General features: G+C 39.7%; 43 protein-coding genes and 1 pseudogene (2 of these 44 running past the window's edge). 19 read left to right on the top strand and 25 right to left on the bottom strand.

All coding sequences use genetic code 11. The annotated features are described in order from the left end of the window. The 5 genes from AC0L7T_RS25995 to AC0L7T_RS25975 all read right to left on the bottom strand — a co-directional run. A protein-coding gene (locus AC0L7T_RS25995; RefSeq protein ID WP_473339557.1) for a SusD/RagB family nutrient-binding outer membrane lipoprotein crosses the window boundary here: on the bottom strand, positions 1 to 130 show its 5' end (the start). 1,307 nt of this gene lie to the left of the window's left edge; 130 of the gene's 1,437 nt are visible here — the first part of the coding sequence; the start codon lies at positions 128 to 130; its stop codon lies beyond the left edge, outside the window. A 10-nt stretch (positions 131 to 140) separates the two neighbouring features. Then, on the bottom strand, positions 141 to 3,395 hold the full coding sequence (locus AC0L7T_RS25990) for a SusC/RagA family TonB-linked outer membrane protein (RefSeq protein WP_473339553.1): 3,255 nt from the start codon (positions 3,393 to 3,395) through the stop codon (positions 141 to 143). A gap of 256 nt (positions 3,396 to 3,651) precedes the next feature. Next, positions 3,652 to 4,638 carry an MlaD family protein gene (locus AC0L7T_RS25985; protein WP_473339550.1) on the bottom strand — a complete coding sequence of 329 codons (987 nt, stop codon included), beginning with the start codon at positions 4,636 to 4,638 and terminating at the stop codon, positions 3,652 to 3,654. 4 nt (positions 4,639 to 4,642) lie between these two features. Continuing rightward, positions 4,643 to 5,395 carry an ABC transporter ATP-binding protein gene (locus AC0L7T_RS25980; protein ID WP_473339549.1) on the bottom strand — a complete coding sequence of 251 codons (753 nt, stop codon included), beginning with the start codon at positions 5,393 to 5,395 and terminating at the stop codon, positions 4,643 to 4,645. Then, entirely contained in the window at positions 5,396 to 6,178 is a 783-nt protein-coding gene (locus AC0L7T_RS25975; protein WP_473339546.1) for an MlaE family ABC transporter permease, read from the bottom strand. 424 nt (positions 6,179 to 6,602) lie between these two features. Between AC0L7T_RS25975 and AC0L7T_RS25970 the strand changes: the two genes are divergently transcribed. Next, positions 6,603 to 7,517 (top strand): endonuclease/exonuclease/phosphatase family protein, encoded by a 915-nt coding sequence (locus AC0L7T_RS25970; protein WP_473339545.1) that lies wholly within the window; start codon positions 6,603 to 6,605, stop codon positions 7,515 to 7,517. 168 nt (positions 7,518 to 7,685) lie between these two features. On the opposite strand, the gene AC0L7T_RS25965 is transcribed toward AC0L7T_RS25970, so the two are convergent. The 3 genes from AC0L7T_RS25965 to AC0L7T_RS25955 form a co-directional block, all read right to left on the bottom strand. Continuing rightward, on the bottom strand, positions 7,686 to 8,543 hold the full coding sequence (locus AC0L7T_RS25965; protein WP_473339543.1) for a formate/nitrite transporter family protein: 858 nt from the start codon (positions 8,541 to 8,543) through the stop codon (positions 7,686 to 7,688). Positions 8,544 to 8,648: 105 nt separating this feature from the next. Then, on the bottom strand, positions 8,649 to 9,353 hold the full coding sequence (locus tag AC0L7T_RS25960) for a LytR/AlgR family response regulator transcription factor (protein WP_473339542.1): 705 nt from the start codon (positions 9,351 to 9,353) through the stop codon (positions 8,649 to 8,651). Between the two features lie 290 nt (positions 9,354 to 9,643). Continuing rightward, on the bottom strand, positions 9,644 to 10,231 hold the full coding sequence (locus AC0L7T_RS25955) for a hypothetical protein (RefSeq protein WP_473339541.1): 588 nt from the start codon (positions 10,229 to 10,231) through the stop codon (positions 9,644 to 9,646). Positions 10,232 to 10,742: 511 nt separating this feature from the next. Here AC0L7T_RS25955 and AC0L7T_RS25950 point away from each other — a divergent pair. Beyond that, positions 10,743 to 12,380, top strand: a complete 1,638-nt coding sequence (locus tag AC0L7T_RS25950; protein WP_473339538.1) for an FAD-dependent oxidoreductase — start codon at positions 10,743 to 10,745, stop codon at positions 12,378 to 12,380. Between the two features lie 57 nt (positions 12,381 to 12,437). Here the strand turns inward: AC0L7T_RS25950 and AC0L7T_RS25945 are convergent, their stop codons facing one another. Then, the gene (locus AC0L7T_RS25945) at positions 12,438 to 14,417 is read right to left on the bottom strand and encodes an FG-GAP repeat domain-containing protein (RefSeq protein ID WP_473339536.1); all 1,980 of its coding nucleotides are present in this window, start codon (positions 14,415 to 14,417) and stop codon (positions 12,438 to 12,440) included. 534 nt (positions 14,418 to 14,951) lie between these two features. Between AC0L7T_RS25945 and AC0L7T_RS25940 the strand changes: the two genes are divergently transcribed. Genes AC0L7T_RS25940 through AC0L7T_RS25915 form a run of 6 tightly spaced genes read left to right on the top strand, consistent with a single transcriptional unit; the run spans position 14,952 to position 21,758 of the window. Further along, positions 14,952 to 15,818, top strand: coding sequence for a heme/hemin ABC transporter substrate-binding protein (locus AC0L7T_RS25940; protein WP_473339533.1), 867 nt, complete (start codon positions 14,952 to 14,954; stop codon positions 15,816 to 15,818). Beyond that, positions 15,815 to 16,870, top strand: coding sequence for a FecCD family ABC transporter permease (locus AC0L7T_RS25935; RefSeq protein ID WP_473339530.1), 1,056 nt, complete (start codon positions 15,815 to 15,817; stop codon positions 16,868 to 16,870). The genes AC0L7T_RS25940 and AC0L7T_RS25935 overlap by 4 nt, the downstream gene beginning before the upstream one ends. Positions 16,871 to 16,877: 7 nt before the next feature. Next, entirely contained in the window at positions 16,878 to 17,681 is an 804-nt protein-coding gene (locus AC0L7T_RS25930) for a heme ABC transporter ATP-binding protein (protein ID WP_473339525.1), read from the top strand. A gap of 52 nt (positions 17,682 to 17,733) precedes the next feature. After that, a complete protein-coding gene (locus tag AC0L7T_RS25925; RefSeq protein WP_473339524.1) occupies positions 17,734 to 18,783 on the top strand; it encodes a hemin-degrading factor in 1,050 nt (349 codons plus the stop codon). A gap of 46 nt (positions 18,784 to 18,829) precedes the next feature. Beyond that, complete coding sequence (locus AC0L7T_RS25920) at positions 18,830 to 21,127, top strand: TonB-dependent receptor plug domain-containing protein (RefSeq protein ID WP_473339522.1); 2,298 nt, start codon at positions 18,830 to 18,832, stop codon at positions 21,125 to 21,127. A gap of 19 nt (positions 21,128 to 21,146) precedes the next feature. Continuing rightward, positions 21,147 to 21,758: an HmuY family protein gene (locus AC0L7T_RS25915; RefSeq protein ID WP_473339520.1), complete on the top strand. Its 612-nt coding sequence runs from the start codon at positions 21,147 to 21,149 to the stop codon at positions 21,756 to 21,758. Positions 21,759 to 21,965: 207 nt separating this feature from the next. Here AC0L7T_RS25915 and AC0L7T_RS25910 read toward each other — a convergent pair whose 3' ends face one another. After that, a complete protein-coding gene (locus AC0L7T_RS25910) occupies positions 21,966 to 22,571 on the bottom strand; it encodes a toxin-antitoxin system YwqK family antitoxin (protein WP_473339517.1) in 606 nt (201 codons plus the stop codon). Between the two features lie 36 nt (positions 22,572 to 22,607). Continuing rightward, positions 22,608 to 23,354 carry a YHYH protein gene (locus tag AC0L7T_RS25905; RefSeq protein WP_473339516.1) on the bottom strand — a complete coding sequence of 249 codons (747 nt, stop codon included), beginning with the start codon at positions 23,352 to 23,354 and terminating at the stop codon, positions 22,608 to 22,610. A 263-nt stretch (positions 23,355 to 23,617) separates the two neighbouring features. Here AC0L7T_RS25905 and AC0L7T_RS25900 point away from each other — a divergent pair, with 263 nt between their 5' ends. Genes AC0L7T_RS25900 through AC0L7T_RS25890 form a run of 3 tightly spaced genes read left to right on the top strand, consistent with a single transcriptional unit; the run spans position 23,618 to position 27,096 of the window. After that, entirely contained in the window at positions 23,618 to 24,337 is a 720-nt protein-coding gene (locus AC0L7T_RS25900; protein WP_473339515.1) for a sterol desaturase family protein, read from the top strand. A 3-nt stretch (positions 24,338 to 24,340) separates the two neighbouring features. Beyond that, positions 24,341 to 26,191, top strand: a complete 1,851-nt coding sequence (locus AC0L7T_RS25895) for a 3-oxoacyl-[acyl-carrier-protein] synthase III C-terminal domain-containing protein (RefSeq protein WP_473339512.1) — start codon at positions 24,341 to 24,343, stop codon at positions 26,189 to 26,191. Positions 26,192 to 26,199: 8 nt separating this feature from the next. Further along, positions 26,200 to 27,096, top strand: coding sequence for a DUF6999 family protein (locus AC0L7T_RS25890; RefSeq protein ID WP_473339511.1), 897 nt, complete (start codon positions 26,200 to 26,202; stop codon positions 27,094 to 27,096). An 89-nt stretch (positions 27,097 to 27,185) separates the two neighbouring features. Here the strand turns inward: AC0L7T_RS25890 and AC0L7T_RS25885 are convergent, their stop codons facing one another. Then, positions 27,186 to 28,181, bottom strand: a complete 996-nt coding sequence (locus tag AC0L7T_RS25885) for a YhdH/YhfP family quinone oxidoreductase (protein WP_473339510.1) — start codon at positions 28,179 to 28,181, stop codon at positions 27,186 to 27,188. A gap of 262 nt (positions 28,182 to 28,443) precedes the next feature. Further along, positions 28,444 to 28,821 (bottom strand): winged helix-turn-helix transcriptional regulator, encoded by a 378-nt coding sequence (locus AC0L7T_RS25880; protein ID WP_473339508.1) that lies wholly within the window; start codon positions 28,819 to 28,821, stop codon positions 28,444 to 28,446. Positions 28,822 to 28,981: 160 nt separating this feature from the next. Here AC0L7T_RS25880 and AC0L7T_RS25875 point away from each other — a divergent pair, with 160 nt between their 5' ends. After that, entirely contained in the window at positions 28,982 to 29,827 is an 846-nt protein-coding gene (locus tag AC0L7T_RS25875; protein ID WP_473339506.1) for an SDR family oxidoreductase, read from the top strand. Between the two features lie 210 nt (positions 29,828 to 30,037). Here AC0L7T_RS25875 and AC0L7T_RS25870 read toward each other — a convergent pair whose 3' ends face one another. The 4 genes from AC0L7T_RS25870 to AC0L7T_RS25855 form a co-directional block, all read right to left on the bottom strand. Continuing rightward, positions 30,038 to 31,033, bottom strand: coding sequence for an ion channel (locus AC0L7T_RS25870; RefSeq protein WP_473339505.1), 996 nt, complete (start codon positions 31,031 to 31,033; stop codon positions 30,038 to 30,040). A 408-nt stretch (positions 31,034 to 31,441) separates the two neighbouring features. Beyond that, positions 31,442 to 32,194 (bottom strand): SDR family oxidoreductase, encoded by a 753-nt coding sequence (locus AC0L7T_RS25865; protein WP_473339504.1) that lies wholly within the window; start codon positions 32,192 to 32,194, stop codon positions 31,442 to 31,444. Positions 32,195 to 32,203: 9 nt separating this feature from the next. Next, positions 32,204 to 33,169, bottom strand: a complete 966-nt coding sequence (gene denD / locus AC0L7T_RS25860; protein ID WP_473339502.1) for a D-erythronate dehydrogenase — start codon at positions 33,167 to 33,169, stop codon at positions 32,204 to 32,206. Between the two features lie 16 nt (positions 33,170 to 33,185). Then, the gene (locus AC0L7T_RS25855) at positions 33,186 to 34,547 is read right to left on the bottom strand and encodes a GntP family permease (RefSeq protein WP_473339501.1); all 1,362 of its coding nucleotides are present in this window, start codon (positions 34,545 to 34,547) and stop codon (positions 33,186 to 33,188) included. A 177-nt stretch (positions 34,548 to 34,724) separates the two neighbouring features. Between AC0L7T_RS25855 and AC0L7T_RS25850 the strand changes: the two genes are divergently transcribed. The 7 genes from AC0L7T_RS25850 (at position 34,725) to AC0L7T_RS25820 (ending at position 47,231) form a co-directional block, all read left to right on the top strand. Further along, positions 34,725 to 35,441: an LOG family protein gene (locus AC0L7T_RS25850; protein WP_473339500.1), complete on the top strand. Its 717-nt coding sequence runs from the start codon at positions 34,725 to 34,727 to the stop codon at positions 35,439 to 35,441. A gap of 4 nt (positions 35,442 to 35,445) precedes the next feature. Then, positions 35,446 to 36,387 carry a lytic transglycosylase domain-containing protein gene (locus AC0L7T_RS25845; protein WP_473339499.1) on the top strand — a complete coding sequence of 314 codons (942 nt, stop codon included), beginning with the start codon at positions 35,446 to 35,448 and terminating at the stop codon, positions 36,385 to 36,387. A 61-nt stretch (positions 36,388 to 36,448) separates the two neighbouring features. After that, positions 36,449 to 38,116, top strand: a complete 1,668-nt coding sequence (locus AC0L7T_RS25840) for a hypothetical protein (RefSeq protein ID WP_473339497.1) — start codon at positions 36,449 to 36,451, stop codon at positions 38,114 to 38,116. A gap of 259 nt (positions 38,117 to 38,375) precedes the next feature. Continuing rightward, a complete protein-coding gene (gene uvrA / locus AC0L7T_RS25835; RefSeq protein WP_473339496.1) occupies positions 38,376 to 41,225 on the top strand; it encodes an excinuclease ABC subunit UvrA in 2,850 nt (949 codons plus the stop codon). A 557-nt stretch (positions 41,226 to 41,782) separates the two neighbouring features. Continuing rightward, entirely contained in the window at positions 41,783 to 43,288 is a 1,506-nt protein-coding gene (locus AC0L7T_RS25830; RefSeq protein ID WP_473339495.1) for a hypothetical protein, read from the top strand. Positions 43,289 to 43,375: 87 nt separating this feature from the next. Beyond that, positions 43,376 to 46,252: a TonB-dependent receptor gene (locus AC0L7T_RS25825; RefSeq protein WP_473339494.1), complete on the top strand. Its 2,877-nt coding sequence runs from the start codon at positions 43,376 to 43,378 to the stop codon at positions 46,250 to 46,252. Between the two features lie 214 nt (positions 46,253 to 46,466). Continuing rightward, positions 46,467 to 47,231, top strand: a complete 765-nt coding sequence (locus AC0L7T_RS25820; RefSeq protein WP_473339493.1) for a hypothetical protein — start codon at positions 46,467 to 46,469, stop codon at positions 47,229 to 47,231. A gap of 368 nt (positions 47,232 to 47,599) precedes the next feature. Here the strand turns inward: AC0L7T_RS25820 and AC0L7T_RS25815 are convergent. The 8 genes and pseudogenes from AC0L7T_RS25815 to AC0L7T_RS25780 form a co-directional block, all read right to left on the bottom strand. Then, positions 47,600 to 49,485, bottom strand: a pseudogene (locus tag AC0L7T_RS25815) (IS1634 family transposase). 252 nt (positions 49,486 to 49,737) lie between these two features. Beyond that, on the bottom strand, positions 49,738 to 50,151 hold the full coding sequence (locus AC0L7T_RS25810) for a hypothetical protein (RefSeq protein WP_473339491.1): 414 nt from the start codon (positions 50,149 to 50,151) through the stop codon (positions 49,738 to 49,740). A 434-nt stretch (positions 50,152 to 50,585) separates the two neighbouring features. After that, positions 50,586 to 52,028 (bottom strand): peptidylprolyl isomerase, encoded by a 1,443-nt coding sequence (locus AC0L7T_RS25805; protein ID WP_473339490.1) that lies wholly within the window; start codon positions 52,026 to 52,028, stop codon positions 50,586 to 50,588. After that, complete coding sequence (locus AC0L7T_RS25800) at positions 52,006 to 52,902, bottom strand: peptidyl-prolyl cis-trans isomerase (protein WP_473339489.1); 897 nt, start codon at positions 52,900 to 52,902, stop codon at positions 52,006 to 52,008. Before AC0L7T_RS25800 ends, AC0L7T_RS25805 begins: the two co-directional genes overlap by 23 nt. Continuing rightward, positions 52,865 to 54,847 (bottom strand): peptidylprolyl isomerase, encoded by a 1,983-nt coding sequence (locus tag AC0L7T_RS25795; RefSeq protein WP_473339487.1) that lies wholly within the window; start codon positions 54,845 to 54,847, stop codon positions 52,865 to 52,867. Before AC0L7T_RS25795 ends, AC0L7T_RS25800 begins: the two co-directional genes overlap by 38 nt. Before the next feature lie 116 nt (positions 54,848 to 54,963). Then, entirely contained in the window at positions 54,964 to 55,380 is a 417-nt protein-coding gene (locus AC0L7T_RS25790; RefSeq protein ID WP_473339485.1) for an ATP-binding protein, read from the bottom strand. Next, on the bottom strand, positions 55,370 to 55,714 hold the full coding sequence (locus AC0L7T_RS25785; RefSeq protein WP_473339484.1) for an STAS domain-containing protein: 345 nt from the start codon (positions 55,712 to 55,714) through the stop codon (positions 55,370 to 55,372). Before AC0L7T_RS25785 ends, AC0L7T_RS25790 begins: the two co-directional genes overlap by 11 nt. A gap of 31 nt (positions 55,715 to 55,745) precedes the next feature. Beyond that, on the bottom strand, positions 55,746 to 57,671 hold the 3' portion of the coding sequence (locus AC0L7T_RS25780; RefSeq protein ID WP_473339482.1) for a GAF domain-containing SpoIIE family protein phosphatase. 144 nt of this gene lie beyond the right edge of the window; the window shows 1,926 of its 2,070 coding nt (coding positions 145-2,070); its start codon lies off the right edge, out of view; it ends in the stop codon at positions 55,746 to 55,748.

The following is a 57,671-nucleotide window of genomic DNA, read 5'->3' as shown; positions in this document are numbered from 1 at the left end:
CTGCGCCTGTAAATAAGGTAGCAGGGGGAACCTCAATTGCACTCTTTTGATCTACATTGTAGTCGTCCAAATTATCTACGCATGATGCCATCAGCGCCATGGAGATTATACTTATAAAAATCTTTTTCATCTTTTCTGGTTTAGAAATTTAACCGAACATTAAAACCATAATTCTTCAAAGCAGGATAAGCACCTCCCTGATAACCCCTGCCGGCATTACCGGAGCTCAAACCTTCCTCTGGATCGGAAAATTCCATGTTCTTATGGATGATCCATAGGTTACGGCCTATAAGTTGCAGGTCGACACTTTGAAAAACCCCCATTTTTTGAATCCAGGCAGGAGGTAGGGTGTAAGTCACCGCCACTTCTCTTAATTTCACAAAACTCCCGTCAAAAGTATACAGGGAACGTGGGGTCTCACCATAATTGTTGGCCGCATAACCAAATGGGGTTATGCCATCGCCGTTAAGGTTTTCGGCATAGATGTCATTGGGACTGCCGTCTGCTTTTACTCCCGGTAACAATACTCCACCGCCATCTGCTACAGGCAGTCTTGAAGGATTTCCCTTGTCATTTAAAGCTGCGGTTACAGGATATAATCCTGTTCCTTCACCATAATATTGATCTAGGGAGAAGATGTCACCTCCGCTTCGGATATCGATTAAGAATCCTAATGAAATGCCTTTATACGTAATGGTATTGTTAATACCACCAATCCAGTCAGGATTCGGATCACCAATGATTTCATCTGAATTGTCTGAAACCAAATAGTAACCATCTTCATTGACGGTTCTTTCTCCATTGGTATAAACAAAGTCTTTGCCTCTAATAACTCCATAAGGTTGACCTACGGCCGCATTGACGGAAACGCCACCTTGGAAAGAAGCTATGGGAACATTTAATACCTCGTTTTCTCCTTCTCCATATAGACTAATTACCTCATTTCTGTTTCGGGCGAAATTTAAGTTCATGGTCCATTGAAAATCTTGGGTCTGAATGGGGGTTACAAAGGCAGAAACCTCAATTCCCTGGTTTTGAACTTCTCCAGCATTGACAAACCTCTTGGTATAGCCACTTGCTGCAGTTGTATTCACCGGCAAAATCTGATTGATGGTGTTTGATTTATAATAGGTTACATCAAACCCAAAGAGTCTGTCAAAAAAGTCAGCTTCTACCCCAGCCTCAAAACTTTTTTGCCTTTCAGGCAATAAGAAGTTGTTATTTCTTGTGCTCGGAAGAGAGAATATAGGGATAGATCCATAGCCTGTCTGCGCATCATATACGTCATACAAACTCAAGGCAGGGGCATCATTACCCACTTCTGCATAATTTGCCCTGACCTTACCATGCGACAACCAGGAAGCATCCAATAATTTGGAAAACACTAAGTTAGCTGCTGCTGCTGGATAGAAGTAAGTGTTGTTGTCTTCAGGCAAAGTAGTAGATTTGTCCTGACGAGCAGATACTTCCACAAACAAGGTCTCTTTGTAACCAAAGTTGGCGTTTGCAAATACTCCATCAACACCTATATCTTGTACTTCTTCAAATGGTGGTTGGATGGCATTCCGTGAATTGGAAAGACTGTATAATCCAGGCACTACCAAGCCACCATTGGTGCTGGCCCTTATGGAACTCATCCTGCTTCTACGCAAATTAGATCCTACCAAGCCTGTAAAGCTGATGTCCTCTGATATGTCCTTGTTAAAGTTTAACAACAAGTCAAAGTTAGACTCATTAAAATCTCTATTGAATCTGGTGTATTGGCTTACATCTGCACTACCAATGGCTACACGTTCTTCCTGAAGGTCGGTGGTGGTGTTGAAAGAGGCACGCCCCATAACACTGAACCAGTCGTTGACCTTATAGTTTACTGCAGCATAGCCATAATAGTTGTCCCTACTGTCATTGGAGTAGTTTTGATACCTGGACCAGTAAAGGTTATCTGAATAAATTGGGCCCGTATTGTTACTGTTCCAGTTCCAGGTTATGTTTTGTTCATTTCTCCAATAAGCTGCTTCCTGATCCCTAATGTCCACATTGGTTTGCCACCATTGCCTGAATTGTTGGTTGGGGTTTCGCCCATTGTAGCCTGTTCCATAGCGACCCATACCTACAGTTCGTGCATAGTTTCCAGACGCGGTAACTGTCAATCGATCCGTCGCATCATAGGAAGCTGTAAAGTTAAACTGGTCTTTATCTATCGTACTGTTTGGTAAATTTCCTTTTATATCATTACGGGTGTATCCTAAACTAAATGTGGCATCTTCTCCACCACCGCTTAAAATAATGCTCTGATTGGAATTCAACCCTGTTTCATAAAAGGTGCTTGGATCATTTTGAGCAGCAACCCAAGGTGTCATTTTTCCATAAGTTGGAGAAAATGGATCAATGGCATCCCATTGATATACCATAAGGCCTGGATCAAATGCAGGCCCATAAGAGGCATCATCTTGAAACCTTACTACAGGGCCAACGCCACTTCCGAGATCTTGAGGGGTGCGGAAAGCATCTGCATAACCTCCACCATAATCTTTTTGGTACCTTACAAAAGTGCTTTTATCTATTTGGCTCCACACTACTCCTGTGTTTACAGTGAGGGCCATGCTGTTTTCTTTGCCTTTCTTGGTGGTAATCATGATCACCCCATTTGCCGCACGAGAACCATATAAAGCGGTGGCAGCGGCACCTTTCAAGACATTGACTGATTCGATATTATCGGGGTTCAAATCTGCTGCAGCGTTTCCAAAGTCTGTACCAACACGGCCTTCTTGCTGATTTCCATAACTTTCATTCGCCTCGTAGGCGCGTTTACTTGTATTGTTGTTCGCATTACTTATCGGCACACCGTCAATTACGAACAAGGCTTGGTTGTTACCTGTAATAGAGGAATAACCCCTTATAATAACGTTGGTAGAACCACCCATGGTGTTGTTGCTCCTAATGTCAAGGCCCGCAACTTTTCCCGAAAGGGAATTTACAAAATCCGGGCTTCTGGTACGGGTGATCATGTCGCCATCAACTTCCTGTGCAGAATAGGCCAATTCATTTCTATTCCTTTCCACACCCAAAGCGGTTATCACTACTTCAGAGAGTTCCCTGACGTCCTGCAATAATACCACGTCGATTTTGCTTCGGTTTCCAATCGTTACTTCTTGTGGAACAAAGCCCACAAAGCTAAATACCAGCAGGTTTGACCCTTCTGGAACGGCCAGGGTATAGTTGCCGTCAATGTCTGATATTGCCCCAACCATAGTTCCTTTAACGCTTATATTCACACCCGGAATCCCTTCCGGTTCATCTGGGGAGGTTACCCTCCCTGTCACAGTTTTACTTTGTGCCAGCACAGAAAAAACTGTACCTATTACCAGCACAAGGCAGAGTAAAGTATTCTTCATAATTTAATGATTTAAGTTAAAAGTATAAACCAAATAATAACCCGAATGTTTAAATAAAAATCACACGGAATTCACTTAGGCTAATAGCTACAAAAACAGTTCCGAAATTCATTAATTACAGAATTAATTATAATTTTAGTGTAAATAACTGTTGGGTAAATTTAAAACTTGTCAATAAAACCCCTAATAGAGCGTTTCAGGAGGGTTTTTGTTTTTTCCGCTGCAATACCTATAACAACCTCTTTTACCGCTTGAATCAAGAACCTTCGGCCTCTCGTTTTTTCTGTCGCTCCTGCTTTTTGAAATACCTGCGGAATAGAAAGTTGTGTTTGAGGGCTTCCATATTTGCATTCAATTTCTCAGCAGCTTCTTTTATGTTAACCATTGTAGAGTCAATGTTATTGGCCAAAACCTCATCTTGTGTGAAATGGTTAATAGTTCCTTTTCCAGATTTTATTTCAGAAAGGTATTCCTCCAGATTTTGTGTAACACTGTTAATGTCTTTACTTGATTTCTCAAGGTTAAAAAACACGGCTTTCATTTGGTTGGCTGAAATCGTGTCGCTTAATAAAACAGCGGCAGTGCTTTCATTGTAGTTCACTTGCTCAATAATAGCATTTAGGCGTGTGACCAATGCTGAGGTACTCTGGGTTGTGGTTTTTAGCGCTATCAATGATTGCCTAATGTCTCTTGCCAGCAGGGTATCGCTCAATAGTGTACCTAAGGTGCCTTTACCATTTAAAACTTTTTGGGTTATTTTTAGCAAATCTTCGGTAAGCAAGGCTGCATTTTCATTGGTTGTGCTCAGCGTAGAAAGCATGTCATCGGTCCCAACTTTGCTGTAGGACTGAATGGAATCGCCTGAGCTGACTGGTTTTGCGTTTTGTTCATTTCCAGGAACAATATTTACTACCATACTTCCAACCAATCCATCCGAGCCGATAAAGGCAATGGCGTCTTTTTTGATAAATCTGGAAATTTTATCTTCCACCATCAATTGGATACGGATGTTTCTTTCGTCTATCATTTCTATTTTGCTCACGGTGCCCACATCAATCCCAGAATAACGAACGTTGTTCCCTGTTTGAAGGCCATTTACATTTTCAAAAACACTATAGAGCTGGATGTTTCTGCTGAAAATATGTTGGCGCATTCCTACAAAATAGAGGATTGCGATGAGTAGCACAGTACCAATCACTACAAATAGGCCTACTCTCGCTTTGTAAGAATTTGATTTTCCCATAATATTAGTTTTTAAAGAATGCCTGTACTTTTGGATCGTTCGAATTCGAAAGCTCATCAAAGCTTCCTTCTACATAATTGGTGCCATCTACCAATAAAATCATACGGTTTGAGATTACCCTTGCACAATCCACATCGTGGGTGATAATAAGGGAAGAGGTATGGTATTTTTTTTGAATATTCCGCATCAACTCGATAATTTCCTTTGCCGTAATCGGATCCAAACCTGTTGTTGGCTCATCATAAATTATTATTTTTGGTTTTAAGATTAAAGCACGTGCCAATGCCACCCGTCGCTGCATTCCTCCAGAAAGCTCTGCAGGCATTAAATCTATGGCCTCCAACAAACCAACGTTTTCCAATGCTTCCTTGACCAATGCTTCAGTACTTTCGAAACCAGCTACCTTATGGGTTTGGCGCCGAAGAGGAAATTCCAGGTTTTCACGTACTGTCATTGAATCATACAGCGCACTGCCTTGGAAAAGAAATCCGATTTCGGTGCGAAGTAAATCCAATTCTTTTTGCCCCATGGTAATAATGTCCTGGTTTTTAATGGTTATACTCCCACTATCAGGCTGTATTAGGCCCACCAAACATTTGACCATTACTGATTTGCCTGATCCTGATTTGCCCATGACGACCAGGTTTTCGCCTTCAAAAAGTTTCAGGTTAAAGTCTTTGAGCACATGGTTTTCTCCAAAACTTTTGTGAAGGTTTCTTAACTCTAATACGGGTTTTATGTTTTCTTTGGAATCCATTTAGATTTCGAAAAATATATCAGTTACAAACACAGCGATAAAATCAATTACAAACAAAAGCATGGAAGTATAAACAACCGCAGAATTTGAGGCTTCTCCCACACCTACGGTTCCCTTGGAACAATTGTACCCCTTATAGCAACCCACCAGCCCAATGGCAAAACCGAAGAAAACGGATTTCATCGTAGCGGGGATGATATCGCTAAAACTGAGTGCATCAAAAACCTGGTTGAAATAGAGCATATAGGAGACATGACCTTTTAAATTTTCAACAATGGCTGAACCAAATAGTGCAATAACATCGCCCATTATTATTAATAGGGGTAACATTAAAGTAGTGGCCAAAATACGGGTAACGACCAGGTATTTAAAAGGGTTGTTTCCTGAAACCTCCATTGCGTCTATTTGTTCCGTAACGCGCATAGAACCCAGTTCTGCCCCTATTCCAGAGCCAATTCTTCCAGCACAGATGAGGGCAATAATTACAGGACCAATTTCCCGGACTATAGAAATGCCTACCATTGATGGCATCCAGGATTCCGCTCCAAATTCCATTAGGGTGGGGCGTGACTGTAACGTGAAAACAAGGCCTAGAATAAATCCGGTTACCCCTACCAAAAGCAAAGAACGGTTTCCTATACTATAGCACTGACGAAGTAGTTCTTTGAACTCAAAAGGCAGGCTGAAAACTTCCTTGAAAAAGCGCTCTGCGAAAAGCGTCATGTCACCAATTTCGACTAGAAATGATTGAGAACGGGACTTTATGGAGGTTGATTTAGGCATTTAAGCATTTAAGATTGAATAGGTTTCGAATTTAGGTATGAATTGTACCAATAATTATGATTTAAGTCATTCTTTAAAATGATACGGTTACCGAGCAGCCTTTGGTAGAAGAAACATTGAAAGGGCAAAAGAGAAAAATGCAATCTAAAATAAAGCGTGTGCCATAGCTATTCTCAAATTTCACCTAAACAGTAGGGTTGAATTTCATATAGTTATAAACTTAAATGGGCAGGTTTTATTAAATATTTAACTAACTTAACCTGAATTCAGAAAGAAAGTTTTAGAAAATATTGTAGTATTACACATAAGAGGGATTGAAATTTATTTCAGCTCTAAAATACCTAATTTTCAGCTAATTATAACTTAATTTTACTTCTTGGTATTGCATATCTCTAATAATTCATTTCTGAAAATTTGTAATTCCATGCAACGAATTTTATTTTATTTGTCATTTGTATTGATTTCTTCCTCCTGTGATACGAAGCAAGAAACAAAAACATTCAAGGTTATGGCCTGGAACATTTTGCATGGTGGTAATGATATTGAAAACGGCCCCCAGAATGTTATTCAAATCATTAAAGAAATTGATCCAGATGTCATTTTGATGGTAGAAACGTATGGTTCAGGGAATATGATTGCAGATTCCTTAGGCTATAACTTTCATTTGATTGCAGAAAAAGGAACCGCTTTGGACGATAAAACCGTCAACTTGTCTATTTTTTCTAAGTTTCCATTTGGAGAGCGAATTGACACGGATTATCCCTTCTATTTGGGAGGGAGAGAAATAGTGATAAACGACCGAAAAATTCGATTTTTCTCCAATTGGTTTCACTATTTGCCTTGGGAGGATGCACCTGAAGAATTGGGCTTAAGCACAGGGGAATTGCTGGCTTGGGAACGTACGGAAACCAAGTATGACATGATTCAAAAGGTGCTTCCTTATTTGAAAAAATACAGTGCAGAAACGGATTCCATACCTATGATCTTCGGTGGGGACATGAATTCTCTTTCACATTTGGACTGGGGAGAACAGACCAGAGAAATGCACAATGGCTTGGTAGTGCCATGGTACAGCACCAAAGTTTTAGAAGGCCTGGGCTTCATCGATACCTATAGAACTTTAAATCCAAACGTAATTACAGATCCTGGGATCACATGGGACACCAAAGGGCAAAAGGACGAACACCGAATCGACTATGTCTATTATAAAGGTGACGCTTTACAGGCCATTGAATCAAAATCCTACAAAGCATTCTTGGGCGAACCCTTTTCCATTAATGGAAAAACCATTGCCTATCCTTCTGATCATGGCATTGTGGTGACTACTTTTACGTTCTAAAACTTCCCGTAGCAAAGAAGAGCCGCTTGACCAAAACCGATAATTTCATTTAACAAATTCTGAATGCGCAGATGTAATCAATAGCCAAGGGTTTTGTTTCAGAAACTAGAAAATCTTCACTGAAATTAACTAGGGTGCCTTGCTTTTTGCTACTGCTTATAATGTTGCTTATTTTTTACTTTTCGAAGCGTAATGGGATTCAAAAATCCGATATTTAAATAGCGCCACAACGATAGAACCACCAATTCCATTTCCCAATAAGGTAAGGACAAGGAACATCAAATAATCTCCCAGAGAGATTGTTTCTGAATATAAAAACCCAGCAAATGCTTCAATATTCCCTACAATGCTGTGGTGAAAACCTACAAAACCTATGGTGCCGGTGATCAGTACGATTAATAGGATACGGGTTAGAGAATCGGTTGTACTGTTCAATATCCAGGTTAAAAGGCCCATAAGCCAACCCGCAAATACTGAGCTTAACAATAAAACCCAGAAACTATGATCCAATATATGGCTACCAATTTTAACCATTGTTTCCCTTTCAAAAAGATTTAGCTGAGAAGCCAGATCACTTATACAGAAAACAAATAAAATTCCCCCCAGAAGATTTCCAATAATGACCAAGCCCCAAATTGTCAATAGTTCCAAAACGGTTCTTTGCCCATTTAAAACAGGCAATGCCAGAACAGAGGTTTGCTCGGTATAAAGCACAGATTTGCCAAGAATCACCATGATAAAACCCAATGGGTAAACCAGGCCGAACAATTTAAAAATTGTATTTTCTTCCACTTTTCCCACCAACAGGAAATACAAGGTACAAATCAATAGATAGCTAAAACCAATTTCAAGGCCGGCAATGCATGCACTCAAAAAAACGGCAAATTTTTTAATTTTAAATATCTCCTCTCCTTCGTGAATAACACGGCTAAGGATTTCCGTATACTTTCCCGACTCTTCTACTTCATTGGATTTTTTCTCCAGATCCTGCTGGTGTTCTTTTTGGTCTTTTTTCTCGGCCTTCATGTATTCAAAGATGGAGTGATAAAATGGCTTTTCTATGCTTTTAACTAACCAATGTAAGCAGATTATGTTTTTATAAGAGAATGCATTTGTATTGGATTCCTGGGATTAATTGATCAGCTTTTCTACGTTTTCTTTATAGGACTCTCCGACAGAAAATTCCATCTCCCCTATAAACACACTGTTTTTTCGAATGGAGGTAATTTCTCCGATTGCCACTGCATAGGATTTATGTATTCTGATAAATTGATCCTCAGGTAAAGCCAATTCAACTTCTTTGAAACTCATGCGAACCACCAAAGGCTTTGGGTTACTTTTTAAATAAAACTTGATATAATCTCCATAACCCTTGAGCCATAAAATGTTCACAAATTTTATTTTAACCTGGCTGTAATCCACGTTTACGAAAAAATGATCAAGTACTTTTTTTGCTTGAGTAGGAATATGGGCAACCTGTAGATCGAAGCGGTCTTTGGCTCGGTTACAGGCTTTTAGGAAGCGCTCCATGGGAACAGGTTTTACCATATAATCGACAACATCAAGTTCAAAACTCTCCAAAGCGAATTCTTTATATGCCGTAATAATTATTGCCAAAGGTTTTTTTTCAAGACTTGAAATAAATTGAAGCCCCGTTAATTCCGGCATTTGGATGTCAATAAAGATAAGGTCTATGGGATGCTTTTGCATTTCCTCCATTGCATCAAAAGCATTGTCGCAGGTGGTTACTAAATTAAGGAATGCTATTTTACCAATATAGTTTTTAAGTAATTCCAGGGCAAGAGGTTCATCATCTATGGCAATGCAGTTTATCATGAATTGTTTTTTTGGGTCGATCTACCTTCAATATATCCGTTTTTGCCTTAAAATGAAACTTATGTCCCTCTGCTTTGGCTCGATAGCCCAACTTATGCAGTCTTAGGTCGCAGCTAAATAAAAATACCAGACCGTTTATAGGTGGTCTGAGTTTGAAAAATGCAGCTTATGTCGGCAATAAAAAAAGGAGAAACCCCTGCACAGTACCAATTGTAAAGGCAGGGGCGTCTCCATTATGAAAATCTTACACTCCGATTTGAAAATCGAAGGGCTAATTATTTACTTCGGGTTCAATCTACACTTACATTTTGATAGTAAACCTTCTTGCCGTCTTTAACGCTAATGATGTAGTTTCCCCTGATGGCTTTTTCAAAATTGAATGTTTTGTCAATGTTTGCCTGGCTAGTCAGGGTCTCTCCAAAGACTTTTGCATTGTCTTCGTTCATGATTTTTATGTCTACTTTATTCAAGTCGCTATTGTTAAGGTTCAGATGTACTTTTTTGCCCTCTGTGTCAAATACATTTGATTTCTTTGTCACCTCTTTGTTTATGATTTTCACTGCAGCATCTTCAATGGCAATCGTGTAAACCACTGATTGGGCCTCATCCTTTACTTTTAGGAAATAGGTGCCTGCTTCCAGGTTCTTCAGGTTAAAACTCTTTGCGTAATTTTTATCTGTCACATCATCGTAAAATAAAGTGTTGGCATTGGCATCGCTTAGGGAAACAACCGTTTCTTTAGAAGTAGAAGCCATTTCAAAGACCAGGCTTTTAGCGTCGCTTCCCTTGATCAAACTTGTGCTTGGATCATAAGCCATGGAAGTTAAAGAGATGAACATTAATGCGGCTACTGCGGAACTTTTAAGTATGTTTTTCATGATAATATTGTCTGTTTGTGATTGAATTATAGGTCAAACATAAGCAGCTCCAGCCTGTCTTTTTATTAAGGGCGATGAAAGCAAAAAAGATTGCGACGAAGACCTAAAATGTTGCGATGTAAAATTTGAGGCGAATGAATAGCGCCTGAACATTTGGACAAAAACCATATTAGAAGAAATGGAAAACCGAACGTAATCAGGCTAATTTGAATTTTTGCTAGCATTGTTTTATCAGGGGCTTTCGCCTCTGGCTACAAAGATTTCATTCCATTTGGGTTTTTGGATTCTTAAAATTCACCTTGGAAGAAAAGATAATAAGGGGCAAACTACCGGTTTTCCCACAAGATTAGTATTTTTAGGAATGCAGTGTGAAATTTTAGTCACTTCAATCATTATTGGCCTTAGCGAGGGCTGAAAACTTACTTTTGTATTTTTCCAGATTAGGTAAAATCACAGCATCTCATCTTAGATGACAGTAAAAAAAACGACATAAACCCTATTTAAAGAATACATGAAATTTTTAAAATTACTTTATTTATTGACCGCATGCGTTTTCCTAAACGCTTGTAACAATGAAATTCAACAAAACCATTTTACTACTGATATTTGTATTTTAGGTGGAAGCGAGTCTGGATTTACTGCAGCTATCCAGGCTTCCAGGATGGGCAAGAAAGTAGTATTAATAGAGCCAACAGGTCATCCAGGAGGAATGGTGGTGGAAGGCCTTGGAAAAGACATGCGATTTGGAAATGCAATTGTAATTGGAGGGATTACCCGAGAATTTTATGAAGCAGTTGGTGAACATTACGGCCGAAAAGCTGATTTTAATAACCCGAAATGGTATTCAAAATATGAGCCTTCTGTTGCTGAAGAGATAATAGAGGAGATGCTGGGAAAAGAAAAAAACATAACCATCATTAGAAATTCCAGGATAAAGGAGCAAAACGGTGTAGATAAAAAAGGAAACAAAATAGAAAAGGTAATTCTTGAAAATGGTTCAGAAATAAATGCCAAGGTATTTATCGATGCTTCCATTGAAGGCCATTTACTGCATTTTGCTGGAATAACTACTGAAACAATTCGTGAGGGGAATGAAATGTATGGGGAAAAGCTTAACGGCGTTCAGGAAGTAAATACTTTCAAGCAATTTATGGTAGCCGTTGACCCCTATATTATTGAAGGCGATTCCACTAGCGGGCTAATCCCAACCATTCAAGCTGGCGAATTAGGAAACCATGGGGATCCCAGTCATTATATTCAAGGCTTTTGTTTCAGGATGTGCCTGACAAAAGAGGAGAATAACATGTTGCCGATCAACAAACCTGAGAACTATGTACCGGAAAGGTATGAAATTTACAGGAGGTACTTCCAAGCAGGTGGCAAGCTATTCAAACCAGAAGCCAATAGACACAATGGTAAAACGGACATAGGCAGTTGGCACGATCTATCGGCAAACCTTTATGGAGAGAATTGGGAATACCCTGAAGGGAATTATGAAAAACAGGACAGTATTATCAAATATCACCGTGATTTTACTTTAGGCCTGCTGTGGTTTTTACAGAACGACGAGCGCGTGGATAGTCTTAACAGGGCCAATTGGGAAGGCTGGGGCCTGCCAAAAGATGAGTTCACAGACAATGGCAATTGGCCACGTCGCCTGTATATCCGAAGTGGAAGACGAATGGTGTCTGATTACGTCATCACTGAACACAATGCCGATATTAAGGTTAAAGATACCGTTTCAGACCCTGTTGGCATTGCATGGTGGCCGCCAGATGTGCACCATGCACGGAGAATTGTAAAAAATGGTAAAGCTTATAATGAAGGATTCACCCATGTAGAAAACGATGGAACTTGGAAACCTTTTAAAATCTCATTTCAGGCCACAGTGCCACAGAAAGAAGAATGCATTAATCTATTGACGCCAACTTGTCTCTCATCAAGCTATATAGGTTATGGAAGCACCAGGATCGTCCCTACATTTATGATCGTTGGCCAGAGTGTTGGTGCAGCAGCAGCTATTGCTGTTAATGAAAATTTAGCGGTACAAGACATACCCTATCCTGAATTAGAAAAGGCCCTGTTGAGTCAAAACCAATTGCTTTCGCTTCCTGATGATTGGCTAGAAATAATCACAAAAAATAATTAAACCAAAAAAGCCTCTGCCATTGTTGCAGAGGCTTTTTTTAAAATTTTGATTTATTTTCTACCTACGGAAGTAATAGAAATGTCCATCTTCGGCCCCTGCCAAGACGTCCAGTATCCCATTTTTATCCCAATCAACAAAAGTAGGGCTTGTGGTATGTCCAGCAAGGATTAATTCAGATATAGGGCCTTTATGGTTAAAGACTACTTTATCAGGGTTTTCGCTTACGTTTTCAAATAAGGAAATATTAACACTATTGATCAATAGGTCCAGGTCTCCATCATTGTCCCAATCCATAAAGCTGATTTTCCTTCGGCCACTGCTGCCTGCATCTGCAGTGTTAAGTCTTAAGACGCCAGGGTTTGTATCTTCCACCTTGTCTTTGTTGGTAAATGTGGAGCCATTTTCTCCGTAAAAGATGCGTTTTCCGGGCTGAAGAATTGGTTCACCGTTACCTTGTTTCCCTTCAAAGAAGGCAAGGTAGCCTTCATGATCCAGCATCACCAAATCCATAACCCCATCTTTGTTCCAGTCGATGGCATAAGGAGTTGTTCTCCACTGCGTCGCCAATTCATTGGCTTCAGGCTCCCACCAGTTCCATGCTGGATAAGGTGGTGTTTGGTCTGCCCAATCTATTTTCACTGGCTGAGGAGCCATTAATCCATTTCCTGTGTTTTTGATCCATTCTACTCTACCCCAGATGGAGTTGAAAACAATGTCTTTGTTGTTGTCTCCATCCCAGTCAGCTACAGTCAAAGTGGTGTAACCCCATTTTGCTTCAGCAGGTCCTTGAATAGATCCGTTGTCACCGGCTTGGATTCTTATCGGTTCACCATCGATTTCCAATAATTTTGGCTCAGCCCATTTCGGTTTCGCTGCTCCGTCCAGGTTTTCTATAAAGGCAAAATGGCCCGCAGAATTACCCGCAATGATGTCTTCATCGCCATCATTGTCCCAATCTACGCTTACTGGTGTTACCAAAGCGCCAAATTTGAGATTGTCGGCTTGCTGTCTGAAGTATTTTGGGGAATTAAAAATGGGAAGTCCATTTTTCGTTTCTCCCGTGTTTTTAACCAAAGCTACACGGCCATCTTCATCACCTACTACCAGGTCCACATGTCCATCCTTGTTCCAATCCAGTGCTACAGGAATGATCATTTCTAGATTCATGGTAATTATACCCTCCTCGTTTTCTAATAATTTACCTTCTTTATAAACAGGTTTTTCTCGTGTTCCTGTGTTTTCAAAGTAGGTCATCTTATCCAGAAACTCTCCACAAACAAGGTCAAGGTCTCCATCTCCATCAAAGTCAGCGAAATTGGGTGAAGGAGCACCATAAACATTTATCTCTTTCCCTCCAGCTTTGATCCGGCCTCTATTTTCGTAGTCGCCGTCTTTGTTTTCTAATAAGTATACATAGCCAAAAAGCGGTCCGTTGGTCCAGACACCTTCATCATTATAGGCATCGTCCCAGCCGTAAGAAGACCAGTCATCCATCCCAACAATAATGTCAATGTCACCGTCTCCTTCATAATCAATCATTTTCCACTGGTTGAATCTTGGTTTTTTACCCAGTTCTTTGGTTAATTCCTCAATTGGAAATAGGTCTTGAGGGGTGGAAGCCAGGTCTGTCGTGAAGTTCATCAACTCCGCACCTGGAATTAAAACCCGTACGCCCTGATCTGTATGAGAAATCTGTACTTTGGATATGGCATCTCCTATTCTGACTGGAGGTGCGAAATCTGGAAAATCTTCACCGCTTGTGTTTTCAAAAAAGTAAAGCCCGTTAAACGGTTTATCAGGGCAAGAAACAAGCATGTCCATGTCTCCATCCCCATCATAATCCATAGGTAGGGGCCAGGCCCATAAGCCTACACCCAAAAATGAACTGGCTCCGGGGTTGTTGTATTTTACGATCTCGAAGTCACTGGCTTCTTTTTCTTCCTCTTCGGTTGCTTTTGGGCTTGAGCAAGCTGCTACAAAAGCCAGCATGACAAGTATTAAAAAGTATTTACCAAAGGAATTCTTTGATTTTTTCATTTTAATAAATTGGGGTTTTTGGTACATATTAATAATTGTTTGTAAGCTAGTTTTTAAATAATAACAAATTTCTAAGCATAGGATGCGTAAAATTTGTGTGTTTATAGAGTAAAATAGCAGCCCTTTAGTTTATACCAACGCTGGTTAATCCTGGGAATCACCAATTTTACCTGAGCTAAGTAACAACGGACTGACCTATTACTTACCATTTTTCAACAAAAGTGGCCACCTAGAATTACACCATAAATCTTTCAAGTCCTTTTTTATTGACTTCAATGAATATCCGAAATATAATTTTAACCACATAATATTATAATGTATTCGGTAGTAGGAAAGTGATAAGGTCTATTAATAAATGATTTAGGTGAAAAGTGAATAATTCATCGAGCCATTTAGGGTACATGGTTTAAAATTCTGACCATGTGCGTTAACCATGCATAAAGAAATGAAAAATTCTTATTATTTTTATTTGGAATTAATCCAAATAGAGCTACATTCGTGACTTAATACTTTATTAATAATTAATCTAAATAAATGATAAGATTACTGTTTGCATGCCTTTTCACAGCTATCCTTGTGGCTTGCTCTTCTGGTGAAAAGAAAACCATCGACATTAAGGACGTGGATAGTTTGAATATTATTACAGCAGGAGGAACCCTTACTGAAATAGTTTATGCCCTTGGCTTTGGTGACCAGATCATTGCGACGGACCGCACTTCTACTTATCCGCCAGAAATGCAGTCTTTGCCTAGTATAGGTTATAGAAATCAAATCAAGGCCGAAGGGATCTTGTCGCTTGCTCCTGACATGATTCTAGCAGAACAAGATTATTTGTCTGAAGACGTGGTAGACCAGTTGAAATTGATGGACCTGGAGGTTCATTTTTTCAAAAAGCCAGAGAATCCTACAGAAACAAAGGCACTAGTGACAGAATTGGCAGCTTTATTTGAAGTGCCAGAGCGGGGAGAAGTTATGAATGAGGGAATAGACAAAGACCTACAAATATTAGCTGACTACTTGAGAGGATATAAGGAAAAGCCCAGTGCAGCCTTCGTCATGGCAAGGGGACCGGAAACACTATTCGTGGCTGGAGAGAAAACTTTTGCCGAAACTATTTTCAATATGGCAGGTATTCGTTCATCAGCTCAGGGTTTCGAGGATTTTGTGCCTTTGACTCCGGAGTCCTTGGTGACAATGTCACCGGAATACCTTGTGTTGTTTGATTCCGGCCTTGAAAGCTTGGGAGGAATAGAGGGTTTATCAAATATTCAAGGAATGAAAGAAACCAAAGCCTTTCAAGAAGGCCAGGTACTTAGTTTTGACGGACATTATTTGTCAGGTCTTGGACCTAGAGTTGGTCAAGTGGCATTGGAACTGGCTAAAGCCGTAAGAAAAAAATGATAGCGCTACCACTTACTTTTTCCAAACAGCGATTAAGTCGGTGGGTACTTGTGTCATTGGCCTTAGTTCTTGGTGGGATTTTATTGGTATCCCTCACTGTCGGGGCTTATTCAGTGGGGTTATCGCAAGTGATAGCCGCTTTGGTTAAGCCATTGGGCTACCATTTAGAAGCATTTGACCTAAGGGCTGCCAATGTTTTGTTGCAGATCAGGCTTCCCAGAATATTACTTGCAGTATTGGTTGGTGGAGGCTTAGGAATTGCCGGAGCAGCATTGCAGGGTTTGTTCAGGAATCCCCTTGTAGAACCAGGTCTAATAGGAGTGAGTAGCGGGAGTGCCCTGTTCGCCGTTATCTTTCTGGTCGTTTTTCCAGGAATAGCAAGCACTTTCCCAATATTGGAGCGAATAGGCTTGCCATTGTTCTCTTTTTTGGGAGGCTTGATTAACGTATTTGCAGTGTATTATCTCGGAGCCAATAAGGATGGTGAAAATACTGCCACTATTATTCTAGCGGGAGTGGCTTTAAATGCTTTGGCTGGAGCCTTGATCGGGCTTACCTTGTTTTATGCGGATGATACTGCGTTGCGGAGCTTTACTTTCTGGAGTTTGGGTGATTTGAGTGGAGCTTCCTGGGACAAACTTCCGATTGCCGCTGGACTGATTTGCATTCCTTCCATTGTCTTATTGAAAGGATCGAAGAATTTAAACGCATTGGCTCTGGGAGAAAAAGAGGCATTTTATATGGGGGTAAATGTAAACCGAACAAAGGTGACTTTACTTGTTTCCACTGCCCTGATTGTTGGTGTAGCTGTTTCCTTGACTGGAATGATAGGTTTTGTGGGTTTGGTAGTACCTCATTTGATGAGAATAAGTTTTGGTGCTGACCACAGGTTGGTTTTGCCAGGTTCTTTTTTATTAGGAGCCATCTTATTGAATTTCTCTGACCTTTTGGCCAGAACAATTGCCATACCAGCAGAGATGCCAATAGGAGTAATAACTGCCTTATTGGGAGCTCCTTTCTTTATGGGATTGATTTATAACTTGAAAAAATAAAATGCCAATGCTAACGGCCTCAAATATTCAATTTCGAACAAGAAACCGTACCATTCTGGATACCACGAGTTTAGAAATTGTGTCTGGGCAGATTTTAGCCATATTGGGGCCTAATGGTGCAGGTAAAACAACGCTATTTAAATTGCTTTCAGGTGAGTCTAGTTGCTCATGTGGAGTAGTGAGCTATAATGGCAGGAGTATTTCCAAATTTAAAGCCAGGGAATTGGCAGAGGTGCGTTCAGTAATGCCCCAACACTCTTCCGTTAACTTTCCATTTACCGTTCGGGAAGTTATCGAATTGGGGCTTATCTCAATTCAGCCTAAAAACCCAAAAAAAATAGTGGATGAAGTCATGGCCTTGTCTAAAATCGAACACTTGCAAGGTCAGGAATATTACCAATTGTCGGGAGGGGAAAAACAACGTGTTCAACTCTCTCGGGTTTTGGCTCAGGTTTGGGAAAGAAAGCCCTATCCACGTTATGTATTGCTGGATGAGCCTACTTCTAGCCTGGACATAGCCCAGCAACATGCGGTTTTGGAGATCTTACTTCAACTAAAAAGCCGAAATATAGGTGTGCTGATAATTCTTCACGACCTAAACCTTGCCGCCCAATATGCGGACAAAATCATACTCTTAAAATCTGGTAAAATTTGCTACTGTGGCCCAATGAAAGAAGGGATGGACGGCTGTATGCTAGAGAAAGTCTTTGACCATCCCATAAGAATTATGAATTGTCCAGTAACCAATCAATTGATTGTGCACAGCGCCAATAAATCAAAAATATTTTCACCAACCCGGCTTATGCAATAAAATAGGTGTTGCCTATTTCGGGTTCAATTCAAACTTTATAATAAAAAACCAAATGGAAGCGATACCTACTTCATTGAATAATTTAAAAGCTTCTTGGGAAGCGCTTAAAAAGGAAAACCCTAAACTTAGAATCAGGGATGCTGCAAAGCATTTGAATGTTTCAGAAGCGGAATTGGTAGCCACTGGCCTTGGCCAAAACGTAGTTCGTTTGTCTACAGATTTCGTTGATCAGGTGAAGAAATTTCCTCGACTTGAAAAAGTAATGGCATTGACCAGAAGTGAAGGATGTGTATTGGAACACAAAGGTGCGTTTCAAAAAATAGAAATTCATGGAGCCACTCCACATCAGGTAGCAACAGTGATAGGCCCCATAGAACAACGTATATTTTTTAGTGGATGGAAGTATGGTTTTGCCGTAAATAGCGAAACTCCACGTGGGCCAATGTTTAGCTTTCAATATTTTGACGCGCAGGGAGATGCGATAATGAAAGTTTACCTACAGGAAAAATCAGATGATGATTTTGCCAAGGGTTTGGTTTTGGAACATCTCCATAAGGATCAGGTTTCGGCATTGACGCCTGTAGCCAATGCAGTACCAGAATATACCACCGAAGATGAGTTGGATAAAGCCAGCTTTTCTTCTGACTGGGAAAATATGAAAGACACCCATGATTTCTTTGGGATGTTGCGTAAGTACAAATTGAATCGGTTAAATGCTGTGGAATGGATAGGTGAGAAATGGGCCCATCAGGTAGACAGATTGTCTGCAAGACAAGTGGTGAATACCGCTTCTGAGACAAAGCTTCCCATTATGATTTTCGCAGGAAATAAAGGAAATATTCAGATTCATCAGGGTAAAGTCAAAAACATCAAACAATTAGGTGAATGGCTTAATGTTATGGATCCGGATTTCAATATGCACCTCAATGAGGAGGTTATCGACAAGGCTTTTGTCGTGCACAAAAATACAGTAGATGGCTTGGTCTCAGCACTGGAATTATTTGACAAGAAAGGGGATATGGTTTGCCAATTTTTTGGATTGAGGAAACCAGGGCTCCCACAAAAAGATGCATGGAAAAAATTGCTGGATAGCCTGAGTTAAAAATATCGCAGGGGAACTTTACCCCTGCGTAAAAAATTTTAAATCAATGATTAGAATTAATCTAATTAAACTTAACATGATTGTTTTATTCCTTCTCTATCCCTTGGTGGGGCATGGAGCCGAGGGAGATAAAATCATTGTAGACAATTACGGCAATCCGCTGCCACAAGCAGTGGTTCAGGTGGATCAATTGCCACCAATTGTTGCTGGTCCTTCGGGGGAAGTAAGCCCGGCACTATTGGGTATTGGTGATTCCGTTTTGGTTTTTGCATTGGGGCATGAAAGCAAGCGATTTAGTTGGGCCGAATGGAGTCTGTCTGATGTCATTGTACTGAAAGAAAAGGAAGGAGAACTGAATGAAGTGGTGGTTTCAGCAACGCGCACTGATCGTACTGTTGAAGATTTGCCCATGCCGGTGAGTGTGATTGGCAAGAAAGCCATACAGGAGACCGGAGGGATTCGACTTTCTGAAGTGCTAAGTGAGCAGACAGGTCTGCAGATTGTGTCCAATCATGGCACAGGTTTGCAAATGCAGGGGCTGGATACAGATTATATTCTTATCCTACTGGATGGTGAACCCTTGATCGGCAGGACTGCCGGAACATTTGACTTAAACCGTATCTCTGTTTCTAATATTGAGCGAATAGAGATACTCAAAGGGCCAGCAAGCGCTATTTATGGAAGTGAAGCCATGGCTGGGGTTGTGAATATCATTACAAAATCCGGAGGCCAGGGGAAAAAAATTGACCTGGGCCTGAGGCACCGATCCTTTAATTCATGGAATCCCTACTTGGATTTCGGAATAAGAGAGAAAAAATGGAATGTCGCATTCCTTTATGATTATTATAAGACAGATGGCTATGACCTGGCGCCTGAAGTGACGGGGAATACGCAAAACCCTTACCAGTCGCATAGTACTCAAGTGAAGCTTGGTGCGAACTTAGGATCAGGCTGGAATTTCAATCTTTTCATGCGGGGATATACTGACCATGCGACTGGAGAATTGGAAGTGGAAGAGAGTTCTGGCAAGGAGTTATTGGACGTGGAGGACAAACGGAATGAGATCAATATTAATCCGACCTTAAGGTACAAACCAAACAATGACTGGTTGATTACCCTCAGAAATATGAGCACTGTATTTAGTACGGCCTCAGACAGCAGGTATCAGCTGGATGGAGAGCAATTTGATAGGCAGGATTTCGATCAGTATTTCCAAAGAACCGAGTTGCAGACAGATTTTCAGGTGAATCAAAAGCAGCTGATAACCTTGGGTTTGGGCTTCTCAGGGGAAACGGTTGAAGCGACACGGTATGACGATAGGAATCATTTCGACGCCACTTATTATTACCTACAGCACCAATGGGATGCTTCTGATAAAATCAATATTGTCAGCGGTGCTCGGGGAGATTTTCACAGCGTATATGGAAGTCGTGTAAGTCCAAAACTTTCCGGCCAATACAAGTTTTCGGATACTTTTAGCTGGCAGTTATCAATAGGCTCAGGCTTTAAAGCACCTGATTTCAGGCAGCTACTATTGAACTTCAATAATGCCTCTGCTGGCTATTATGTGTTTGGTTCAAGGTTGGCAAATGAGGAATTAGAAAGACTGGAAGAAAAAGGGCTGGTAGCCAAACGCCTTATTCAGCCAGAGAACCTTGGCGAGCTTAAAGCGGAACATTCATGGGCCATTAATACAGGGTTTCGATGGAAACCTGTGGAACCTGTATTGATACAGGTTAATGCCTATAGAAATGACTTGGAAAACATGATTGAAACTGCCCCCATCGCCCAATTGGTTTCCGGGCAAAATGCCTTTTCCTATTTCAACATTAGTCAGGTGATCACCCAAGGTTTAGACCTTGATTTGCAATACAAATACAATGATAACCTAAGTTTTAGTGCTGGCTATGCTTTTCTGGATACCCGAGATCTGGATGTATTGGAGCAAATAGAGAAGGGTGAGATTTTCAAGAGAAATGCCAGTAACCAGACGGTTCGCGTGACAAGTGCCGATTACGGTGGGCTATTTAACAGAAGTGCTCACAGTGGCAATTTCAAAGTGAACTATTTAGAAAAAATAACAGGAATAAACTGGTCCTTAAGGGTCTTGTATAGAGGTGAGTTTGGGTTTTCGGACCTGAATGGAAACTTGATATTGGACGATAAGACAGAATTTGCCCCCGGCTGGTTTAATGTCAATTTGACCACTACAAAAACCTTTACCAATGGGATCTTTCTAGAGGCTGGAATTAATAATTTATTCAATACGACCAATTTGTCTCAGCCAAATATGCCGGGAAGATTACTGTTTGTAGGCGTCAAAATACCACTATTAAATTTATAACTATAACACAAAACTTCAAATGAAAAATTTATCAATGCTATTGTCTCTTTTCCTAAGTCTATTTGTTTTTATAGCCTGTGATCCTGCCGATGAGGAAGAACCTCAATTGCCCTTGGAGGCGGAAATGGTAGTAGATCTTTCTGCCCCTAATGATGTAATAGATCGAAATACAGGACAGGTAGTGGAGGAAAAGCCTTTCCAATACTATAGTTTTAGTGAAAATAAATTACTCTCTGAAAGTGAGAGCTGGGACCTTGCTTTCAAAGGCACTACCATCCGAACAAATGCAGCCAAAAATGTCAGGGCAACTTTGGTCGATGGGGTTTTCCAGGAAATTAAGGAAGTACCTCAAACAGCTACTTTTTCCATGGATACAGAAACAGAATTGGCTATCCCTACTGGTAGCGGTAATGGCTGGTACAGTTATAACCCAACTACCCATGCGATAAAACCTATTCCGGGCAAGGTGATTTTACTGCAGACGGCCTCAGGCAATTACGCAAAAGTAGAAATTCTAAGTTACTATAAAGGAAGTCCCTCAGATGAAGAGCTGGATCCACTAACGGATGAAGGGGCTACTTATACTTTTCAGTTTGTGCTACAACCGAATGGGACAACCAAATTCGAGTAAATAATTAATTATTTACAAGTTTCAGTTTTCGAGTCCCTGCTAAAATCATTCATTTCTGGCAGGGACTCTTTTACTTCTTTCAGGTCAGTGTTTATTTTTTTAAAGCGATTAAGAAAGTCCTCATAAAAGTTCTTTTTTAAATTGTTCGTTTGGATATTCTGATTAAAAGGTTTCATGACGGGCTTTATTTTATATTAAAATAGTAAATCAAATTATTTTTTCATCCTCTAAGGCATAACAGGTAGTTGTTTTTTGCAAACCGAATCTTGTACCATTTTTAACTTGAAAATTTCGATACAAGCTGCCATTAGGCCTCCATGCTTGTTGTAATCCATCCTGTTTGTCATTTTTATAATTGTATACATAAGAAGGGGCTCCGTTTGCATACCAACTTCTTTGCACACCTTCCTTTTTGTCCTTGTAATAATTGTATTCGAACTTTAGCTCGCCGGAATCTTCCCAGTATCCAATTTGCTTGCCCACTGAAAGGTTATTTCTATAATTCCGGACTTCAAAGGGCTTTCCATTATCGTAATAGCTTGTATATAAACCATGAAGCACACCATCTAAAATTGAACTATAGGTGCTTATATTGAATCCAACTTGCTTTTTGTAAATGATCCCTGAATATTTTTCATTCCCTAAATAATAGTAGCCATTTACCAATGATACGTTTGCCTCATTAAAATTTATGGTGTCATTGGGGATCCCTGAAGTATCCACGGAATAATCAAGTTCAAACTTTTCTTCGTTCTCTTTGTAGACATACTCACATGCCAACAAGCCTATACCAATCAGGAGAACCAAAATCATTTTCAATATTTTATCTGAACAGAGTACCATTGAATATCATTGAGTGAATGTTCCTTTGGATCCATGATAGGCCCCAGATTTTATGACGTATAAACCTGAGGTAGAATAAACCTCATTGCTGACATGGTAGTGATAAATACCTTCCGAAAAATCAACAGTTGCGCCAGTGTGTCCACCATTTTCATCCAGGTTGTCTGGATAAGAATTGTCCATGTCTTTGCGCCCATAGACAGGAAAGCCATCCCTTAAAAAGCCAATTAATTCAGCATCATTAACAGTAAGATAAGTGCCTTCGCTATGATAATGATAGTCCTCACGTGGTCCTGGATGACCGCCTGAAGCATCAAAAGTTCCCCAAGCATTCTCTTGCAAAACCCCACCACCTTCATAATCATTGTAAATAGGAACACCATTTAAGGCCATTCCTACCGGCCCCAATTCCGTTTCTTCTTTATAAGAACTTTCATTTGGATTTGTGGGGATGGTCATGGAATAATTAAATGAAATCATGCTCGTATTCATGTTGGCATGATTGCTTCCTGGGAAAGCTTCAAACATTTCGTGTCCTTCACCCCAATAAGGCGTTTTATGATCAGGCAATCCGGTGCTATTGATAGAAATATTGTCCTCATTTACCTGAACAGAAACTTCTTGGGTATATTCATTCACGTAATTCTCAAGAACAACATTTGAAATAGATACCTTTCCAGGAGTAACAGGCAGTTTTTCATTCTCACAGGAAAATAAACTTATCGTTAGAATTAAATACAATGCTTTTCTCATGTCCTTATAGACGCAGTTTCTTCACTAATCCTTCGCTATTAAAGATTTTTTTTAGATTTTCTCTGAAAACCTATAATTAAGGACAATGGAGTAAGCATCCATTTCATCCAATTAAAAATTTAACCCTACGAGGGTTACAATCATTTGCCGATTTGCCGGCCCAAACCTTAGCACAAGCCTCGACGTATTGCTAAAAGACAAATAGAAGAAATACCTATCTTTAGGTATCGAAACCCCATAGCGGTTAAAAACTTAAATACCTAATGGAGCCTTTTATAGAACATGTCTTGTACGACTATTCCTACCTTACTTTGTTTGGACTTTCGTTTGGCTATTTTCTGCTGCTTTATTTTGGTTTAGGCACCCTATTTCTGGCCGTTTGCCAGTTCTTGGAATCCCGTAGACTGCTTCACAAAATCCGACCCGAGGAAGTTTCTCGACGGCAAATCGTTTTTGAAATCAAGCATTCTCTGAAGTCCATTGTGGTCTTTGGGTTTTCGATTATACCTGTTATTTACTTTGTACGTTTAGGTATTATAGAATTATTGCCCAATACATGGCTTACGGTATTGGCTGGGCTTATTGTACTTACTTTATGGAATGAGGTTCACTTTTACCTCGTGCACCGATTGATGCATCAAAAATACATGATGAAAAAGGTGCATTATATTCACCATAAATCGCATGTCCCAACAGTGTATTCCGTGTATAGTTTTCATTGGGTGGAGGCCTTATTATTAAGTACGGTACCTTTAACCATATTGCCGTTTATTCCGTTTTCTATACTTGCCGTTTTCATATTCCCTCTGGTAAGTATTTTATTGAATTTTGCAGGCCATTGTAATTATAGGTTTGGAAATGGCAATGGGAATGGGTGGGAGCACTTTGGCACCTATCACAATGAGCACCATAGTAGCGGTAGGAAAAACTATGGCTTTGCCCTTAACCTTCTGGATAAATTGTTTTCCAGGCAAAACAGATAACAAATGAATGAAGTATATATAACCGCATCCGGTGCCTTTTTGCCTAATAAACTTGTTTCAAACGAAGAAATGGAAGGTTTTCTGGGGAGAATCAACGGGAAGGATAGCCGTGTAAAAGAACGCATTCTAAAACAAAATGGCATTAAAACGAGGTATTACGCCCTAAACAAATCCCAGGAAACCACGCATTCCAATGCTCTTTTGGCTGTGAATGCGGTGAAGAATGCCCTCAAAAAAAGCAATTTACGGTCTGCTGATGTTGAGTTATTGTGTGCAGGAACCACGCAAGGAGATTTGCCAATTCCTGGATTTGCTAGCATGGTGCATGCTGGTTTGGACTTCAAGCGCTGTGAAGTAGCCAGTTTCCAAAGTGTTTGTGCCAGTGGGATCATGGCACTGAAAAATGCCTATAGTCAAATTAAGAGTGAAGAGAAACCGAATGCAGTCTGTGTAGGAAGTGAGCTTCCAAGTAGAATGTTTAAAGCGTCAAGATTCGAGGCACAGGGAGTAGAAGCTTTGCCTTTTGATGCAGAGTTTTTGCGATGGATGCTTTCTGATGGAGCTGGTGCTTTTGTGCTTCAAAACAAGGAAAATCATGAGGGAATTTCTTTGAGAATAGACTGGATTGACCTTAAGTCCTATGCCAATGAATTCCCAGTATGCATGTATACTGGCAAGACGGACAATAAAAATGAAGCGGAAAAAACCTGGCTTGATTATTCAAGCTATGAGGAAGCTTCTAAAGCAGGGGCAATAAATTTGAAGCAGGATACCAGGCTCTTAGAAAAGGTAATCAAAACAGGTGTAGCGCATTACTTTGAGTTAATCGATCAGGGGAAGATTAATGCTTCTCAAATAGATTGGTTGTGCTGTCATTATTCATCTGAGGTTTTCAAAGATACAATCAAGGAGCTGATGGAAAAGGGAGGAGGAGCCATAGCCGAAGAGAAATGGTTTAGCAATCTCACATCCAAAGGGAATACCGGGGCAGCTTCAATTTTCATTATGTTGGAAGAATTGATGTATTCCGGAAAGCTAAATACTGGTGATACCATACTCTGTATGGTACCTGAAAGCGGTCGATTTATTACTTCTTATATGCGATTAACTGTGGTGGGAAATGCTAACTTGAAGACCAAGGCCTACCCAATCAGAGAAATAGAACCACCTGAATTGATTATTGATAAAAATGAAACTTCAGAGTGGTTGATTCGAAACCTTGCCCAAGTTTGGATTGATTTTGAAACGGCCTTGCTCAAAGTACCTGTAGTCGCCAAGATTCATGATGGGAAGTTGAGTGTTGCTGATTATAAGCTGTTGTTAACAGACCTTAGACAACAAGTCATAGATGGTTCTCAATGGATTTCCAGAGCTGCCTCAAATATAGACATTGACTTGTTTGAACTGCGTTCTGCATTTATCAAACACACTGCAACAGAACACAAAGATTACCAAATGCTTGAAAGGAACTTTGAGGCTTTGGGGGAGAGTATGGAAACCATAAGGTCCGGTGAAAAAAACATTGGTACTGTTGCCTTGACTTCCTTTATGTTTCAGCAGGCAAGCAAACCCAATCCCATTGATTTACTAGGGGCGATGTTTATTATTGAGGGAATAGGAAAACGATTGGCCGGCTTTTGGGGTGAAATGATTCAAGACCAGTTGCAGTTGAAAAACAGCCAGGTTTCTTTCTTTACCTACCATGGCACTGCTGATGAAAATCATTTTCATAATTTAGAGCAGGCATTGAATCATCCCAAAATGAATATACATATAGCAAAGGCGATCGTTAAAACAGCGAAAACAACGGCTAGATTATACAAGATGCAATTGGAAGAATTGGGGAATTATTAGCGAGCAGTATGAAAGACAATATATTAGATTTATCGAAACATGATGAAAGGGATCCCAATCCTTGGTTGGCCTTATTTCTTGATGATAGCATTCCGATTAACCAAACCACCAAGTTGGTTTTAATGAGGGACAATTCTTCCAGATCCGTAAGGTACTTGCTGCCTTTTATAGAAGTAGGATCTAAGATCACCATGTTCTTTATTCATATTTTTAAGTTTTTCTTTCCCAAACTTATCAATTCTTCCAAAGTCCTTCATAGGATCTTGGCTTGGGGACTCAAGCGTTTTGTAAGCCCGGATGCCAATTTGCTTATCTTTAGGCATTTCCATATTGGTACAGAGATATTACAATTTATTGGAGGCAATATTCCGAAAGTTGAAATTGCAGGAAGTCCCCTTAAACCGCGGAATTTTGAGGATGTAAAAGACGACCTGTTTTTAAAACATGATTTGAACTTGTACAACTTTGTGATTCTCTTGAACCGCCAATTGCGGGAAAAAAACATAACCATAGGCCCGCCAGAACAGATGGACTTAAGTATGATCACTGAGGATCAATTTGATCATATTGATTTCCCTGACCGGTGGACAAATATTCTGGACCTGCGATCAGCCATAGAACTTTTCACTCCTTTCTATCAACTGTTCCTTACCTCCAATGACTTTATCAGGGCTTCCAATTCTTTGCAATTGGATGAAACTATCGCCATTTATGCTTCTCAAATCCTGGGTACACCAGGCCATCTCGGTTTGATCAACAACAAACACCCCATGGTTCCTGTCACCACCTACAGTGCAGCTTATAGGTTGGTGCTCCATGGACTAGCTGCTGAAACGCTGCATGAAGTTTTGGTGAAAATGAAGTTGAATAAAAATGCTGATGGGGTGGTGATGCCAAAGAGATGAAAATAAATCAGGCTTATGCAATGGCTTATTTATCGCATAAGCCTGATTTAGGGATCTGTTAACGCTATTTTTAGCGTATTTCTGCTCGCTTACTCTGCTAACTTTACTACGATTCTTCCTTTTAATTTTCCTTTAAGCATTAGTGCTATTTTTTCAGGCAACGCATCAAGTGTTATTTCATCACAAGTAGCCGTCAATTGTGAAGGTTTCCAATCTTTGGCCAATTTGTTCCAAACTTGCTCTCTGTAGCGCATAGGGTAATTCTGCGAATCGATTCCAATAAGCGAAATACCCCTTAGAATAAATGGGAAAACGGTCAAGCTTAGGTTAGGGGAGGCCACATTGCCACAACAGGTAATGGCGCCCATAGAAGATGTGGATTTAATAATGTTCTCAAGAATAACACCTCCAACGGTATCTATTCCGCCCGCACAAAGGGGTTTTAACAAAGGGCGTTTGTCTAAATTTTCGAAATCAGCACGTAATATAATTTCATTTGCCCCTAATTCCATCAGGTAATCTTTTTCATGCTCTTTGCCAGTGATGGCCACAACAGTGTAACCCAATTTAGAAAGGATCGCCACACTCAATGCGCCAACTCCACCCGAAGCGCCAGAAACCATTATTTTGCCATCCTCGGGTTTCACCAATTCGGTGAGTCGCAATACGGACATTCCTGCGGTTAAGCCTGCTGTTCCATAAATCATTGCCTCTTTCATGCCCAGGTTTTCGGGTAACTTTACTGCCCATTCTGCAGGAACCCGAATGTATTCACTGAATCCACCAGAGGTATTCATCCCGAGATCATAGCTGGTAACAATTACCTTGTCTCCAACACTAAAAGCTGCATTTTCAGTTTCAGCAATAACACCTACAGCATCAATGCCGGGTGTGTGTGGGAAATTTCTCGTAACCCCTTTATTCCCAGAAGCGGAAAGTGCATCCTTGTAATTAAGGGAGGAGTAGGAAACTTTGATTAGCAAATCACCCTTAGGTAGCGCTTCAATATTTCTTGTTTTAATGGATCCTATAAATTCTCCATCCTTTTCTTCTACAACAAAGGCCTTAAATTCTTGGTCATTCATATACTGCTATTTTTAGTTTTTTGGGGTTAATAAAGCTTTGATATCGTATTTGATAAATAATTCTGAATCAGTTAGCAACTAGACCAAATGCATTTCCACAATTTGTGTGCCTCTTAGGTTTAATACCCATTATAAAAACTACAATACCTCCTCCTTTTGGCTTACTCTACCTCAAAGTTGGTGGTGGGAGTGCTGCTAAAACAGGTTTTGATTTTGGAAAGCGTTCAAAGAGGGATCTTATAATGTCTTTTGCATAAAGTTTCTAAGCATTAACCTTTACGTATTGCTGTCTGGAAGCCTTAATGTCACTCATATTATTGTTGGCCCATTCCGTTAAGGCCAATAGGTGCGGCAGGAGGGATTTACCCCTCGGGGTCAATTCATACTCTACTTTTGGGGGTATTTGAGGAAAGACGGTTCGCTTCACCAAACCATCAGATTCCAGAGACTTTAAAGTTACTGTAAGCATTTTTTGAGATATTGTTCCAATGGATTTATGGATCTCGTTAAAGCGCAATACTTGCTCTTCTGCCAATACCAAAATTATTAGCATGGACCATTTATCACCTATCCTGTCTATTACATTTCGAACGGGGCAATTCTCTATATTTCCCTTTTTTTCAAATATTTTTTCACTCATAACTTGTTGATTTATTGCATTACTTACCTTAAAGTAAGTATCCTACTCGTACGTAAGTTATTGTTTAATAAATACTTACTATTTACCTTTGACTTACCAAAAGTAACTAGAATACTTTAGGTAAGCAAAAGTAATTGTGTTTAAAATAAAACTTAAAAAGATGAAAATAGCAGTAACAGGAGCATCAGGACAACTTGGACGTTTGATAATTGAAGATTTGAAAGAAAAAACGTCGGTAGAAAATATTGTGGCCTTGGTTCGAGACCCACAAAAGATTGCAGATTTAGGTGTGGAGGCAAGGAAATTTGATTATGATAATCCAGCTCTACTATCAGAAGCCTTAAAGGGAATTGACAAACTTTTGTTGATTTCGGGTAGTGAAATTGGAAAACGATTGTCACAACATACCAATGTGATCGAAGCAGCAAAAAATGCAGGAGTTAAGATAATCGCTTATACCAGTCTTTTAAAAGCTGACACTTCAACACTAGGTCTTGCAGGGGAGCATATTGGTACGGAAGAAGTATTGAAAAAATCAGGTGTCCCTTATGTAATTCTACGTAATGGTTGGTATACCGAGAATTATACCGGATCGCTTCAACAAGTAATTGGTTTAGGGACTTTGTACGGAAGTTCTGGAGATGGAAAGATTTCTTCTGCTACCCGAGAAGATTATGCAGCAGCGGCAGCTACAGTACTAACCTCAGAAGGCCAGGAAGGGAAAATGTATAAACTTGCCGGTGACGAAGCTTTCACCATGAGTGACTATGCGGCTGAAATAAGTCGTCAAGCCGGAAAAGAAATCCCTTATGTAAATTTACCCGAGAATGACTATGCCCAGGCGCTTGTAAAAGGTGGCTTGCCAGAAGGTTTTGCCCAGTTTTTGGCTTCAAGTCATGTTTCTACAGAAAAAGGAGATTTGTTCGATGATGGTCACCAACTTTCAAAATTGATCGGCAGACCAAGCACCTCTTTAAGCAAAGCCATATCAGCTGCATTGGCATAATTAAATTGGAAGACAATCAAAAAGGTTACAACTGCTGAAAGGCAAAGTTGTAACCTTTTTTTTAGGAACAGCATAGCATTGCTATGACTCAGTTTGGTTTGAGATTGAATATTCGCGGTGGCTTGTACGCCTTGAAATCGGAAAACATCCTATAAACCAATAATTCCCCCAATTTCCACTTTTTAAGCAATACCCACTTTATCAATGGTTTCAACCAACTAATTCCTCCCATTCCCATCCATCATTTTTGACTAGACTAGCAATAAATGCTCTTCGGTCTTTAATTTTATGTAGCAGGTTATTTGCAGTAGTCTCAGTTACTGAGATATTAAGTGAGTGTAAATTTTCCTTGTAAGGAAAATCAGGAATGTCTCCTTTTTTAAATGAATAGGAATTGTTTATCACCTTCAAATATTTATCCATTGCCATCCGTAAATTTTTCCAGATATAGGCCTTATCAGATTGATCAATATTGTAAATCTCTTGGATACTTAATGCCTCATCTAGCTTGGCAAGATTGAGTTGGGGAGAATATTTTGGATTATCAGAGTGGAAATACAACAATACAGGGTAAGCCAATTGTTGCTCGCACTGCATTAGAATCATGGGATACAAGTCCTTGAATTGCTCATGAAGTATATCAAAATTGCCTCCATTCCAGCCGTTTAAGATTATGTCAGTCGGAGTTTTTCCGAGGTTTGAAATATAGGTGGCCAGCATACGCTGTTTCACCACCGCATTCATCAGAGGAATAAAATAAGAAATGGCTATGGACAGTAAGAACATACCGTTTAAACCTGTGAAATTTGAAATTATTCGCCAAAAATCATTCCCGGTTTTCAGATCACCATTGCCAAGTGATGTTAGGGTGTAACCGACATAATAAAATTTTGCTGGGATGCTGGCAGATTGCTCTGTTGAAGTTTCTACAATTGAATTGATATCTGAATTGTAAATAAGTCCATACCCAATCATAAGCAGTACTGCCCAAAGTGTAAATAATGTTATGACGATTAGCGCACCGATATTGCTTAAAATAGATTTTCGTGAAAATTTTTCTGAAACAAATACACTAACACTCCAAACTTTTCTCGCCACGAAATTTGAAATTTTACTTCCTCCATTTATTCGGAGAATGGTAGAAAGAGCATCTATATTCGTTACAATAACTATAGCCACTCCGCTTAAAAGTAAAATAATGTTCATTGATATATTGGTTAATTTCACAAAATTTCCCTGAGGTTTTACAATCGGTCTAAGCTTGCTTACCACTTTAAAAGCGTGTAATTTGTTGGTTGACCCTTGTCCAACACTTTCTTAGTATACAAAGAGTTATGTTTACCTGATTCCAGCAGAGCATTGTTTTGGTTAGACTTCTTGCAGACTTTTAACGGTTTCTCTACTGCTGACTAATTCTAGCAAAAATGCTTCCATAAACAGGCTCGTTCCATCAAAAAAATGCGGACATAGAATTTTAGGCATGCTAGAAAGGTATTTGAGCCCGAATCTTCAGCAGTTTCAATAATTAGTAATGGCTCAGTATTGTTTGAGGTTTAAAAAAGGGACTTTAAAAGCGTCGAGTTGTAATCGTTCTACTAGCCAATAGCCATCCAATCACCCTCGCCCTATATACGGCATGCCATTGGCCATGATGGTCATAAAGGGGATATTGGCGGCAGGAGGGAGGCTGGCCATATAGACGATGGCCCTGCCTATTTCATTGACGTCCATGGTGGGCTCTACTTTTCGGGAGCCATCTGCTTGTAGGGTACCTTCTTCCATTTTTTTGGTCATGTCACTTTTGGCATTGCCAATGTCTATCTGACTGCAGGTAATGTTTTGATCTCTTCCATCAAGAATAGTGGATTGGGTCAGTCCTGTTACTGCATGTTTGCTTGCTGTATAAGCCACGGACATTGGCCTGGGGACATGGGCGGAGATAGAGCCATTGTTGATGATACGACCACCTTTTGGGTTTTGGGACTTCATTAATTTAAAGGCTCGTTGGGTGCAAAGAAATGCTCCCGTAAGGTTGGTGTCGATTACCTTTTTCCAATCTTCATAACTCAAGTCTTCCAATGGGACTGCTGGGGCATTGATCCCTGCATTGTTAAAAAGCAAGTCTAAACGTCCATACTTTTCCCGGACTTTATCAAACAATGCATTCACACTTTTAGGTGATGTGATGTCTGTGGGGAAAATTAGAACATCGTCTTGGCCACAAATTTTGGCGGTTTCCTCCAGCGTTTCTTTTCTTCTTCCGGTTAATATGAGTGTCCAATTGTCCTTGGCCAGGGCTTTCGCCACGGCTCTTCCTATACCTGAACCTGCTCCGGTGATTAGCGCAGTTTTTATCGTAGTCTTCATAAATTGGGCTTATTTTTCGGGTACCTGTATGTGCTCTTCCTGAATGTAATTGGTGATGATTTCTTTGGTGTCTTTATCAGATGTGAATCCAAGTGAATCTGCCTTTTTGGTGTCAAAATTTGGAGGCCAAGTAAGCACAATGCTTTGAAGAAAGGCATCCGGTTCATAGGAGATAAGGTCGGTTATGCCTTTATGGGTAACCTGTTCCAGACTATCGATCATCTCCTGTACGCTTACAGTTATGCCAGGAAGGTTAATGGTTCGGTCGTCTCCAATGTCTTTGGCGGATAATTTGGCGGCATGAATGAAATTCCTGACCACTTGTTTGGGTGAGAGTATCCAAAAAGGGGATGAAGGAGCAACGGGGTAACTTGTAGGCTTGCCGTTTAAAGGTTCCCGAATGATGCTACTTAAAAAAGAGGAGGTCGCTGCATTTGGTTTTCCCGGCCTAACGGTGATGGTTGGAAGTCTTAGGCATCTGCCATCTACAAAACCACGTCGACTGAAATCATTCATGAGTAAATCTACCATGGCTTTCTGGGTGCCATAGGAGCTTTTGGGTTTAGGTGCTGTATTTTCCGTGAGTACTTGATTCACATCACCACCAAAGATCCCACAGGAGCTGGCAAATACCACTTTTGGACAGTAAGCCAATTGCCTGCATTTTTCTAGCAGGTGCAGGGAGCCGAATAAATTTACCCGCATTCCCAGGTCAAAGTTTTTTTCTGCTTCACCACTGACCACAGCCGCAAGGTGAAATATCAGTTCGGGCTTTTTCTCTAATAATGGATTGATCAGCGAGGGGTCGCTAAAATCTCCTGCAATGCATTCAAATCCTGGATTATTTTTGATGTTGTCCAAAAAGGCCTGGTCAACCAGCGTTATTTTCCCTTTGGATTCTGGGTGTTGCTGGAGCCATTCTGTAGCGAGTCTGCTACCAATAAATCCGCCTCCTCCTATGATCAGTACATTCATGTATTTGGGTTTATGATTAGACAAAAGGGAATATGTAGGAAAGCAACCAAACCTGCGCCATGCCTACCAATGAAATGGAAGCGAGCAGAAAGGTCCAGGTTTTAAGGGCTTCTTTTTCAGTTAGGCCGCTCATTCTTGCTACCACCCAAAACGCACTGTCATTCATCCAGGAAATAAAGAGTGAGCCAAAGCCCATGGCCATTAATAAGTAGACAGGGTGGAAACTCAGGGATTGGCCATCTCCTATTAGGGCAGACATAATGGCCACACTGGAAATCATCGCAACAGTTCCCGATCCCTGAGCAGTTTTAAGCACTGCAGCTATCAGCCATGCAAGGGGGATAAAATGCAAAGGGAAATTTTCTGTAGCCAATCTAATGGCCTCTCCTATGCCGCTGTTGTTGATCATGGCGCCATATGCACCACCCGCACTCGTGATAAGGATGATTATACCTCCTATTTCCAAAGGCTTTCCAACTTTGGACCACAGTTCCCTGGAGGCCATTTTTTCAGATTTGGCCCACAAATACAAGGCTGCAGCTGCTCCGGTGGCCATAGCTAAATTTTTATTGCCAATAAATACCAGCCATTCAGGAACATGGCCAGTTATGGCCTGAACCATCGTACCTGAACCAATCATAAGAATGGGTAAAACGATGGGAGCAAGGGCCCAAGTCAAAGATATCTGAGAAGCATCCCCAGCATTGACTGGAAGTGATATCCGGATGGGAACATCCATTTTTTCATTGATTCTTTTAGCAATAAACAATACCACTAGTGCGGGAACAATTCCTAAAATCATTCCAGAAAGGATCACCGTTCCCAACTCTATCCCCAGACTTTCGGCCATAATAAGTGGGCCAGGTGTAGGAGGAACGATACTATGGGTAATGGCCGCTCCACCGCCGATGGCCATTACATAAAGGATATAATTTTTACCTGTTTTAAGGGCCAGGCTAATGCCCAAGGGGATAAGCAAGAAAAAAACCGTATCTAAAAAAACAGGGATCGAGAGCAAAAATGCAGCGATAAGCAAGGCTAAAGCGGCTTGTTTTTCGCCCAGTTTATTTAGCAATTGGGTAACGATTTTCTCTGCCGCGCCACTCTCCAACATCGCTGTACCAATTATTGCTGCCAAGGCAATCACCCAAGCTATTTTCCCTGCCATAATACCAAAAGCAATCATGGGTTCATCGAGAGCAGCATTGATGCCTTTGCTCTCCATTAGGTCTGGTGTCAAAAGGCCCACATAGACAGCGGCAGCTACCAGGGCAATAAAAGGGTGAAATTTAAATTTGGAAACCAAAACTACGACCAGCGCAATACTGGTCAATAGAATGGCAAATGGCCAAAAGTCAGCATGATAAATTGATTCCATACTTTAAATAAGGGAAAATATTCTGAAATCTAATGGTTGGGCATTTTAAAATCGAAATTTTAAGATAAAGATTTTCATTTTTTGTATAAAAGTCGTTTGTTTGCTCAATTCGGATGGTTTACATTGGGAAAAAGTTTCTGGTTTTATTTTAAATGTGAAAAATTTGATTGAGATACCATGGAAGATGGAAAAGAGGAGGATAAAATAAGAAGAGCATTTAAGGAAAAAGACTGGGCAGAAATTAAGAGTGCCGATTCCTGGGTTATATTTAAAGTCATTAGTGAATTTGTTGAAGGGTTTGAAAAGCTCGCCAAAATTGGGCCATGTGTTTCCATTTTCGGGTCTGCGAGAACAAAGTCAGATCACCATAATTTTCATAAAGCTGAGGAAATTGCGGCCAAGCTTGTGAGGCATGGTTATGGAGTGATAACAGGGGGTGGTCCAGGGATCATGGAAGCAGGAAATAAAGGTGCTCATTCAGAAAAAGGAAAGTCTGTAGGATTAAATATTGTCTTGCCTTTTGAGCAATTCAATAATATTTATATAGACCCAGACAAACTGCTTACATTTGATTACTTTTTTGTTCGTAAGGTGATGTTTACCAAATATTCTCAGGGATTTATCGTTTTGCCAGGAGGTTTTGGGACAATGGATGAATTGTTTGAAGCTTTGACCCTTATACAAACCAAGAAGATCGGTCGTTTTCCGATTGTCCTTGTAGGGAAGGCTTATTGGGAAGGGTTGATCGAATGGATCAAGACCACCATGTTGGAATCCAATGCCAATATCAATAAAGAAGACCTCAATCTTTTTGTACTTGTAGACTCTGCCGATGATGCCGTGGGTGCCATAGACGATTTTTATAACAAGTATCTTTTGTCTCCAAATTATTAAGACTTTGAAAAAAAAGCATACGTATAACCTGTATTTCCTTGTAACATTGCAGTTCATAATTATTGGCTATTTGCTTTTTCAAAGCAAGGAAGAAAAGCCTGAGCCAAAAGCAGAGGAAGGGGCAGTTGCCGAATTGCGGGCTGGAAAGACGAGAACGAATCCGCGAGTTCGGATTTTTGACCTTCCTGATAAGCCCGAGTTTGCAGGCGAAAAAGCACCTATTGATCAGCCTGATGTATTCGAAAGATACGAGAGGGAAATTTATGTCAACGCTTATTGGGAGTCAAATGCATTGTTGATGCTCAAGAGAGCAGGCAAGTATTTTCCTTTTATCGAACAGACATTAAAAGAAAATGGTATCCCTGATGATTTTAAGTATGTGGCTGTCATTGAGTCAGGCTTGTTAAATGTCACCTCACCAGTGGGAGCCAAAGGTTTCTGGCAATTTATGAAAGGAACTGCTGGAGATTTTGGACTGCAGGTTAATCGGGACGTGGATGAAAGGTACCATTTTGAAAAATCCACGGTGGCTGCCTGTAAATACATTCGTGCTGCCTATGGCAAATTTGGAAATTGGACCAGTGTAGCTGCCAGCTATAATATGGGAATGGCAGGCATTGCCAGAAGGAAAAACCAGCAGCTCAGTCCTGATTATTACAATCTTTATCTCAATGAAGAAACCAGTAGGTATATTTTCAGAATCCTTGCAATGAAGGAAATATTTGAAAATCAAAGCAAGTATGGTTTTGAGCTTCAAAATGAAGATTTGTACGCCTTACCACCCCTTAGGGAAATAAAAATCACTGAAAGCATTGACAATCTAGCTGAATGGGCCATAAAACAGAAGAGCAATTATAAGGAGGTTAAAATTTATAATCCCTGGTTAATCAATTCTAAACTTAATGTACGAAAAGGCCAATCTTATATAATAAAATTGCCTTTGTAAAAACCTTTTGTGTAGGAAATGGTTTTTTGGTTATCTTAAATTGTAAATAGAATCTCTTCTTATGAAAAAACCTATCATTATTACCTTCGTCATTGGGCTGGTTTTGCTTGGTTTTTTTTATTTACTGCCTGTTTTGGTCAATAATTATCTCAACAAGAACGCTGAGCGTATTGTAAGTAATATGATCGTTCGTACCAGCGATTTTGTAGGGCATGAGGTCAATTTTGGGAAAATCAGACTGGATTATAATTATCGTGGTACCTTTTTAAAAATGGACTCGGTAAATATTTATCCCGGGAAGGAATTGATGGAGGAGGATAAAATCAAATTCAACCTTTCTTTCAAGGAAGCCAGCCTAACAGGTTTTCGGTGGGTAGATTTTTTGTTTTACAATAGCATTCAACTAGATTCTGCCTATATCGCCGATGTGGTTTTGGAAACGATAACCCCAGACCTGGAGGAAATCGCCGATAAGATGGGGCAGGACAATGGAAATCAAGGAGAGAATTACAAGATGATTGCACTCAATCATTTTCGGATCAATAAAGCTTCTTTTGTAAATAAAGACAGCGAAACAGATTCCACCAGGTTATTGATAAATGACCTATTTATTTTTGCAGATGGTTTTACCCTTAGTGATGAGGATCTTGAAAGTCAGGAGGCCCTGTTTTCTGTCAATAATATTGAGGGGTATTTGGGAGAGGTCCAGCTTCATGTCAATGACTATATAAATGTAGTGGAAGCCAATGATTTATCCTTCAATACATCAGAGCAGAAATTGAGTATTGAAAAGGCAGCCTTTAAAAACAAAATGCGCAAATATTCCTATATCAACAGGTTTGAAAAGGAAACCAATTGGATGGAGTTTAACAATGCAAGGCTTGAAATATCTGGAATGGATTTTCAATCCTATTTCAGGCAGGGCAAAATTGCAGCAGACAATGTGCAATTGGATCATTTGGAACTAGAGGTTTTTAGGGACAAAAGGAAAGTAGAGGACACCACAAAAAGGCCTAAAATGATCCATGATATTATCAATGGATTGCCCAAAAGCATATGGTTAAAGGCGATTAACTTTGAGAACACTACCATTACCTATCAGGAGCGGCCGGACACCAAAGCGCTTTCTTCAGGAAAGATATTTTTCGACCAGGTCAATGGAGAAATTTTAGGGTTCACAAACTATGCCGAAAAGCTTTCACAAAATGATACCCTAAGAATAACTGCTAAAGGAAGATTAATGGGCGAGGGGCAGATTGATATGCAGGCAGATTATCTGATAAATGATAAGGGTGGGAAATTTCTACTGGAGGGAACTGTAGGTCCAATGGATCTTACCAGTCTTAATAACATGATCATGCCGGCCACAAGGGTGGCACTAAAGCAAGGTAAATTAGATAATCTTTACTTTAATATTGTGGCAAATGACCTTGAAGGTACAGGAGACGTTGTAGCAAGATATTCAGATTTGAAAATAGAAATCCTGGATAAAAACTATGAACGAAACAACAATGTTTTTAGAGATATTGGTGCCTTTCTTGCCAATAAGCTTGTAATTAGAACGCATAACCCTCAAAAATCAGGAGATCTACGGAAAGGAGAGGTGTATTTTCTGAGAGAGAAACACAAGTTTATTTTCCATTATTGGTGGAACCTGATATTAAGTGGACTGAAATCAACCATTACAGGTGACACAGAGCAGGATCTTCGAGAGAAGGCAACCGACTAGATCCTTTGCTTTAAAATGAACCATTTATCTTGTTTTAGGATTATCCTAGTTATGTTCTTTTTAGTCGGACTTAAAGAATGCTTATAACCAACTCAGGTGATCCCTTAGGATCGGAAAGGGTTGTGGAATAAGGTAATTCATCGTCCTATTTAGGATTGAAAAAGACAAAATTTGTCAAGTGCTAGGACAATAAATTTAGCAACAATTAGAATAGTTAATACCTTATTCAGGTTAAACAATACAAGCGAAAATCTATCCGATGTCAGCAGAAAATCAACCTTCTCAAGAACATATTGAAATATATGGGGCCAGAGAGCATAACCTCAAGAACCTCGATCTTACTTTACCCAGGAATAAATTAGTGGTCATTACAGGATTGAGTGGTAGTGGCAAAAGCTCATTGGCATTCGATACCATTTATGCGGAAGGCCAAAGACGTTATATGGAAAGTTTTTCTGCTTATGCCCGATCATTTTTGGGTGGTATGGAAAGACCAGATGTAGACAAAATCAATGGGCTTTCTCCAGTAATTTCCATCGAGCAAAAAACCACTTCAAAAAATCCGAGATCTACGGTAGGAACAGTTACTGAGATTTATGATTTTATGCGTCTTTTATACGCCAGATCAGGTGAGGCTTATTCTTATCTCTCCGGAGAAAAGATGGTTCGGCAGACAGAAGATCAAATTATTGATCAGATTTTTAATAATTTTTTGAATAAGAAGCTATCAATACTTGCGCCTGTTGTAAAAGGCAGAAAAGGTCATTACCGCGAATTGTTTGAGCAGGTTCGTAAAATGGGCTACTCAAAAGTCAGGATAGATGGAGAGATAGTAGAGGTAGAGCCTAAAATGCAAGTGGACCGTTACAAGATCCACGATATAGAAATTGTTGTAGACAGGGTACTTGCAGAGGAAGGGGATCGGTATAGGATTTCTCAGTCTCTAAAAACAGCATTGCAACATGGAAAAGGGGTAATGATGTTGCTTGATGAGGAAGATAATATTCATCATTTTTCAAAGTACCTGATGGACCCGCTTACTGGGTTGAGTTATGATGAGCCGGCTCCAAATTCGTTCTCCTTCAATAGTCCTTATGGGGCTTGTCCTTCTTGTAATGGCCTGGGAGTGATCGAAGAAATTACCCGAGAAAGTGTTATTCCAGATCCATCTTTAAGTATTAGTCGTGGAGGCATAGCACCTTTGGGGGAATACAGAGATATTTGGATTTTCAAAAAAATTGAAGCCATACTTAAGCGTTATACAGGTAGTCTGGCAACACCCATAGAAAAACTGGATGAAAAGGTAATCCAGATCTTATTGTATGGGGATAAAATGGACGTGGCCGTTGACTCTGTGAAATACCCAGGGACAAAATGGAACACCACCTTTGAGGGAATTCTTAATTTTCTTCAGAAACAAAAAGAGGGAGGATCTGATAAAATTCAGAAATGGATCTCTGATTTCACCAGCACCCGTCAATGTCCCGAATGTGAGGGCTATAGGTTAAAGAAAGAAGCCCTTCATTTTAAGATAGCAGAAAAGCATATTGGTGAATTGGCGCAAATGGATATCACCACACTTGGCGAGTGGTTTGCAAATATAGAGGAAAGGATGACAGAGCGTCAGAAGATCATTGGCGCGGAGGTATTGAAGGAGATCAGGAAAAGAATCGGGTTTTTGCTGGACATAGGCTTGAATTACCTTTCACTTAATCGACCTTTGCGGACCCTGTCTGGAGGGGAGGCCCAAAGGATTCGACTGGCTACTCAAATAGGAACCCAACTGGTGGGCGTGCTTTATATTTTGGATGAGCCAAGTATAGGTTTGCACCAAAGAGACAATGTGAAGTTGACACATGCCCTCAAAGACCTACGGGACCTGGGAAATTCAGTGATCGTAGTAGAACATGACAAGGACATGATGATGGAGGCTGATTATGTGCTAGACATAGGTCCCGGAGCAGGTCGTCATGGTGGTCACATTGTAGCAAGTGGTACTCCTGAGGAAATTTTAGCCTCCAATAGTCTTACAGCTAACTATCTCAATGGCGTACTAAGCATTCCGGTCCCTGATAAAAGAAGAAAAGGCTCTGGCAAGAAGTTAAAATTAAAAGGCGCTAGTGGAAATAATCTTAAAAATGTAAACCTGGAAATCCCATTGGGAACCATGGTTTGTGTGACAGGTGTATCGGGTTCTGGGAAAAGTTCTCTTATTCATGAGACCCTATATCCGTTACTTAACAGGCAGTTCTATAACTCCAAAAAAGAGCCTTTGCCCTATAAAGAAATAAGCGGCCTGGAGCATTTGGATAAAGTAATAGAGGTTGATCAATCTCCTATAGGGCGGACGCCAAGATCCAATCCGGCGACCTATACAGGTGTTTTTACCGACATCAGGGCCTTGTTTACAGACTTGCCAGAATCTAAGATTAGAGGTTACAAGCCGGGTAGATTTTCCTTTAATGTTAAAGGAGGTCGTTGCGAGGATTGTGAAGGTGGAGGAATGAAGTTGATTGAAATGGATTTTCTTCCCGACGTTCATATTCCCTGTGAAACCTGTAAAGGGAAGCGCTATAATCGGGAAACTTTGGAGGTGAGATTCAAGGGCAAGTCTATTGCTGACATATTAGACATGACTGTGGAGCAGGCAGTGGCCTTTTTTGAACACATACCAAAGATTTTAAGGAAAATACAAACCCTGCATGATGTTGGGTTGGATTATATAACGTTAGGCCAACATGCCACCACTCTGTCTGGTGGAGAAGCCCAGCGGGTAAAACTAGCCACGGAGCTCTCCAAGAAAGACACTGGAAAAACCTTTTATATCTTGGATGAGCCCACAACGGGATTACATTTCAAAGACATCGGTTTGCTTTTGGGCGTACTTCAACAATTGGTCGACAAAGGAAATACGGTGCTAATTATTGAGCACAATATGGATGTCATAAAAGTGGTGGATTATGTCATAGACCTTGGGCCAGAAGGGGGTGAGAAGGGTGGAGAAATTCTTTTTAGTGGAAGTCCTGAAAAATTGGCCAAGCACCCTAGTAGTCATACCGCTAAATTTTTAAAAGAGGAATTGAAGAAAAAAGAAGATGTAGCTGTATAATTGAGGTAAATGGCTGTCCTGATCTAGTGAAGGAGGAAACGAATTCAATCTAAAATCGAGATAGTATCACCTTAACAAACAAAAATAAGCTGAGACAGCGAATCTTTTTGGGAAAAGGTTCGCTGTCTCAGCTTTCTTCATTTAAAACTCTCCCTAAACCTACTGATGATGCTTTTTTCTTTGAAAATACATCAGCTAAGGTGATTAATAAAAAGGGACTCATTTTTTCGACACACCCCATATTTGTCATATTACATTTTTTACCTTACAAGAAGTTGTGTGGCGTACTTTTTTAACTTATTGAAGTATCAGAAAGTGTAAATCTGGCATTTCTTTCAATGGTCAAGGGGAAATCTTTATAGCTAAGCGACTGATTTTTAAGCGTTGTTAACACGCAGAGGCACCTTAAAGCCCTATTTTACTTTTAATGTTAAGGGAAGATTAATTCTCCCAATTTTATTTTAAAATTTCATAATTCGTTTTTTTATAGGGTAGTAGATTTTTGAGCCAGATTTGTAGCAGAATCTAAAACAGACGTAAAAATCTAATACCTAACCATGAAGAAATTATTTAATTGGATGATGATCGCTACAGTCGCTGCCGTTCTAATGACAGCATGTACCGAGGAAGAAACGCCCAATAATTCCGTTGCTATATCTGGAGTACCGGCTACAGCAGTAGTTGAAGCCGGACAGAGTGTGGACCCTGTTACTGCTACTATCACAGCAGCTGATGGTTTGTCTACTTTGGTAGTAAAAAAAGATGGAGCCACATTGGAGACAATTACCTTTAATGGAGAAGTTTCCGCAAACCATGCGTTTACTTATCAAACCACAGCCGAAGATGCGGATAAAAACCTTGTTTTCGAATTTGTCGCTACAGATGCAAATGGAGACATGCAAACCACTACTTATGTTCTTACAGTAGGTGAAGTTGCTACAATAATAAAAATCGAAAACAATATCACTGCTGATGAGGAATGGGAAACTGGAAAAGTTTACGTTCTAAGTGGTAGAATTGCTGTTACTGCTGGAGCAACTTTGAAAATTAACCCTGGCGTAATTGTTAAAGGTGAAGCCGGATCCGGATCAAATGCAACTGCCCTTGTTATTGCAAGAGGTGCCAAAATTGAAGCAGTAGGTACTTCCGATCAACCTATTATTTTTACTTCTATTGCAGATGAAATAGCACCAGGTATGGTTGCGAGTCCTAACCTTGATCCTGACATTGATGGTTTATGGGGTGGTTTATTGGTTTTGGGAAATGCTCCCGGTTCTTTTGCTGGTGATGTTACCGAGGTGCAAATTGAAGGTATTCCTCCATCCGATGCAAATGGGCTTTATGGCGGAAATGATCCTGAAGATAATTCTGGAATTATCAAATATGTATCCATCCGTCACGGCGGAGCCAATATTGGTGAAGGAAATGAGATCAATGGTTTGACTTTAGGTGCTGTTGGTTCTCAGACGATCATTGAAAATGTAGAAGTAATCGCAAACCAGGATGATGGAATCGAATGGTTTGGAGGAACAGTAAGTGTAAAGAATGCCCTTATCTGGAATTCTGGAGATGATGCTTTAGATACGGATCAGGCTTGGGCAGGTACACTTGACAACTTCATTGTCCTTTCTGGAGGTGCTACAGATCATGCTCTTGAAATTGATGGTCCTGAAGGATCCTATAATGCAGCCCATACCGTTCAGAATGGAACGGTTGTAGGCAATGACGTTACAGAATTAGGAGATTTCAGAGATGGGGCTCGTGGTACTTTCAAAAACATCCTTTTTCAAAGTTTTGCTGATCCTGCTACCACAGATGGCAGAGGTGACCTTTCCTTAAGCGGCGATAAGTCTCTTGAGAATTTTGACAATGGAATCCTTTCTTTCGAAAACCTGGAAATCGTTATCGCAGATGGCGTTTCCCTTACCACTGTTTTCAAACATGGAACGGATGCCAATGCTAGCATTGTAGCTGAAGGTGCTGTTACTGTTGGAGCTGACAAGGCAGCCTTCAGTGACTGGACATGGGCTTCAGTAGCAGGTGAATTGACAAACTTAAAATAACACTAACCACTATTTTTTGAAAGGGATACGGAGCGTATCCCTTTCCAATTTTTTTATTGTATCGCTGTACTATTAAAAAAAATTAAAATGAAAAATTTTACCTATAGCTGGATCTTTATAGGGTTCCTGCTTTTATCCTCAAATTTGCTGGCCCAAAATGGGACCATTCGGGGAACGATCTATGATGAAGGTACAGGAGAACCTTTGTTTGGAGTAGCTGTCTCAGTAGTTGGTGCCCAACTAGGAGCCGTTACTGATTTTGATGGAGATTTTGAAATTCAATTGCCAGAAGGCATTTATACCCTACAAGCCTCATTTATTTCTTTTAACAGTTTAAACCTTGCGGAAATAAAGGTAAATAAAGGAGAAGTTACCTTACTTGATAACCTTAAAATGGCGGAGTTTACTTCCGACCTTGAAACGGTAACCATTTCTGCAGAAGCCATCAGAACCACAGAGGCGGCCTTGATGACCGTAAAAAGAAATGCCACCCAATTGATGGATGGGATTTCCTCAGCTGCCTTTCGCCAGATTGGAGATGGAGATGCTGCTTCAGCCATTAAGCGTGTGACGGGGGTTTCTATAGAAGGTGGTAAATATGTGTACATCCGTGGACTCGGGGACCGTTACACCAAGACAGTGTTAAACGGGGTCGATATTCCAGGTTTGGATCCCGATAGGAATACCATACAAATGGATATTTTCCCTACCAATATTATTGACAATATTATCGTCTCAAAATCCTTTACAAGTAACCTGTCGGCAGATTTTACGGGAGGGATTGTGGACATTGAGACCAAGGATTTTCCAGAAGAGAAAACCATGCGGATTTCTATTGGTGGAGGCTATAACCCATCCATGCACTTCAATTCAGGATTTTTAACCGCTAAAGGTAGTGGTACAGATTTTTTAGGTTTTGACAATGGTTTCAGAGCAATTCCTACACAAGGAATTGAGGATATCCCGCAATATGCGGAGGTTGTAGGAAATCCAGGTGGAGAAAAAGGCCAACTTTACCAGAGTATACTGAAGGATTTCAATCCGGAATTTGGAGGGACAAAACAACAGAACCTGATGAACTACAATTTAGGCTTTTCGTTGGGAGATCAGTTTGCCCATGGCAATAATACCTTTGGTTATAATTTTGCCCTAACCTATAAAAACACTTCTGAATTTTTTAAAGATGCTCAATTTAACCTTTACGCAAAACCAAGAGAAGCCAATCAATCTGAATTGGAGCCATTGGAAAGGTCTGTTGGGAATTATGGAGAAAACAATGTATTGCTTGGTGGCTTGTTTGGATTGGCCTATAAAACTGACTTTTCTAAGTACAAATTGAATTTTATTCGTTTGCAAAACGGAGCATCGAAAGTTGGTAATTTTGCCTTCGAAAACACCAATTTGGGAGCCGTTTTTGAAGCCGATCAATACAATATTGAATACAGCCAAAGGGCCTTGACCAATTTGATGCTTAGTGGCATGCATTACATCAATGGTGGCGATTGGGAATTGAATTGGAAAATAGCGCCTACTTTGTCTTCAATAGATGATCCGGATGTTAGGGTTCTAAGGTTTAGGAAACCGAATAATACCATCTCTACAGAAGTAGGTTTGCCGCAAAGAATATGGAGATCGCTCGAAGAGAAGAACCTGATTGGGAAGCTTGACCTTACCAAAAACCATTCTCTTTTTGGACAATCAGCCAAATTGAGATTTGGCTCATCTTATGCCTACAAACAAAGGGATTTTCTAATTCAAGACTTTCAATTTGCGACAGGCAACAATACATTTACTGGAGATCCAAACCAGGTACTTATAGAAAACAACCTTTTTTCAGAAGACAATAGAAATGGTGTTCGGTACAGTCCGCTTTTTATACCCAATAACCCCAATAGCTATGATGCCAACCTGAGCAATGTTGGTGTTTATGCACACAGTGAATTCACCCCTGTAGCCAAGCTAAAAGCGATTGTAGGATTACGTGTGGAAAAATTTGACCAGTATTATACGGGTTCTAACCAAACCCAAACCATAGTATACAACAATGAAAAAGTATTGGGAGATGTGGATTTTTTCCCTACGATTAACCTGATCAAGAACCTTAAGGAAAATCAAAACCTTCGTTTCTCTTTCTCAAGGACTATTGCCAGACCATCTTTTAAAGAGATGTCCTTTGCTGAGATTCTGGACCCTATTACTGGTAGGACTTTTATTGGTGGGTTGTTTGAAGAAAGAACCGAAGGAGGTACTGAGGTATTATGGGATGGAAACCTGGAAGCTACCCGGATTAATAATTTCGACCTGAGATGGGAGCAATTTCTTCCAGCAGGACAACTGCTATCTGTAAGTGCCTTTTATAAAACATTCGATAAGCCCATAGAAATGGTACAATTCCTTTCTGATCCAGGTGCTTTTCAGCCTAGAAATGTGGGTAAAGGAACTGTTGCTGGTATAGAATTAGAATTGAGAAAATCCCTGGCTTTTCTAAGCCCTTCACTTGAATCCTTCTTTTTTAACTTTAACGGGACGCTGACAAGCTCTAAAATTAGAATGTCTGAGGCTGAATTAATGTCTAGGGAACTTACAGCAAGAGAAGGGGAGGAAGTAGTGAAAACAAGAGACATGTCAGGACAGGCTCCCTATATTATCAATACAGGATTGAGCTATACCAATCAGGTGACAGGTTTTGAGGCCGGAGTGTTTTATAATGTACAAGGTGCTACGCTCAACTATATTGGCTTTGGAAATAGAACGGACACCTATACGGTTCCATTCCATGCGGTTAACTTAAGCCTTAACAAAACTTTTGGTGCGAACGAAAAAATGAAAGCCGGTATAAATGTTCAAAACCTCCTCAATCAATCAAGACAAGAAGTTTTTCGTTCTTTCAATGCCGAAGACCAGATTTTTTCCAGCCTCAACCCTGGGACTCTGATTAATATTAACTTTTCTTATGCACTTTAATTTTTTACTGTTCAATTGTTTTTTTTAACTGCTGTTACTGCCTAAAGTCAACTTAAGACTTGCTGTTACTGAATTCAGTTCAGCGGACTTTTTTCTTGGGTAAACAATAGGTTCAATATTAACTTTTACTATATCCTTCCAATTGGGAGGATATTTTTTTGTCTGTATGTTAAGAAATTGTTAACTTGAATTAACAGTTAGTTAATTTAGACAAATGCGTAAGGCACTACTCCTGTTGGGTTTACTTTTATTGGCTTCAGTTTCGGAAACGATTCTGGCCAAAAACCATGCGTATTTGCCAAATTTGGAAACTCCATCTGAGCGCTCAGCCTTGGTGCTGTCATGGCGTTCAGAAAACGAGCAGTTTGCCAATTTACATGAGCAATTGAGCAAAGACTATGGTAAATGGGGTGCTACTCGAAAAATGGTAAAAAATATATTCTATCGATCCCATCAACAGTTGTTTCGTCAATACAAACAGTTTAGCTTGGCTCAAGATACTTTTGTTTCGGGAAGTTATGACTGTGTAAGTGGCTCTTTGATTTTGGCTGGCTTACTGGATTATTTTGGTTTTGATTATGAAATTATAGAAACCACCTACCATGTTTTTTTAAAGGTCCTGGTCGACAATGATTTCATTGTTTTGGAGGTTACAGACCCCATAAATGGTTTTATTTTGGATAAGGAAGCGCAAAAAGCCTATCTGGAGAAATACAGCAGTGGAGAAAATATTTCCAGCCAATGGAGTGTTTTAGCAGCGAATCAAGAGGGAATTACGCCTGTAATTTATAAAAGTATTGACCTACAAAACTTAATCGGCCTTCAGTATTTTAACCAAGCCATCAATCATTACAATAATAAAAATGAACTGTTGGCTTATCAGTTCAGTGTTACTGCGCTGAAAATGCATGATGCAGAGCGGATCCAAAAATTTTCTGATTTTTTGAAGCAAAATTTAGCAAAGACTACTTTCAATTGATTTTTTAATAGTAGGCTACACCGGTAATTCCAGGAATGGATAGAGATATTATATTACTAGGATAAGAATTCGATATGTGTTTTTTATTAGAAGTGTTGTTTTATACATTTATATGTATATCAACTGCACAATATAATATAATTATTGAAAATATATAATATTCATAATCGGGTGATATTCTAATAGGTAACCAATAAGAATTTATATCCTTATGGCATTTAAAAATAAAATTTAAGGAAACTCGTTTACTAGTAAATCCAATGTGCTATTAAAGCACATTTGTAAAACCGATACTTTAATTGTTTTAGTATCAATTAAATAGATAAAATATGATTTGGGCAATTAACATATTTTAACCCACATTGCAGCTAACCGCTCAGAAGTATCTGTTTTTCAGGTCTTTCAATTTTTTCGATTTCCGTTTTGTGTACTACGGATTTTCGTTTGGTAAATGGCTGGTATTTGGTTTGGAGGATATCGTAGATCTGCTTTAGATTTTTGTTGGGTACTGTGCATTTTCGGGTGGTGATGGTTTTGTTGTATGTGTTGGTCCCCGAAGTAGTGATTACCTTCTGGGTATTGCCTATTCTGACAATTTCTCCCCAGCAGTTTTTTATGCCATTGTGTTTTAATTGATGCCTTACCGTATTGACCAGCCAGTAAGCCAATATCCCCAGATGGAGGTGTGCCATGGTGGCGTCGTCGTTTTTGTGGTAGATAGGCCTTAGGTCCAGGTCGGTTTTCAGGGTACGGAATGCGTTTTCTATCTCTCTGATGGTATTATAAATATTCCAGACCACATACTCTTCCTGTACATTCAGGTTGGTCCGGAGAAAATAGACGCCCAGGCTTTCATTTTTTTCCTGATGCCTGTCCGGGTCTTTTTTCCATGTGATTTCTGTGGCCAGACCTGTTTTCGCATCACTGCTTACGGTAATGTCATAATAACGCTGGACAGACGGGTATTTTTCTTTGGCCCTGCCTATACGCTGGTGGACTTTGTCAGCTTTCTTGGTTCCTCCCTTGCTGTGCAGTGCGTTGTGTATCTTTTGGAGTTCCTGCTCAAACCTATTTTCAAACTGGAGCTTCATCCCTTCCTCTTTTTTTCCTTGGAAGGGCTTTTGACCTCAAGGTAATAATCGGTGTTTTTTTCTGTATTGACTGATCTGAGTCTGATGGTCTGCTTTGATTTTGTATCCAGCAAGGTGGTAAGCCTTCCGGGAACATAGCTGTAATCTTTCAGCCGGGTACGGCTTACACAGAGATATCGGTACCCTTTACTTTCGATAAGTCTGAGGTTTTCCTCTGTGGCGATGCCGGCATCAAGTACCACTACTGCAGGACCACGGCAGGTATGGGACGCGAGTTTCTCGATCATTGCCGATAGGGTATTGCAGTCGGCAATGTTTCCTTCCAGAATGGAGGAATATTTTATGAAGCCTTCCACGTTGACCACCAGGGCGAGCACAATGAGCTTTGCGTCGTTTCTCTTTTCCTTGCTCCTTCCGAATTTTGCGAGTTGGCTGTTCCGCTTTTCTCCCTCAAAATAGGTGTTGGTCAGGTCGTAAAGAATGATCTTATCCTCCAGGTCAAACAGCTCGTTGGTACGTCTGGACAGGTGCTTTTCGATTGAATCCTTGGCCTTGTACAAGTCAAGGGCACTTTTGTAAAGCCTGTCTTTTGTCACTTTGTCTGCCTCGTACCCGGTAAGTTCGCACACCGCAGAGTTTTCCTTTATCCAGCGCACGGTTTTCAGCTCTGAGGCCGGGTATACCGCACGGCTTACAACCTGTGTGGCCGCAAGCTTGGCCTGTTCGGGGCTGAAGCCGACCGAAAGCAGCAACGGCGTTAGGTTCAGCTTCTCCCATGTCTGATAAGCTATGTTCTCCGCTCCGATCTCCCTTGCATTGCTGTGCTGAAGTGTGTCCATGTTGACCATGCGCGACAGTTTCTCTGCTGACTTGATGTCCAGCTTTTTTGATAATAGGATACGCTGCCAAAAATCTTCAACATATCGTGTGACCTCAGGATCTTCTTCCTGATCAAATAGAGATGTCTTTTGCTCATATTTATCGGTAAGGTGCTTCTGGATCTTATTGAGCTGCTCTGGGGTGGTGTCCTCAATGAATCCTACATTCAGAATGGTACGGTGGCATATCCTGTTGTCCGCATTACGGTAACTCTCCACCAGACGGTAGTAATCGCATAGCTTTCCTGATTGGGGGTGTTTTCGTAAAGAGAACTTGAAATACATCCCGTAAAGTACTGATCTTTAGATCCCAAATCCAATACCCTCTGTGTACTACAAACCAAATGAAGGCCCCGTGGAGAGCGTAAAAAAATTTGATCGTAGGGGGGTACGAATAATTTGCAGATTAAAAACAGAAAATAAACTGAAATTTCTAATTTAACGACCAAAAGCTGCAATGTGGGTTAAGTAAAAACCCCATTAAAATTTAATTCAATGGGGTTTTTACCTAAAATAGAAATAAATTTTATTTATTTCTTAGTCTTCTGTTTTTGTCGTAGACTCTTTAGGATTAAAAACGTTTGCAGAAGCATACCATTTGTTGAACGCTTCTTCTCCCATAGACGTTTTCATATCTTTGCTTGAAAGAGCAGTACCTTCTACCTCATAACCTGCCCAGAAAGGATATTGCTTGATAAAAACAACACCATCAACTAGGATGTCATAATTAGGACCCGCACTTTCAAGGGCTCGATCCATAGCATCCTTAATATTTGCTCCCATTCCTAGGAATCCCATATCAGATTCTGTAACTCTTTTACCAGCTGTTTTGTCCATGTTAAAACTAACATTTTTAGAACTGATAATTGTAAAGTCGATAAGGCGTTGTGAGCAGCTAGAAACTCCTACTGCAAATACCAAAAATAAAACAACTACATTAATTTTTTTCATGTAAATAAAATTTAAAAGTATAATAAAAAAACAATGATATAAATAATATCTTATATAATCAATTGCTTTCAAATTATTTTTATAGTTTTTTGTTGTAATGGATTATTTATTAACTGAATATAAAGAGTTTATGAATAAAGTGAGTAATTTGTTAATATAGAGAAAATGTGTTGTTCCTTCTTATGTTAGTATGGTTTTTTGTTAAAGAGTCCTTTTATTCCGAAGTATTACTTTCCTTTTTTACAAATTGAGATGCTTGTATTCCATTTAGAATTAGGGCTTTAGAGAATAATTTGTGTTGAAATTTGTTTACTGAATAATATAATTGAATGCTAATAGCTCGTTACCTATTTCGGGTTGAATAATAGATAATTCCAGCAAAAAAAAATGCTTCCTAAAAGTTTTAGGAAGCATTTTTAAGTGGGTTTTTATTTTTACTTATCTTTTAAAACTTCGCATTTATCATAGTTAGGGTCTATATCAATAAATACTTCCTCTTTGGCCACAACAAACCAATTGGCCAAGATGTCTTCTTCTTTTTTCCTTCTGGCTGCAGCCTTTAATTTTTCGTAATCATCCGAAATATTAGCCCTGTGGGCTGGATAACGGGCCTTGTAATAGAGTATCCGTACTCCTGGCTCAGACCTTCCGTTTCTTGGGTCAACATCGTCAAACCTAACCGTCGGGGTGATGTCTCCTATTTCCATACTGTCCAAAGTGAAAAAGAGGATAGGGTCTTCCAGTGTTCGTGAAGTTAATCTATTGGATCCTGTGGCGGGATCAGTAAAAAAACCTCCTGCATCTGAAGTTTCTCTGTCATCAGAATTCTCTTTAGCCGCCTTGGCAAAAGGTATTTTCCCATCTACGATTTCTTGCCGAAGACTATCCAAAAACTGTTCCGCCTTAACCAGGTCTTCTTCTGATGGCGTAGGAATCATTAATATATGCCTTGTATTAAAAGTATTACCTCTTCTTTCGAGTAACTGGATCATATGGAAACCAAACATGGTTTCTACGGGATCACTGATTTCTCCTGGCTTTAGCGCAAAGGCCGTCGCCTCATATTCAGGAGCCAATTCCCCTCTTTTGAAAAACCCTAAATCACCACCTTGGGCGCCTGATCCCGGATCTTGGGAATACTGTCTGGCCATGTCGGCAAAGTCAGCTCCACCATTGAGAATTTGTTCTTTTATTTCCGCTAATTTCTTAAATACCTTGTCTTTTTCAGATTGGCTTACTTCTGGTTTTTTCACGATTTGTCCAACAACCACCTCTGAGGAGAAGAAAGGCAAGGAATCCTTGGGAATTGAACTGTAAAATTTCCGCACATCATTTGGAGAAACTTGTAGGTCTTGAGTGATCACACCCTGCATTTTTCCTACCACCAGTTGTTCTTTTACAGCATCCTGGATCTCGCTTTTTAATTGATCACCTGTTTTACCATAGTTTTCAATAAGCATTTCCTCATCTCCTCCAAATTGCTGGAGTACCATATTGAAGCGTTGATCTGTTTGGATAATTACCTCGGCTTCAGAAACAATCACAGAATCAATTTCCGATTTTGCCATCATCATTTTATTAATCAGCAAGGATTCAAATACCTGGCATCTTGATGGTATCTCAAAACCTTGTTGGGCTTGTGAAGAGGCTTCCAAATAGGCTTTTTGAAGATCAGACTCCAAAATGATGTAATTGTCTACTTTGGCGATGATCTTATCCAGTACTTGTCCAGTTGGCTTTTCTTCCTTCTTTTTTTCTTCAGGACTGGCAGACTCAGTAGTAGTGTCTTGTGCCATAGTCATTTGGAAAACGGAAAGACCTAGCACCACCAGTAAGCTGAGGCTTTTGGTCAATTTATTCATATATGGTAAACTCATTGTTTTTAAGTGCATTATTGTAAATATCTCTTTTTAATTTTTCGGCTATTTCAGCTCTCCTTTTATTAACGATGATCTTTGAGATCTCATCTTTCACAAACTCTAATGGTGGCACCTGATCCTGAAGCCTGTATTCCAATATTTTGAAATAATAGGAGTAGATTTCGTCATCAACATGAATCAACTTTTCGTTCCGGAGCAATTGAACGTGGTTGTTGTTTTTGGTTAACGGGGTGTTTAAGATAATGTCATCAAAATTGATCCAAGTGGAATCCTCCATAAAGTAATTGTTTGCATAACGGATAGCAAACTCCTTTAGTTCTTCCTTCTGGCTTTCCTGATTGCTATTTAGCAGTCGTTCTAATTGTCTCTTTTGGGGGATGTCTTTTTCTAATTTCACAAAATTGGTCCGGACAATTATTTCCTTTAGGGCAAAATTTTGGTTATTGGTGGTATAATAGGCTTCAATTTCCTCTTGGGTCACGTCTTTGTTAAGTGTTTTTTCTACAAAACTTTTCTCGTATTCATACGCAATTAAGGCATACCTGTAATCCAGTAATTTTCTGTTAATCTCCGCCTCATTAATGGTGAGGTTTTGACTTGCTTCTCGTATAACCAACTGTTTTTTTACCCAGCTTTGAATATAACGACTGACCAATTCTGCAGAATCCAAATCCGGAGACATCTCCTTGCTTATGTGGTCAATGTCTGAATGGTACAGGTTGGCATTACCAACAGTAGCCACAATAGCATCGTTTGTATCCTCTTGATCATTCTTCATCTTAAACAAATCACATGAAGACATGAAAAGCATAATGCTACATGCAATGAATGTCTTATTGAACAAGAGACTGGTATATTTTTTCTTTTTCATCCTCATTGACCTGGATGGTATATTTTTGTTTTAATTCTGTAAGCAATTTTGTCTCAAGGTATTTTTGGTAATCCTGAATGAGTTTTCCCCGCGTTTCTTCATATTTCTTCACTCTTTCAGGTAATATTTCTCCCAATACCAGGAGAATAGTTTCGTTATCTTGATTAATTTTATGGTAGGGCTGGTTTAGATTCAATCCATTCAGGAGTTGATTTTTATCAACTTCGTAAGTTTTTTGCTCAACAGTGAAAAGCAAAGCATTTTTATCAAGAAATTTCCTGCTCAATTCAGTAGACAAGCTGTCGGTGAGTGCTTGGGTACTGAGATAGGACGCTATATTAGAGATGTCTTGGTCTTTTTTGGCCTTTAGAATCAATGCTTTTACGCGTTTACCCCACATGTACTGATCACTATTTTCCTGGAAGTAGGCCTTTTGTCCAGTGCTGTCTTCCAAGGCCTTTTGCCAAACCTCATCATTCATTAATTCAAATAACAACATGCCATACCTGTATTCATTGACCAGTTGCCGGTAATCATGGTTGTTTTGATAAAGTTGCTCTTCTTCCCACTTAGACAATAAGTCCTCAGAAAAATCTTTATATAGCACATCAAAAGAGGAGGTCAATAATGCGTTTCCTTGCGGGTTTTCTACTTTAAGATAGGCAATCAAATCACTGATTTCTGCTCTTTTCCAATCGGATTGGACTATCAGATTGTCTCCCTTCTTTGACAGTTCTTCTAATTTAGAATAAAGCTGAGAAGTAGGTTTTCCTTTTTGGTTAGCGAAAGTAGTTTTAAGAATTGTAAGGAGTTGATAGTTTTCAACGACGTTAAATTTCGCCTTTTGCATGGCTAAAACCTGGCTTTTAATCAATTTTGACCGGCTGTCTTTCAGTATACTGGATTTTATCGCGGGGAGAACTTCGTTAAAGGGAGGTACTGGTTTTGATGCTTCTAATCGAATGATATGGTAGCCATATTCCGTTTTAACTGGTGTGGAAAAATCCCCTTTTTTATTCAATGAGAAAGCGGCATGTTCGAATTCAGGAACAATAGAACCTACCCCAAACCAAGGGATCATTCCTTTATTGGCCTTACTACCTGGGTCTTCAGAATAGGTCTTCACCAAGTCTAGCCACTGAGAAGAATCCTCAAGCAAAGTTTTATGGATTTGATTGATTTTATTCAAGGCAATTTCTTCTTCCTTTACACTTACATCTGCCCCAACACGTATTAGAAGATGTGATACATGTAACTGTCCAGGGTTTGGCCTACGGTCTTCCAACTTGATAATATGGTAACCAAAATCTGAAATAATAGGAGAGGAAATTTCACCAATTTTAAGATTGTATGCCGCTTCTTCAAAGGGCAAAACCATTTGCATGGCTGTAAAATACCCTAAATTTCCTTTGTTAGAAGACACAGAAGGGTCATCTGAATATTTTGCTGCTAACTGCTGGAAATCGGCCCCAGCAGATGCTTCGGCTTTTATTTTTTCCGCCATTCTATAGACAGCTATGGAATCCTCTTTCGATGCATTATTAGGAAATGCGAAAAGAATATGGCTGGCTTTTACTACTTCCTGCATCCTGCTGTAGGCTTTTCTTAACTCACCTTCGGTCAGTGAATTTTCCAGTAGATAAGGCTTTTTTAATTCGTCTTTGAAAGCAGCGAATTCGGTTTTAAATGCCTTTGTCTGGTGCATACCCAAATCCATCGCATACTTAACTTTGAGTTTATAGTCAACAAATAACTCAAAATTCTGCTCAAAATCAGTTCTGCTAATGGGGCTAGTATCCTTCTGCCGGTTCTTATTTAGTATATAAAGAAATTCCTCTCTGTCAGAAGTTTCTCCGTTTATTTTTAAAAGGTAGTCCGATAGTGGATTTGCTTCCTTGATGACATCAGGAACCGGAGTGGCACTTGCAAATAAAATTCCTAACAAAAGGAAATATATATGCTTCAAATTCATAGGACAATTGGTACAATTTAATCTGCAATGTTACAACTTTTACCCCACAATTCGGGGAGTTGACCCGGATAAGTGATGGGATTTAACAATTATTTGGAATTGAGTTTTTTTATCAAGCGACAGGTATTAATAGAATGATTGGTTTCAAATTCTATTTTATCCATAATTTTTCTTACCAGGAGCAATCCTAGTCCGCCTTTTCTCCTCTCTTTCATAACGGAGTCTACTTCGGGAGATTTGTATTCAATTAAATTAAATGCTTTTCCGGAATCTAAAATTTCAAAAATGATATTGTCGGCATTTAAATTCACTTTAAGCATTAAAAAACTGTGAGGATCGCAATCATGGGAATGAATAATAAGGTTGGCACATACCTCTTCCACCGCCAATATCAATTGATTTTGGCTAACATCATTTAAGTTTGTTGGGGCAAGGGTTTTTGAAATAAATGCCCTTAATTCTGCCAACTGACTTTTTTCACAATATAGCTTCAATTCATGCTTCATGGAGTGATTTTTCAGCTTCTTCTTTGGTGTCTTTTATAGTCATTAATTGGTCTAGGCCCAAAATATGAAAGACATTCATGACTTTTTCGTTGAGCCCGTATATAATAAACTGGATGTTATTTTCCTTAAAATCTTCTAAATAGGACATGAAAACCCCCAAGCCTGCAGACGAAATGTACTGTAGCTTATGGCCATTCACTAAAATGTTTTTGATCTCTTCATTTAGGGCTTCTTGAATCACTTCATCCAGTTCTACTGAATTACTCGCATCCACTTCTCCTTCTAGGCTAATGATTAAATAGCCTTCTTCTGCCGTTTTATTTATTGTTAACATATTCAATTATACGTTTTAAGCTTTTTTTAGTTTATGCTTTAAATTTGATGACCAAAATTGAATAATCATCATCTGGTAAAGTCTCTCTGCCAACAAAATCATAAACTTCTTCTACTATTTTTCTTTTTATTTCCAATGCTTGAAAATCTTTTAAATCATTCAAAAGTATCCTTAGCTTATCATAACCAAATTCTTGATTGTCTTTGTTTTTTGCTTCTACTATGCCATCTGTATACATGACCATTACATCTCCCGGTAGATATTTCAAATAACCTTCTTCCAGGTAATTTTCGTACCCATCGTTTCTGACGATACCAAGCCCCATACCTTTGATGTTCAAAAAGCGGGAAATATCTTTTTCCCGGGAATAATATAAGGTTGGACAATGTCCCGCCCGCGCAAAATGGATTTCTTTCGTTAAGGTATTGATGGTGTAATACGTAGTAGTTATAAAGTTGTTTTTTTCAAGGCATCTGCTTAGGGCATTGTTTGCTTTCGATAAAAAGTCTTTTGGAGGGAGATTTAATTGTACCAAGCTATGAAAGACGCCTTTCATTTGCGACATGTTGAATGCTGCAGAAGTTCCTTTTCCGGAAACATCCCCAATGATCAATGCAAAATTTTCTTTGTCGAAACGGTAAGTTTCATAGTAGTCGCCACCCACCTCATCTGCAGCGGCGGAAAAACCATCAATTTCAAAACAATTATTGTGATGTAATTCTGAAGGCAATAGGCTACGTTGCACCCTTTGGGCAATTTCCAGTTCTTCTCTATACCGTTCATTTTTGATGGCTTCATTGAGAAGTCGGTGGTTTTCAATAGAAATGGAGGTCTGCCCGGCAAAGGTTGAAATGATATTTATCATTTCTTTATTAAAGCCATCCTTGACTTCCTTTAATAGGAAGATGTCACCCAGTATTTTTTTATTTGCAGATACAGGAAGTACAAGCACTGATTTATATATTTCATGAGGAATCTGCCCATACAAGTACTCGGTTCGCGCAGTAGTCTGTCCATTGAAGTAGGCAGCGAATGGCGCAACCTTTTTTAATAAGCGCATCACTTCCTGACGTTCCCCATTGCTGATAAATTTCTGCAATTGTATTTTAGAGGGTTGTTCAGGTTCGGAAGGGTAGAGTTCCAGCCAGCCTGCATCCACATAGGCTGCACTCATACAGCTATCCATTAAGATGTCAAGGACCTGCTCTTCATTTTCCCCTGGTTTTATGGATTGGCTTAACTTTTGGAAACTGATGGCCTCTGTAAGTTTCTGCTCAAATACAGAAGAAGTTGGCAGGTTAAACAAGGTTACCAATGAACTGAAAACCGCATATAAAAGCACGAAAACAAAAAGACCTAGTAGGAAGAGATTTTCCGATAAATTAACAAAATGAATGTTTTGTTGCGTGTAGGAAACCAGTCGGAAAAAGAGGTAAACCGTGCAGGCAATAATAATCACCAAAAATAAAATAGACTTCCATTTTTCCCGAAAAGTCAGGTAGGGGATCCATTTTAGGTTGATAGAAAGAATGGCACCATAGATGATCAGAAAGATCAGGCCAAACATAAAACCGTAATTAAAACTTGCTTGACTGATCAGAACAAAGAACATGCTGATCAATAGGATTACTTCGTAGGCTTGCCATTGCTGTACGATAGCTTTACTTTTTTGGTAAAGTATCAGGTGTTTCCAGCTCAAGGTGGTTGAAATCAGGAAGATCGAAACTACGGCAAAATTTACATGGTAGAAGAAATTCTTCAGAAGAGGGTCTTCAGATAATCTGGAGTCCCCCAGAAGATAATAGAAGAAAATTATAAGAAAGGAGGTACCTGTAGCCATCAAACCCGTCGAAGCTGCCCTCCAGATAAAAAAGATGAAATTTCGGTTTTGATTTTTCTTTATGGCGTCATTGAAAAAAATGTACAACCAGATAAAAAAGAGAATTTCTAGTATCCA

Source organism: Cyclobacterium sp. 10D3-21, from assembly GCF_055809755.1.
This window is presented reverse-complemented; position numbering and strand designations above follow the sequence as displayed.

Bases quoted from the DNA above. Each gene is read 5' to 3' on its own strand.
- AC0L7T_RS25990 (WP_473339553.1), bottom strand. From the start codon at position 3,395: ATGAAGAATACTTTACTCTGCCTTGTGCTGGTAATAGGTACAGTTTTT.
- AC0L7T_RS25985 (WP_473339550.1), bottom strand. From the start codon at position 4,638: ATGGGAAAATCAAATTCTTACAAAGCGAGAGTAGGCCTATTTGTAGTG.
- AC0L7T_RS25980 (WP_473339549.1), bottom strand. From the start codon at position 5,395: ATGGATTCCAAAGAAAACATAAAACCCGTATTAGAGTTAAGAAACCTT.
- AC0L7T_RS25975 (WP_473339546.1), bottom strand. From the start codon at position 6,178: ATGCCTAAATCAACCTCCATAAAGTCCCGTTCTCAATCATTTCTAGTC.
- AC0L7T_RS25970 (WP_473339545.1), top strand. From the start codon at position 6,603: ATGCAACGAATTTTATTTTATTTGTCATTTGTATTGATTTCTTCCTCC.
- AC0L7T_RS25965 (WP_473339543.1), bottom strand. From the start codon at position 8,543: ATGAAGGCCGAGAAAAAAGACCAAAAAGAACACCAGCAGGATCTGGAG.
- AC0L7T_RS25960 (WP_473339542.1), bottom strand. From the start codon at position 9,353: ATGATAAACTGCATTGCCATAGATGATGAACCTCTTGCCCTGGAATTA.
- AC0L7T_RS25955 (WP_473339541.1), bottom strand. From the start codon at position 10,231: ATGAAAAACATACTTAAAAGTTCCGCAGTAGCCGCATTAATGTTCATC.
- AC0L7T_RS25950 (WP_473339538.1), top strand. From the start codon at position 10,743: ATGAAATTTTTAAAATTACTTTATTTATTGACCGCATGCGTTTTCCTA.
- AC0L7T_RS25945 (WP_473339536.1), bottom strand. From the start codon at position 14,417: ATGAAAAAATCAAAGAATTCCTTTGGTAAATACTTTTTAATACTTGTC.
- AC0L7T_RS25940 (WP_473339533.1), top strand. From the start codon at position 14,952: ATGATAAGATTACTGTTTGCATGCCTTTTCACAGCTATCCTTGTGGCT.
- AC0L7T_RS25935 (WP_473339530.1), top strand. From the start codon at position 15,815: ATGATAGCGCTACCACTTACTTTTTCCAAACAGCGATTAAGTCGGTGG.
- AC0L7T_RS25930 (WP_473339525.1), top strand. From the start codon at position 16,878: ATGCTAACGGCCTCAAATATTCAATTTCGAACAAGAAACCGTACCATT.
- AC0L7T_RS25925 (WP_473339524.1), top strand. From the start codon at position 17,734: ATGGAAGCGATACCTACTTCATTGAATAATTTAAAAGCTTCTTGGGAA.
- AC0L7T_RS25920 (WP_473339522.1), top strand. From the start codon at position 18,830: ATGATTAGAATTAATCTAATTAAACTTAACATGATTGTTTTATTCCTT.
- AC0L7T_RS25915 (WP_473339520.1), top strand. From the start codon at position 21,147: ATGAAAAATTTATCAATGCTATTGTCTCTTTTCCTAAGTCTATTTGTT.
- AC0L7T_RS25910 (WP_473339517.1), bottom strand. From the start codon at position 22,571: ATGATTTTGGTTCTCCTGATTGGTATAGGCTTGTTGGCATGTGAGTAT.
- AC0L7T_RS25905 (WP_473339516.1), bottom strand. From the start codon at position 23,354: ATGAGAAAAGCATTGTATTTAATTCTAACGATAAGTTTATTTTCCTGT.
- AC0L7T_RS25900 (WP_473339515.1), top strand. From the start codon at position 23,618: ATGGAGCCTTTTATAGAACATGTCTTGTACGACTATTCCTACCTTACT.
- AC0L7T_RS25895 (WP_473339512.1), top strand. From the start codon at position 24,341: ATGAATGAAGTATATATAACCGCATCCGGTGCCTTTTTGCCTAATAAA.
- AC0L7T_RS25890 (WP_473339511.1), top strand. From the start codon at position 26,200: ATGAAAGACAATATATTAGATTTATCGAAACATGATGAAAGGGATCCC.
- AC0L7T_RS25885 (WP_473339510.1), bottom strand. From the start codon at position 28,181: ATGAATGACCAAGAATTTAAGGCCTTTGTTGTAGAAGAAAAGGATGGA.
- AC0L7T_RS25880 (WP_473339508.1), bottom strand. From the start codon at position 28,821: ATGAGTGAAAAAATATTTGAAAAAAAGGGAAATATAGAGAATTGCCCC.
- AC0L7T_RS25875 (WP_473339506.1), top strand. From the start codon at position 28,982: ATGAAAATAGCAGTAACAGGAGCATCAGGACAACTTGGACGTTTGATA.
- AC0L7T_RS25870 (WP_473339505.1), bottom strand. From the start codon at position 31,033: ATGAACATTATTTTACTTTTAAGCGGAGTGGCTATAGTTATTGTAACG.
- AC0L7T_RS25865 (WP_473339504.1), bottom strand. From the start codon at position 32,194: ATGAAGACTACGATAAAAACTGCGCTAATCACCGGAGCAGGTTCAGGT.
- denD (WP_473339502.1), bottom strand. From the start codon at position 33,169: ATGAATGTACTGATCATAGGAGGAGGCGGATTTATTGGTAGCAGACTC.
- AC0L7T_RS25855 (WP_473339501.1), bottom strand. From the start codon at position 34,547: ATGGAATCAATTTATCATGCTGACTTTTGGCCATTTGCCATTCTATTG.
- AC0L7T_RS25850 (WP_473339500.1), top strand. From the start codon at position 34,725: ATGGAAGATGGAAAAGAGGAGGATAAAATAAGAAGAGCATTTAAGGAA.
- AC0L7T_RS25840 (WP_473339497.1), top strand. From the start codon at position 36,449: ATGAAAAAACCTATCATTATTACCTTCGTCATTGGGCTGGTTTTGCTT.
- uvrA (WP_473339496.1), top strand. From the start codon at position 38,376: ATGTCAGCAGAAAATCAACCTTCTCAAGAACATATTGAAATATATGGG.
- AC0L7T_RS25830 (WP_473339495.1), top strand. From the start codon at position 41,783: ATGAAGAAATTATTTAATTGGATGATGATCGCTACAGTCGCTGCCGTT.
- AC0L7T_RS25825 (WP_473339494.1), top strand. From the start codon at position 43,376: ATGAAAAATTTTACCTATAGCTGGATCTTTATAGGGTTCCTGCTTTTA.
- AC0L7T_RS25820 (WP_473339493.1), top strand. From the start codon at position 46,467: ATGCGTAAGGCACTACTCCTGTTGGGTTTACTTTTATTGGCTTCAGTT.
- AC0L7T_RS25810 (WP_473339491.1), bottom strand. From the start codon at position 50,151: ATGAAAAAAATTAATGTAGTTGTTTTATTTTTGGTATTTGCAGTAGGA.
- AC0L7T_RS25805 (WP_473339490.1), bottom strand. From the start codon at position 52,028: ATGAGTTTACCATATATGAATAAATTGACCAAAAGCCTCAGCTTACTG.
- AC0L7T_RS25800 (WP_473339489.1), bottom strand. From the start codon at position 52,902: ATGAAAAAGAAAAAATATACCAGTCTCTTGTTCAATAAGACATTCATT.
- AC0L7T_RS25790 (WP_473339485.1), bottom strand. From the start codon at position 55,380: ATGAAGCATGAATTGAAGCTATATTGTGAAAAAAGTCAGTTGGCAGAA.
- AC0L7T_RS25785 (WP_473339484.1), bottom strand. From the start codon at position 55,714: ATGTTAACAATAAATAAAACGGCAGAAGAAGGCTATTTAATCATTAGC.